Annotated in this window: 36 protein-coding genes (1 of these 36 running past the window's edge); 20 read left to right on the top strand and 16 right to left on the bottom strand. The window is 73.4% G+C overall.

Annotated elements, in window-relative coordinates; genetic code table 11:
• Positions 1 to 20: 20 nt before the first annotated feature.
• From I6A60_RS14755 to I6A60_RS14785, 7 genes are all read right to left on the bottom strand, one after another.
• On the bottom strand, positions 21 to 1151 hold the full coding sequence (locus I6A60_RS14755; RefSeq protein WP_013427179.1) for a glycosyltransferase family 1 protein: 1131 nt from the start codon (positions 1149 to 1151) through the stop codon (positions 21 to 23).
• A gap of 273 nt (positions 1152 to 1424) precedes the next feature.
• Positions 1425 to 2663, bottom strand: coding sequence for a glycosyltransferase family 1 protein (locus I6A60_RS14760; protein WP_203015986.1), 1239 nt, complete (start codon positions 2661 to 2663; stop codon positions 1425 to 1427).
• A gap of 13 nt (positions 2664 to 2676) precedes the next feature.
• On the bottom strand, positions 2677 to 3012 hold the full coding sequence (locus tag I6A60_RS14765; protein ID WP_203015988.1) for a hypothetical protein: 336 nt from the start codon (positions 3010 to 3012) through the stop codon (positions 2677 to 2679).
• Position 3013: 1 nt separating this feature from the next.
• Entirely contained in the window at positions 3014 to 3724 is a 711-nt protein-coding gene (locus I6A60_RS14770) for a class I SAM-dependent methyltransferase (protein WP_203015990.1), read from the bottom strand.
• Positions 3725 to 3833: 109 nt separating this feature from the next.
• Positions 3834 to 4889: a methyltransferase domain-containing protein gene (locus tag I6A60_RS14775; protein ID WP_307873680.1), complete on the bottom strand. Its 1056-nt coding sequence runs from the start codon at positions 4887 to 4889 to the stop codon at positions 3834 to 3836.
• Positions 4890 to 4925: 36 nt separating this feature from the next.
• Positions 4926 to 6059: a glycosyltransferase family 4 protein gene (locus I6A60_RS14780; protein WP_203016035.1), complete on the bottom strand. Its 1134-nt coding sequence runs from the start codon at positions 6057 to 6059 to the stop codon at positions 4926 to 4928.
• 58 nt (positions 6060 to 6117) lie between these two features.
• A complete protein-coding gene (locus I6A60_RS14785) occupies positions 6118 to 7059 on the bottom strand; it encodes a glycosyltransferase family 2 protein (RefSeq protein WP_203016033.1) in 942 nt (313 codons plus the stop codon).
• A gap of 435 nt (positions 7060 to 7494) precedes the next feature.
• On the opposite strand from I6A60_RS14785, the gene I6A60_RS14790 reads away from it, so the two are divergent.
• From I6A60_RS14790 to I6A60_RS14805, 4 genes are all read left to right on the top strand, one after another.
• Positions 7495 to 8172: a DapH/DapD/GlmU-related protein gene (locus tag I6A60_RS14790; protein ID WP_203015994.1), complete on the top strand. Its 678-nt coding sequence runs from the start codon at positions 7495 to 7497 to the stop codon at positions 8170 to 8172.
• A gap of 137 nt (positions 8173 to 8309) precedes the next feature.
• Entirely contained in the window at positions 8310 to 10340 is a 2031-nt protein-coding gene (locus tag I6A60_RS14795; RefSeq protein WP_307873682.1) for a DUF2142 domain-containing protein, read from the top strand.
• 226 nt (positions 10341 to 10566) lie between these two features.
• On the top strand, positions 10567 to 13377 hold the full coding sequence (locus I6A60_RS14800; RefSeq protein WP_203015997.1) for a WD40 repeat domain-containing serine/threonine protein kinase: 2811 nt from the start codon (positions 10567 to 10569) through the stop codon (positions 13375 to 13377).
• A gap of 49 nt (positions 13378 to 13426) precedes the next feature.
• On the top strand, positions 13427 to 13924 hold the full coding sequence (locus I6A60_RS14805; RefSeq protein WP_203015998.1) for a MazG-like family protein: 498 nt from the start codon (positions 13427 to 13429) through the stop codon (positions 13922 to 13924).
• Between the two features lie 90 nt (positions 13925 to 14014).
• Here the strand turns inward: I6A60_RS14805 and I6A60_RS14810 are convergent, their stop codons facing one another.
• A complete protein-coding gene (locus I6A60_RS14810) occupies positions 14015 to 16735 on the bottom strand; it encodes a class I SAM-dependent methyltransferase (protein WP_307873683.1) in 2721 nt (906 codons plus the stop codon).
• Positions 16732 to 19578 carry a haloacid dehalogenase gene (locus tag I6A60_RS14815; protein ID WP_203042261.1) on the bottom strand — a complete coding sequence of 949 codons (2847 nt, stop codon included), beginning with the start codon at positions 19576 to 19578 and terminating at the stop codon, positions 16732 to 16734. The genes I6A60_RS14810 and I6A60_RS14815 overlap by 4 nt, the downstream gene beginning before the upstream one ends.
• A 705-nt stretch (positions 19579 to 20283) precedes the next feature.
• Between I6A60_RS14815 and I6A60_RS14820 the strand changes: the two genes are divergently transcribed.
• Genes I6A60_RS14820 through I6A60_RS14840 form a run of 5 tightly spaced genes read left to right on the top strand, consistent with a single transcriptional unit; the run spans position 20284 to position 29569 of the window.
• The gene (locus I6A60_RS14820) at positions 20284 to 21417 is read left to right on the top strand and encodes an ABC transporter permease (RefSeq protein ID WP_307873684.1); all 1134 of its coding nucleotides are present in this window, start codon (positions 20284 to 20286) and stop codon (positions 21415 to 21417) included.
• Positions 21417 to 22733: an ABC transporter ATP-binding protein gene (locus tag I6A60_RS14825; RefSeq protein WP_203015999.1), complete on the top strand. Its 1317-nt coding sequence runs from the start codon at positions 21417 to 21419 to the stop codon at positions 22731 to 22733. Before I6A60_RS14820 ends, I6A60_RS14825 begins: the two co-directional genes overlap by 1 nt.
• Positions 22730 to 24253 (top strand): glycosyltransferase, encoded by a 1524-nt coding sequence (locus I6A60_RS14830; protein WP_203016000.1) that lies wholly within the window; start codon positions 22730 to 22732, stop codon positions 24251 to 24253. The genes I6A60_RS14825 and I6A60_RS14830 overlap by 4 nt, the downstream gene beginning before the upstream one ends.
• Positions 24250 to 28362 carry a glycosyltransferase gene (locus I6A60_RS44005; RefSeq protein WP_374113355.1) on the top strand — a complete coding sequence of 1371 codons (4113 nt, stop codon included), beginning with the start codon at positions 24250 to 24252 and terminating at the stop codon, positions 28360 to 28362. The genes I6A60_RS14830 and I6A60_RS44005 overlap by 4 nt, the downstream gene beginning before the upstream one ends.
• Before the next feature lie 4 nt (positions 28363 to 28366).
• The gene (locus tag I6A60_RS14840) at positions 28367 to 29569 is read left to right on the top strand and encodes a glycosyltransferase family 1 protein (RefSeq protein WP_203042260.1); all 1203 of its coding nucleotides are present in this window, start codon (positions 28367 to 28369) and stop codon (positions 29567 to 29569) included.
• A gap of 6 nt (positions 29570 to 29575) precedes the next feature.
• Here I6A60_RS14840 and I6A60_RS14845 read toward each other — a convergent pair whose 3' ends face one another.
• Positions 29576 to 31399 (bottom strand): MFS transporter, encoded by a 1824-nt coding sequence (locus I6A60_RS14845; protein ID WP_203016003.1) that lies wholly within the window; start codon positions 31397 to 31399, stop codon positions 29576 to 29578.
• A gap of 449 nt (positions 31400 to 31848) precedes the next feature.
• On the opposite strand from I6A60_RS14845, the gene I6A60_RS14850 reads away from it, so the two are divergent.
• From I6A60_RS14850 to I6A60_RS14860, 3 genes are all read left to right on the top strand, one after another.
• Positions 31849 to 32196: a YciI family protein gene (locus I6A60_RS14850; protein WP_203016005.1), complete on the top strand. Its 348-nt coding sequence runs from the start codon at positions 31849 to 31851 to the stop codon at positions 32194 to 32196.
• A gap of 46 nt (positions 32197 to 32242) precedes the next feature.
• Positions 32243 to 33682 carry an RNA polymerase sigma factor gene (locus I6A60_RS14855; RefSeq protein WP_203016007.1) on the top strand — a complete coding sequence of 480 codons (1440 nt, stop codon included), beginning with the start codon at positions 32243 to 32245 and terminating at the stop codon, positions 33680 to 33682.
• A 98-nt stretch (positions 33683 to 33780) separates the two neighbouring features.
• Positions 33781 to 34563 (top strand): SDR family NAD(P)-dependent oxidoreductase, encoded by a 783-nt coding sequence (locus I6A60_RS14860; RefSeq protein WP_203016008.1) that lies wholly within the window; start codon positions 33781 to 33783, stop codon positions 34561 to 34563.
• Between the two features lie 12 nt (positions 34564 to 34575).
• On the opposite strand, the gene I6A60_RS14865 is transcribed toward I6A60_RS14860, so the two are convergent.
• The 3 genes from I6A60_RS14865 to I6A60_RS14875 form a co-directional block, all read right to left on the bottom strand.
• A complete protein-coding gene (locus tag I6A60_RS14865; protein ID WP_203016010.1) occupies positions 34576 to 36687 on the bottom strand; it encodes a hypothetical protein in 2112 nt (703 codons plus the stop codon).
• A gap of 187 nt (positions 36688 to 36874) precedes the next feature.
• Positions 36875 to 37795, bottom strand: a complete 921-nt coding sequence (locus I6A60_RS14870; protein WP_203016012.1) for an NAD(P)-dependent oxidoreductase — start codon at positions 37793 to 37795, stop codon at positions 36875 to 36877.
• Between the two features lie 197 nt (positions 37796 to 37992).
• Complete coding sequence (locus tag I6A60_RS14875; protein WP_203016014.1) at positions 37993 to 39720, bottom strand: hypothetical protein; 1728 nt, start codon at positions 39718 to 39720, stop codon at positions 37993 to 37995.
• 195 nt (positions 39721 to 39915) lie between these two features.
• Here I6A60_RS14875 and I6A60_RS14880 point away from each other — a divergent pair, with 195 nt between their 5' ends.
• The 3 genes from I6A60_RS14880 (at position 39916) to I6A60_RS14890 (ending at position 44342) form a co-directional block, all read left to right on the top strand.
• On the top strand, positions 39916 to 41691 hold the full coding sequence (locus tag I6A60_RS14880; RefSeq protein ID WP_238435461.1) for an MDR family MFS transporter: 1776 nt from the start codon (positions 39916 to 39918) through the stop codon (positions 41689 to 41691).
• A gap of 150 nt (positions 41692 to 41841) precedes the next feature.
• Entirely contained in the window at positions 41842 to 42513 is a 672-nt protein-coding gene (locus tag I6A60_RS14885; RefSeq protein ID WP_238435462.1) for a TetR/AcrR family transcriptional regulator, read from the top strand.
• Between the two features lie 83 nt (positions 42514 to 42596).
• Positions 42597 to 44342 carry an MDR family MFS transporter gene (locus I6A60_RS14890; RefSeq protein ID WP_203042259.1) on the top strand — a complete coding sequence of 582 codons (1746 nt, stop codon included), beginning with the start codon at positions 42597 to 42599 and terminating at the stop codon, positions 44340 to 44342.
• Positions 44343 to 44384: 42 nt separating this feature from the next.
• Here the strand turns inward: I6A60_RS14890 and metG are convergent, their stop codons facing one another.
• Both metG and rfbD read right to left on the bottom strand, forming a co-directional pair.
• Entirely contained in the window at positions 44385 to 46100 is a 1716-nt protein-coding gene (metG, locus tag I6A60_RS14895; RefSeq protein ID WP_203016017.1) for a methionine--tRNA ligase, read from the bottom strand.
• A gap of 86 nt (positions 46101 to 46186) precedes the next feature.
• Positions 46187 to 47065, bottom strand: a complete 879-nt coding sequence (gene rfbD, locus I6A60_RS14900; protein ID WP_203016041.1) for a dTDP-4-dehydrorhamnose reductase — start codon at positions 47063 to 47065, stop codon at positions 46187 to 46189.
• Positions 47066 to 47344: 279 nt separating this feature from the next.
• Here rfbD and I6A60_RS14905 point away from each other — a divergent pair, with 279 nt between their 5' ends.
• On the top strand, positions 47345 to 49426 hold the full coding sequence (locus I6A60_RS14905; protein ID WP_203016021.1) for a phospholipid carrier-dependent glycosyltransferase: 2082 nt from the start codon (positions 47345 to 47347) through the stop codon (positions 49424 to 49426).
• A gap of 278 nt (positions 49427 to 49704) precedes the next feature.
• On the top strand, positions 49705 to 51240 hold the full coding sequence (locus I6A60_RS14910; protein WP_203016023.1) for an LCP family protein: 1536 nt from the start codon (positions 49705 to 49707) through the stop codon (positions 51238 to 51240).
• A gap of 3 nt (positions 51241 to 51243) precedes the next feature.
• Here I6A60_RS14910 and I6A60_RS14915 read toward each other — a convergent pair whose 3' ends face one another.
• Positions 51244 to 52800 carry an LCP family protein gene (locus tag I6A60_RS14915; RefSeq protein WP_203016025.1) on the bottom strand — a complete coding sequence of 519 codons (1557 nt, stop codon included), beginning with the start codon at positions 52798 to 52800 and terminating at the stop codon, positions 51244 to 51246.
• Positions 52801 to 53591: 791 nt separating this feature from the next.
• On the opposite strand from I6A60_RS14915, the gene I6A60_RS14920 reads away from it, so the two are divergent.
• The 3 genes from I6A60_RS14920 to I6A60_RS14930 form a co-directional block, all read left to right on the top strand.
• Complete coding sequence (locus tag I6A60_RS14920) at positions 53592 to 55034, top strand: LCP family protein (protein WP_238435463.1); 1443 nt, start codon at positions 53592 to 53594, stop codon at positions 55032 to 55034.
• Complete coding sequence (locus tag I6A60_RS14925; RefSeq protein ID WP_203016027.1) at positions 55031 to 55948, top strand: TIGR03089 family protein; 918 nt, start codon at positions 55031 to 55033, stop codon at positions 55946 to 55948. Before I6A60_RS14920 ends, I6A60_RS14925 begins: the two co-directional genes overlap by 4 nt.
• Positions 55949 to 56305: 357 nt before the next feature.
• A protein-coding gene (locus I6A60_RS14930; RefSeq protein WP_307873685.1) for a UDP-glucose/GDP-mannose dehydrogenase family protein crosses the window boundary here: on the top strand, positions 56306 to 57671 show its 5' portion. 77 nt of this gene lie beyond the right edge of the window; 1366 of the gene's 1443 nt are visible here — the first part of the coding sequence; the start codon lies at positions 56306 to 56308; its stop codon lies beyond the right edge, outside the window.

Here is a 57671-nt window from a genome sequence, read left to right on the forward strand (position 1 = left end):
CTCCGCGCCCTTTCCGGCCGCTAAGCCTCTGCGACCGCGCGGGCGTAGCTGGCCAGGTGGGCGTCGGCGCTGGCGGCCCAGGTAAACTCGCCGGCTCGGGCCAGGCCCGCGGCGGACAGCTGCGAACGCCGCTCGGCGTCGTCGAGCAGCGAGCCCAGCTCGCGGGCGATCGAGTCGACGTCCGGCTGGGTGTAGGCGACGGCGTCGCCGCCCACCTCAGGCAGCGACAGCCGGGGCGTGGTCAGCACCGGAGCGCCGCAGGCCATCGCCTCCAGCACGGGCAGGCCGAAGCCCTCGCCGTGGGACGGGTAGGCGACCAGCTCGGCCCCGCCCAGGTAGCCGGGCAGGTCGGCGAAACGCAGGTAGCCGGGCCGCAGCACCCGCAGGTGGCTGGGCACCGCCGCGACGGCCGCGTCCACCTCGTCGTCCCAGCCGGAGCCGCCCGCGAGCACCAGCGCCGGTGGCTCGTCGCGCCAGTGCACCGCCTCGGCCCAGGCCCGGATCAGGTTCGGCACGTTCTTGCGCGGCTCCAGCATGCCGAGGAAGGCCACGTACCGGCGGTCGCCGAGGCCGAGGCGCATGCGCACCCGGCGCCGGTCCTCCTCCGTCGGCGGGTGGAACGTCGCCGTGTCGACGCCGTGGTAGGCCACGTCGGTCGTCGTCGACTCGCCGTCCAGGACCCGGACGAGCTCGTCGCGGGTCGCCTTGGACGGGACGATGATCCGGTTGGCCTTGCGGACGGCGGTGCGCATCGCCGAGCGGAAGAAAGTGCCCTTGACGGCGGTGTGCATCTCCGGCTCGGTGAAGAACGTCACGTCGTGGATCGTCACGCACACCGGCCGCTGCGCCCGCAGGGGCATCGTGTAGTGCGGCGAGTGGATCACGTCGGCTGCGACCTGCTCGGCCACCAGCGGAAGCCCGGTCTGTTCCCAGGCCAGACGCGCCGGCCGGTGCGCGATCGCCGCCGGACCAGACATAACGGTGGCATCCGGAGCCATCCGACTGTAGCGTTCTTCGTCCGACCTTTGGCACACGAGCGCCAGATCGGCGCCGGCCGCGCCCAAGGCGGCGACCAGCCCATCGACATAGCGCCCGACACCGCCGCGATCCGCCGGAACCGCGGTGGCGTCGACGAGCACCCGGGGTCCCACGGCGCTCCTTCCCACCCAGACGTCTGCCTGCTCGAATCTGTATCCGGGTCAGTAGCCCAGCTTGGTCCTGCGCGCCGAGCCGCCGCAACCACGCGGGCTGGCCGTGCGCGAGAGGTCAGGCCGGCGAGGGCGCGTCATCTGATCGCGCCCCGACAGCCCACTTCTGTGGCCGTACCCGCCACGGGCCCGGCGACCACAGGCCCCCGCCCATCCGCGTTCGCGGTGGGCCGGGACAGGTGACCTCCGTGCCCGGCGTATACAACCGGGGCAACACTACGCCCGCCCGTCACCGGCGACGGACACGGCTGGGAAACCGCTGACTCGACGGTAGAGCGCCCAGCACGCGCGCGCCGCCTCAATCCAGCTAAAGCCTTCCGCCCGCTCGCGTCCGGTCCGCGACAGCCGCCCGCGCAGGGCGTGATTGGTCAGGATGTGGCTGACGGCGTCGGCCAGCGCGGTCGGGTTGTCGATCGGCACGACCAGCGCGGCCGGGCCGGTGACCTCGACGAGCGCGGGCACGTCGGAGACCACGACCGGCACCCCGTGCGCCATCGCCTCGATCGCCGGCAGGCCGAAGCCCTCCGACCGGGACGGCATGACGAGCACGCTGGCCCGCGACAGCACGACCGCGAGGTCCGCGTCGTCGATCCGTCCAAGAGAGCGGAACCGGCCCTCGCCGACGCCCAGCTTGGCGGCCTCCGCCGCGGCGTCCAGGACGCCCCAGCCGGGCTGCCCGACGTGCAGCAGCGGCAGGTCGACGGCGCCGCCGGTCAGCATCCCGAGCGCGGCGAGCGCGACCTCCAGGCCCTTGCGGGGCTCCAGCGTCGCGAGCGTCAGTAGATAGCCGCCCGCCGGCAGGCCGAGCCGCCTAGCTCGCTCGTCGGCGTCCGGGCCGACTCGGAGCACCGCGTCGCTCGCGCCCTCGCCGATGACGTGGACCCGGCTGTCGGGCACCCGCAGATGGGCGCGAAGGTCCGCGGCGACGGCATGGGTCGGCACGACGATCGCGTCGGCGGTGCGGGCGGCCCGCTGGCCCATCTCCTGATGCCAGCGGGCGCCGTGCGGGGTCAGCGTGCGCGGGTGGGTCCAGGGGACGGCGTCGTGGATCGTCACGACCAGGGCCGTGCCACGGCGCCGGGGCGGCACCAGCAGCGTCGGGGCATGCACGACATCCACGCCGGTGGGCGTAGGGCCGACGCCACGGGCCCAGGCCGTCGCCAGCGCCCGCCGGGCCAGCGGCAGCCGCAGCGGGCCGAGCACCCCGGGAATCAGCGCGTCCTCGGCCACCGGCCCCTGGCTGCCCGGGCGCCGGTCCAGCAACTGGCGGCCGAGCCTGGCCACCGGCCCCTTCGGCGGCGCGGCGCGGCGTTCCGGGCGCCACGCGCACCAGCCGGTGACCCCGTCGCCGGGGGCGGCGGTCCGGGCCAGCGCGGCGGCCAACTCCGCCGAGTAACGCCCGGTGCCACCTGGCACCGGCGCCAGTACCTGTTCGACTAGGAAACCCACCCGCACCGGTCGGCCCTCCTCAGCGTCGCCCGGTTCGACCGGAACGGTCGGAACCGGCGCCGGCGGAGTTCTTCCCGCGCCCACCAGCGGTCTTGCCACCCGTGCCGCCCTTGCCTGCGGGCTTGCCGCCCCCGGAGCCATCGGCCGCCTTGCCGGTGCCCGGCCGCGGGCTGGGGCCGTCGGACCCGCGCAGCGAGTTGATCCCGGCGTAGACCATCACGACGCAGGCGAACCCGCCGATCACGTAGCCCCAGGTCCGCTCGTGAAAGACCGCGAACAGCGCGCCGAGGCCGAACACGACCAGGCCGAAGAACAGCACGGTCAGCAGGATGGCGAGCGCCCGCTGGGCCCGCACGTCAGGCCCGCCGACGGGCGTGCGTGAGCACCACGCTGCCGCCGTCGTCCGGGGCCCGCCGATCGGCCAGCGCGACCAGCGGGGACAGCGGGGCCGCGGCGTTCCAGCCCGCCTTGCCGCCCTTGGCGGACAGCGTCATGTACAGCCATTCGGCCCGCTCGGACCGGAACATGTGGGTCTGGCGTTTCACGTCCAGGCCGGCGGCGTCGAGCAGCTTGGTCAGCGTCTCGGCCGGATAGGCGTGCTTCACGTGGTAACGCTCGCGGTGGTGGGCCAGTTTGTCGGGCCAGCGGTCGGCCCTGGTGAGCGCGTCGGCGGACATCACCAGGTCACCGCCCGGGCGCAGCACCCGAGCCATCTCGGCGAGCGCGGCGGCTCCGTCGTCGAAGTGCTCGATGGCGCACACCGACATGACGACGTCGAAGGAGCCGTCCGCGAACGGCAGCGTCAGGGCGTCGCCCTCGACGAGGCCCGGGTGGCCGCGCAGCTTCTGGCCGAACTCGAGCTTGTTGCGGGCCAGGTCGAGGCAGACCGCTCGGGCGCCGCGGCGGATCGCCTGGCCGGCCCAGTAGCCGTCACCGCCGGCGACGTCCAGCAGGGTGCGCCCGGTCAGGTCGCCGGCCCAGCCCAACAGGGTCCCGACCTCGCGGCGGCGCATCACGTGCACCTGGTGACCGAAGTACGCCAGGGTGTCGTCACGCAGCGAACTCATGACTCCAGTCTGCCCGCCGCCCCGATCAGCGGCCGTGGCGGGTCGGTCGCCGCGCCGGGGCGGGCGCGCACCCCCGGCCTGCCCTCGGCGCGGATCAGCAGATGAGCCGTCACGTGACCGGCTGGGGACCGCCGGGCAGGGTGTGGCCGGCCGGGCCCCGGGAGCCCGGGGTGGCGACCCACAGGTAGGTCGGAGCCAGCGGCAGGGCGGCGCGGGCCAGCCAGGCTCGGGCCGGGGCCGGCAGTCGCCCGGGCGCGGTCACCGCGCGCAGGAGTCCCCGGGCCGGGCCGCCCGGCGGCAGGTCGGCCTCGGCGTGGAACGCCTCGGGAGCGAGCAGCACCGGCACGGTGTAGTCCCAGGCCCGCAGGCCGGCTCGGGCCAGCATCCGGCGCAGGCCCGGCCGGGAGCGGTAGCGCTCGTAGTAGTGCTCACCGCGGCCCGCCGCCCGCAGGTAGCGGTCGGCCAGGCCGGGCGGCAGCCAGGACAGCAGCGGCAGCCCGTGGTGCGGCTCCATGACCCCGAGGCGGTTGCCCAGCCCGAGGTAGGCGAGCCCGTCCCGGGCGAGCACCCGGCGTACCTCGGCGAGCAGCACGTCCGCGTCGACGACGTGCTCGTAGATGTGGTTCAGCACGACGACGTCCACGGTGCCGTCGGCCAGCGGCAGCGCCAGGCCGTCGGCCTGGATGAACCTGGCCCGGCGGGAGAACCGGGCCCTGGCGCGGCGCAGCCCGGCCGAGTCGATGTCGACCCCGGTCACCTCGGCGCCGGCCGCGGCGAGCTCGTCGCAGATGAACCCGGCGGAGCAGCCGATGTCGAGCACCCGAAGCCCGGCCAACGCCTGCGCCCCCTCGCCGTCGCGCCCGAGGAAGTGGGCGAGCACGGCGATCAGCTTGCGGGCCTTGCGCCGCCGGGTGAACTCGTCCAGCGACCGCGGCTCCAGCTCGGAGTAGGCGAGCTGGCGCCCGCGCCTCTGGGCGTCCCGCCCATTCGACGCCCGCGCGTTCCGCCCGTTGGACGCCCGAGCGTCCCGCTCCTTCGGCTCGGGCGCGTCCCGCCCGTTCGACGCCGGCGCGTCGCGCCCGCGCGAGGCCCAGGCGCCCGTCCGTGTCCTGGTTCGACGGGTTCGCGCCCGCCCCGCCGCCGCACTACGTGTTGATGCTTTCACAATCGGTGAGAGTACGAAGCGCACTCAAACGCTTACCTATTGCACTCGAACGGCGCCCATCAGGACGTCGAGGTATCGATCCCAGCCGCCGGTCGTGTCCGGGGGCCGGACCTTCGCCGTCAGCGCGGCCAGCACACCCGGCTCGTAGAGCCGGCGCAGGGCGGCGGCCAGCGCGGCCGGGTCGTCCGGTGCCACCAACAGGCCATCGACACCGTCGGCGACCGCCGCGGGCAGGGTGCCGACGGTCGTGGCCACGACCGGCAGGCCGTGCAGGTGCGCGAGGTCGACGTTCTGCGACGCGGTCCCGGCCCGGTAGGGCAGCACGAGCGCGTCGGCGGCGGCGAACAGGCCTGGCACGTCGGCCGCGTCGACGTAGCCGGGCCGCAGCTCGACCCGACCGGCCAGGCCCAGCTCGGCGACGAGTGCCCGGGTCTGCTCCGCCCCGCCCCAGAACTCGCCGGCGACCGTCAGCGCGACGTCCTCCGGCCCGGCCGCGAGTGCCCGCAGCAGCACGTCCAGTCCCTTGTAGGGCCGGACCAGCCCGAAGAACAGCAGCCGCCGCGTCGGCTCGTCCAGGCGGGTCTCGGGACGAGAGGGCGACGGGTGGACGCGACGGGTCTCGGCGGCCCACAGATGGGGGGCCATCGCGGCGACCCGGACGGGCGCGGTGGTCAGCGTGGCGGCGCGGGTGGCCTCTGCGTCGGTGTGGACCAGCACGGCGTCGGCCCGGCGCAGCACGGCCCGGGTCAGCGGCTCGTCCACCGCCCGCCGCTCGTGCGGCAGCACGTTGTGGCAGAGGGCCACCACCGCCGGCGAGCCGGCCCGGCGCCCGCCGCGCGCGCCGAGTCCGGTGAGGATGCCCAGGTAGGCGGGCGCCTGGATCGGGGTGACCACCACGAGGACCACGACGTCGGTGCCGGCCCTCAGCCGGCGGCCCAGCCGCACCCAGCCGTCCGGGCGCCGCCAGGACAGCGGGTACCGGGTCGGGGCGAAGGGCTCCATCTCGGGCGCCTCGACGCGCTGCTGGCCCGGGTAGAGCCGCGCCGGGTACTGCGCCGACCAGGACTCGATCCGCACGTCATGGCCCCGGGCCGCCAACCGGTGGGCGAGCTCGGTGGTGTGCTGGGCGATCCCACCCTTGTACGGGTGGGTCGGCCCGATGATCGTGATCCGCCGAGACGGCGGGCCGGGCCGGGCGGACGGGCCGCTCCCGGCCGGGCCCGTCTCGTCAGTTGCTGCCACGGGAGCGGGCGACCAGGTCGCCGATCAGCGCGAGCACGGCGATCTGGAAGCCGACCAGGATCGCCAGCACCGTCGAGGTGGTGACGTGGAAGTTGTAGCGGCTGACGTCATAGATCAGCTTCACGAAGCCGAGACCCATGATCCACAAGGCGACCGGCATCAGCACCTTGATCGGGTCGAAGTACATGACCATCCGCAGGACCTGCAGGATGTAGCGCCGAGCGTCCTTGAACGGGTGGAACTTCGACTTCCCGGCCCGCTTCGCGTAGTCGATCGGGATGTAGTCGACCGGGTGCTGGTTGGACAGGAACGCCATCGTGATCGTCGTGACGCAGGAGAACCCGGGCGGCAGCAGCCGCAGGTAGGGCAATGAGACCTCGCGCCGGAACGCCCGCAGGCCCGAGTTCAGGTCCGGGATCCGCATCCCGGCCAGCCGGGACGCGACCATCCGGATGAACCACTTCGCCGGCACCCGGGCCCACTTGTGGGTGCCTTCCTCCGTCTTGCGGGCGCCCACGACCTGGTCGACGTCCGGGTTGTCGTCGAGGTACTTGACGAACTCCGGGATGCGCTCGTTCGGGTAAGTCATGTCCGCGTCGGTCCAGACGACGATCTGGCCGCGCGCCTCCTGGGTGCCGATCCGCCGGGCCGTGCCGGAACCGCCGTTGCGGCGGAACGGCATCAGCCGCATCTTCGGGAACCGGGGCACGACCTCGTGCAGCACGGCCAGCGTGCCGTCGGTGGACTTGTCGTCGATCACCAGCAGCTCGTAGCTGTACCGGCTCGCGTCCATCGCCGCGGTGATCCGCTCGAGCTCCAGGACGACGTGGTCCTGCTCGTTGTAGCAGGGCAGCACGACCGTGACGTACGGCGCGTCGCGCTGGATCGAGAACTGCTCGTCGTCGCCCGGCTCGGTGATCAGAGACATGTCCGATGGCTGCGGCTGGCGGATTGCGCTGACACTCACGTCGGTCTGACTCCCGGTTGCATGTGGAGATGTGCGGCCCGCGCCCGCGGAGGCCCAAGCGAGGCCCCTGGAAACGCCGTGCCCGCGGCGGCCTCGGCCAGCCGAGCCCCGGCCCGCGTCAGCCGGCCTGGCAGGCGGCCGGCCGGAGAAGGCACTGGCGAGCCGCGGTGGCACAGGCGAACTCTGGCCCGCGCGTCGCGATGCCCCATGCAGCGTGACACGGTGTGAGGCGGCTCCGGACGTTGGGCGGGCCGTGAACACGCTATGGCCTAGTTAGCGCAACGGAGTGTAGTCGAGACGTGGCCCTGCCCACGCCGCGGGCGCGCGACGGGCTCGGCGGCCAGCTCACCCGGCCCCGGTGAGCCAGGGCGGCATCCCGGCGCCTACTGTGGGAACGTGGGTGCGTTCAGGAGTGATCTGCGGGAGTACGTCCAGCACGTCCGGTCCCTGCACGCGGGCCGCGAGACCTCGGCGGTCGCGTTGGTCACGGGGCTGCGTTACCCGTTGGCCTACGGCAAGCCGATCTGGACCGGTTCGCGGACCGTCATCGAGGGCCACGAGCGGTTCGAGTTCAGGCCCGGCGACGGGGTGCTGCGGGTCGGCCTCGGGTCGTTCGGCCTGTCCAGCAAGCACGACACCTCGGTGGTGCGGGTGCACCCCGAGGGCCGGCTGCGCTGCGAGGGCGTCGTGTCGATGCAGCGCGGTGTGCGGGTCGTCGTCGACTCCGGCCTGCTGCAGATCGGGCATGGCACGAACATCAACGGCTTCGCGAAGATCCTGGTCCGGGACCGGGTGTCGATCGGCGAGCACTGCACGATCTCGTGGAACACCCAGCTCCTGGACAACGACTTCCACCCGATCGTCGTCGACGGGGTGCCGCAGCCGCAGAGCGCGCCGATCGTCATCGAGGACCATGTCTGGATCGGCGCCGGGGCGATCGTGCTGAAGGGCGTCACGATCGGCGAGGGCGCCATCATCGCCGCCGGCGCGGTCGTGACCAAGGACGTCCCGGCCAAGACCATCGTCGCCGGATCACCCGCGAAGAGCATCGGCACCGCCGACGCCTGGAGCTGAGCCCCGCCGATCCGATTCCCTGGACGTTGCGCGCTCATAGGGCGGATCGGGTGACAACCGGCGAGGTCAACGGGCTGTCGCGCCCCTACGATGGCAGGCGTCCGTCGTCTCGGGGGTCTTCTAGCGTGTCCGCAGTCGTGGCAGTCCGGAGCCAGGAGCTCGCCGCCGCCCGTCAGCTGCTGCGGCCCGAGGTCCGGCTGCGCCCGTGGCGGGTGCTGCGCCGGGTGCCCGCGCCCATCTGGCTGATCACGGTTCTGTTCACGCTGCTGCTGAGCAGCTGGTCGGTGCTGGTCCCGCAGTACCACGCGCCCGACGAGCCGCATCACGTCGACGCCGTGATGCGGCTGGCCGAAGGCAAGGGCTGGCCACCTGTCGGGCACGCCACGGTCTCCCCGGAGACGGTGGGCTCACTGGCCGCCGCTCCGGTCGGCACCCGCGCGAAGCCGTACCTGCTGGTCCCCGGCCCGTTCAGCAAGGCGGACGCCACCCCGCGCGCCGACCGGCCCGAGTGGCGTGAGCTCCCGAAGCCCGGCCAGCCACTGCCCGACGTGCAGCAGATGATGCAGCACCCACCGCTGTACTACCTGGTCGGCGCCGGCCTGCTCAAGGCCCTGCCTGGAGCCCCGCAGGATCTGCGCTTCGACCTGGTCATCGGGCTGCTGCGCCTGATGAGCGTGCTCATGGTCGCCCCGCTGCCGCTGGTGGCCTGGGCCTGCGCCGACCGGCTGACCGAGAGCCGGGCGGCGGCCCGGGTCGCCGCGCTGGTCCCGCTGGGGATCCCGATGCTCACCCATGTCGGGTCGAGCGTGAACAACGACGCCCTGCTGGTCCTGACCGGCTCGCTCGCGACGCTCGCGATCTGCTTCGTGCTGCGCGGCGACACCTCGATCCGTACCGGCCTGTGGACCGGCGCGTTCATCGGCCTGGCGATGTTCTCGAAGTCGCTGGGCGTCGTGTTCGTTCCGCTGGCGGTGGCCGCCTACCTGCTGGCCTGGCGGCGCGGCCGCCGGGCGGTCGCCGATGCCCAGACGCTCGCGGCCGCCCCAGGCTCCGTTGCCGGGCCGGCCGGCGGGCCCGGCCCCGCGAAGGTTGACGCGCCGTTCCTGCTGGCCGACGCCGCGACCGACCCGACCGTGCCCGCGCGGGCCGCCCGGTTCCCCTGGTGGCCGCTGCTGCTCGGCTCGCTCACGGCGCTCGCGGCCGGTGCCTGGTGGTTCGTCGTCAACCTCGTCCGTTACCACACGTTCCAGCCGTCGACGCCGGGCTTCGTCCCGGGCACGAAGCTGTCCGGCTGGTCGGAGTTCACCGACGTGCTGGTCAACGGAACGATCCTGCGGTGGTGGGGCGACTTCGGCTGGTTCGAGGTGAGCGTGCCGGAGCTCGCGGCCCGGATCGGCACCGCGACCGTCGCCGTCCTCCTGGCCGTCGCCATCGTCCAGGCACGCCGCGCGGACCGCCGGGTCGACCTGCTCTGCATGCTGTGGCCGACGGTGGGGCTGTTCGCCCTGATGACGCTGCAGTCCGCGCTGCACTTCCACAAGTCGTTCTACGTCTCCGGCGTCTCCGGCCGGTACCTGTTCGCGGGTCTCGCGGCGCTCGCCGTCCTGGTGGGCGCTGGTGCGGCGTCGCTCGGGAGATTCACCCGGTTCACCCCGGCGCTGGTGCTCGCCGCGGCGGTCACGATGCAGGCGCTGGCCGTGCACGCCGTGTTCCCGCGCTGGTGGGAGGGCCCGAAGGGCAGCCCGAGGACCGGGCTGGACAGCATGCTCGCCTGGTCTCCGTGGCCGGCGGTCGCGGCCGAGGTCGCCTTCGGGCTGCTGGCGCTCGGGCTCGTGGCGACGGTCGTCTGGGCCGTCGTGTTCGCGGTCCGCCCCGACCCGCGCGACCCCGGCGAGCCGGCCACGCCGGCCGGGGTCCCGCTCGGCGACCTGATCGCGGGCCACGCCGGCGAGCCGAGTGGCTATGACTGGTTCGGCGCCGGTCTCCCCGCGCCCGACAACGGCACCGACCCGGCCGCCGCCACTCAGCCGGCCGACTCCGCGCCGACCCCTGATGCCGCACCGCCCTCCGGTGCCACCCCGACGCCGGGCACCGCGACGGGAACGGTGCCGCCCGGCGACGCGGCCGCACCCCGTGTGCCTGGCGCACACCGGCACCGACGCGCCTAAGCCGCCCACCGTCCGTCAGCTGACCGGGCCACAGGCGCCGGAGGCCACCGACTCCTCCGCGATGGTCACGAATCCGCCCAGGGCGCGCTAGGTAGCCGGCCAACTCTGGCTGAGCGCAAACAGGAACTACTTTCAGCAACTGACCGGTGGCGATACGGCGTCGAGGGTCGGGTCGCAGACTGAGGACCTGTCCGGGGGAGGTCTGCCGGCTCGGTCGGGGGGGTCCGTGCGCCGCAACCAGCGCCAGGCGCTCGCCGTCCCGGCGGCACGCACGCAGCCGTCGCCCAGCACCGGAGCCGGAACGGCCGGGACCGCCGCCCCAGACCAGGCCGCCGCAGACCAGGCCGCGGCTGACGACTCGGGGACCGCGGCGAAGGCCGACGTCACGGGGGCAGAGACGGCCCTCGCTCCCCCGGCCGAGCCAGGCGCGCCGCTGCCGGCCGCGCCGAGCGAGGCTGCCGCCGCGCCACGGGCGAGCGTGCAGGCCGTCCTCGGGCTCACCGCGCCGCGGCGCGCGCCCGTCCTCGCCCAGCAGGCGCCGACCCTGCCCCAGCAGCTCACCCTTCCGACGCATCCGACGTATCCGCTGGGAGCCGTCGCCGCCGAGCCGCTGGCCCCGGACGACCCGGAGCAGCTTGGCGACTACCAGCTGGTCGGCCGGCTCGGCGAAGGCGGGATGGGCACCGTCTACCTGGGCGTCGCGGGGGCGGACACGGCCATCGGGCCGCACGGCCTCGACGGCGAGCTACGGCTGGTCGCGATCAAGATGATCCGGGCCGACCTGGCGCGGCTGCCCGAGTTCCGGGCCCGGTTCCTGCGCGAGGCGGACGTCGCCCGACGGGTCTCCCGGTTCTGCACCGCCGAGGTGCTGGAGGTCGTCGACCCGCCGAACGGCCCGCCCTACCTGGTGACGGAGTACATCGACGGCCTGACGCTGACCCGGGCCGTGCTGGCGGGCGGCCCGCTGCGCACCGGCGATCTGGAGCGGCTGGCTGTCAGCGTCGCCGCCGCGCTGACCGCGATCCACGGAGCCGGGCTCGTCCACCGCGACCTCAAGCCGTCGAACGTGATCCTCTCCGCGCTCGGCCCGCGGGTCATCGACTTCGGCATCGCCCAGGCGACCGACGCGCATGGCGTGCTCAGCCACGACATCCAGCGCATCGGCACCCCGGCGTTCATGGCACCCGAACAGGCCAACGGCCAGCCGGTGACGGCGGCGGCGGACATCTTCGCCTGGGGCGGGCTGATGACCTACGCGGGCACGGGCGTGCTGCCGTTCGGGGACGGGCCCACGCCGGTGCAGCTGTACCGCGTCGTCCACACCGAACCGAACCTGGACGGCCTCGGCCCCGCGCTGCGCCCGATCGTCACGCACGCGATGCGCAAGGACCCGGCCGACCGGCCCACCGCTCAGGAGCTGTTCCTCCAGCTCGTCGGCATGGGCCCGCAGACCCACCTCGACCCGGCGGTCAGTCACGCGATCCGCTCGGGTGCCCTGCCCGGACCCTCCACGGCACTGGTGGACACCGACCCGCATCCAGATCCCAACCACCTCGGGGACGCCGCGGTCCCCGGCCCGGCCGTCCTGGCAGCCACCGCCTCGACGGGCACGGCGCCCGGGACCACCGCCGGCCAGGCCGCGCACCTCGCGGCCACCCTGCGGGCCCTGATCCGCCCGCGCGTCGACGGCGAGGCGGCCCAGCCCGACCCCGCGCCCGCCGGCCGCAAGGGGACACGTACCTGGCGGGACGGGCTGCGGCATGCCTCCCTGCTGGTCACACCGCTGCTGGCGCTGCTGCTGATCGGGATCCTCATCCCGGTGATCCTGCTGCACGGCCCCACGAAGAGCCCGACTCCGGCCTCGATCGCGACGGACGTCGCCGCCTCGGCCGACCAGGTCCGCCCGACCGCCGCCGCGCTCGCCGACGCGCTGAGCCTCGCCGCGTTCCGGATCAGCCCGGCCCCGGCCGCCCGCGCGAGCCTGCGCACCTCGTTCGCGGCCGCGGCCGCCACACCGCTCACCGGGCACACGGGCGCCGTCCTCGGGGTCGCGGTCAGCCCCGACGGCCGGCTCGCCGCCACGACCTCGGCCGACGGCAGCATCCGCCTCTGGGACGTCAGGGACGCCGGCTCCTCCCGCCCACTCGCGGTGATCGACCAGGAGGACGGCTGGGTCACCGCCGCCGCGTTCAGCCCGGACGGGAACCTGCTCGCCACCGCCGGCTACAACCGGCTCGCGACGCTGTGGGACGTCAGCGACCCCACCCGGCCCAGCAAGGTCGCCAGCCTGCGCGGCCACGACGGCTACGTCGCCTCGGTGGCGTTCAGCCCGGACGGGAACCTGCTGGCCACCGCCGGCTACGACGACACCGCGCGGGTCTGGAACGTCGTCGATCCCACCGACCCGGTCCAGCTCGCCGTGCTCACCGGCCACACCGGCTGGGTCAGGCAGGTGGCGTTCAGCCCGGACGGCCGGCTGCTCGCCACCGCGAGCACCGACCACACGACCCGGCTCTGGGACGTCGCCGACCCGAGCAGCCCGACGCTCCTGGCCACCCTGACCGGTCACACCGACTACGTGTGGGCGCTGGCGTTCAGCCCCGACGGCCGTGAGCTCGCCACCGCCGGCTACGACGGCACCGCCCGGCTCTGGGACGTCACCGACCCGGCTCACCCGCGGGCCGTCGCCACCATCCCGGCCGACGCGCACTGGGTGCTGGCGGTCGCCTTCAGCCCGGACGGCCGGACCCTGGCCACCGCCGGCCGCGACGGCACCGTCCACCTCTGGGACCTCACTGCCCCGGGTCAACCCGCGGCGGCCGGGGTACTCGCCGGCCACTCCGACTGGATCGAGTCGATCGCGTTCACCCCTGACGGCCAGTCCCTGCTCACCGGTTCCGCCGATCACACGGCCCGGCTGACCCCGCTGTCCGACGACGCGCTGACCGCCGCCGCGTGCCGCGACCGCTCCAGCCAGCTCGACTCGTCCCAGTGGCAGCGTTACGTCCCCGAAGTCCCGTACCGGCCCACCTGCTGACCGCGGGCCGTCCCGCCCGGCCAGCCCGCCCGCTGCCTACGCTCGGCGCATGACGCGACGTTCGCCGGACCCCGCACGTGCGCCGGACCCGGCCCTCTTGCCGGACCCCGTACGTGCGCCGGACCCGGCCCTCTTGCCGGACCCCGTACGTGCGCCGGACCTGGCCCATTCGCCGCACCCGGTGCTGGCCATCAGCGCCGAGACGGTGGCGGCGGTCGAGGCCGAGGCGGCGCGGGCGTATCGCAAGCACGGGGAACGGTCGATCCTGAACCCGGCGATGCCGGACGCGGTTCGGCTGCCTGTCCTCGTCGAGGAGGTCGGCGAGGTCGCCAAGGCGATGCTCGAGAACGCCGACCCGGCCGACCTGCGGGCCGAGCTGATCCAGGTGGCCGCCATCGCCCTCACCTGGCTGGAGGCGTTGCGCACGTCCGACGGCGCCGAGCGGCTGCGCTACAACCCCGCCAACAGCCCCCCGTACCAGGTGCCCGGCCCGCGCCGCGAAGCTCCCTTCGCCGGTCCCGCGACACGACCACCTTCGTGCCCGTGATCCCCGTTTAGGCCCTGAGGTGGTCGTAGAAACGCCCCGATCACGACCCGCCGAGGGCCGAACCCGCGATCAACAGCCGGCGGTCGACGCTTAGGACGGGCGGTCCGGGTGGTGGTTGCGGCCGGGGGCGCGGTGGCGCGGCTCGTGGCGTTCCTGGTTCGCGGCCGCGGACATCCGGCGGCGGCGAGGGACGCCGGAGCGGTCGAAAAGCTGAGACTGGCCGGCAACCCCCGACTCGGCCGGCTGGCCGGGTTGGACGGGCCGGACGGTCGAACCGGGCGGGATCGACTGACCCGCCGCGATCGGCTGGCCGGGCTGGATCGGCATCGCGGGCGCCGGGGTCGGCCCAGCGTCAGCTGCCGCGACCTCTGCCAGCGACGGGCCTGCCAGCGGCATACCTGGCGGTGGCGGGCCCGCCGGCGACAAGCCTGCCGATGCCGGGTTTGCCGATGACGGGCTCACCGGCGACGCCCCGCGCGGTGACGCCGCTGAGGATGACACCCCTGGCCTCGACCTGCCTGACGACGATGCGGACGGCGCAGGCACGGCGGCCTTCGCCGAGGTCGTCGGTGGGACGGGCGGAGCGGCTGCCATCGTTTCAAAAGGGGGCAGCATCGCCGGGGCCGGCGGCAGCAGGAACGCGCCTGTTCCGGCCCCTGGCGGGACTGGCGCAGGGTTGGCAGGAGCCGCGTTGGACGGAGCCGCCGGTGGTGCCGGTGGGGCGGGGTCCACGGCCGGAGGGGCCGGGGCCACGGCCGGCGCGGCCACGTCACGCGATGTGGTCCGGCGAGACCGACCCGCCGGGGCCGATGTCGGCCCGTCTGGCGCCTTGCGTGACGGGGAGGCCGAGGTACGAGTGGGCGTCCACAGCCGGGAGGTCTGTTCGGCCCGACCGTCACCGAGCAGGTCGGGCTCGGGGGCGGCGTGGTGGAGGCGGTGGCGCCCGCGAAGCCGCTCGGCCGCCTCGCGACCGGCACCGGCCCGGGTCCGCTGAGACGTCGCGTCCTGGCTGGTTGCCTGACCAGCACCGTCCTGACCAGCACCGTCCTGACCAGCACCGTCCTGACCGACACCGAGCCAGCCAGCGTCGTTCGGGCCCGCGTTGTTCTGGCCGAGGTCGTCCGGCCCGTCCGACTCCGGAGGTGACGCGCCCCAGCTCACGGTCGGGCCGGCCCCCTCCGGGGACTCGCGCGGCGCCGGCCCAGCCGGGAGCGCACGCGGGCCGCCGCGGCCCGTGCCGGCCCCGTAGACGCCCCCGCCGCCCCCCGCCGGCAGCGCGAGGCGGTCAGCCCCGTCCGGGGCGCCAGGCTCGCCGTCACGGCGGCGGCGCTCCTCCTCGGCCAGCCGGGCCCTCGCCTGTTCCAGCTTGCTGGGGCCTCGCCCGAACCGGGCCCGCAGCCGGGAGTCGGCCGACCGGGCGGCGGCGACCAGGCGTGGCTCCTCCAGCCGGGCGTTCAGCGCGTCGGCCGTCGTCGTCCGTTCCTCGGCCAGCGCCCGTTCCAGCTCGGCGATCCGATCGGACTTCTCGATGTCGATCGCGATCAGCCGCAGCCGTTCCGCGTCGAGCCGCGAGACGTCCCGGTGGTGCGACTGCGCGCTGGCGAGCGCCTCGTCCCGCTGGGCGACGACCCGCAGGTACAGGTCGAGCCGGTTACGTTCCAGCCTGGCCAGCAGCGGGTTCGACACCCAGGGCGCGAGCAGCTCGGCGATCCGGGCCGCGTACGGCGCCCGCCGGTCGACGATGATCCCGAGGCCGAAGATCGGCGCGACGGTGAAGAACCGCAGCTCCGGATGCCCGGCGACGAACTCCTCGACGGCGGAGCGCACCCCGTTGCGCGGGCCGCCCTCGGCGAGCGCCCAAGCGTAGGCGCCCTCGCCGCGCAGGCCCCGACCGGGAACGGCGTCGACCCGGTCGAAGGTGACGCCCGCGTCCCAGGTGAAGGGCTGTCGGTCGGCGCCGGTGAGCCGGTCCGGAGAGGTGTAGCGGTCACGCCGGCCGGTGGGCCAGCCGACGTCGTGCAGCAGGATCAACGGGAAGCTGGCCCGGCCGAACTCGTGGACCGCGTCGGCGACGGCCGCGAGCGTCCTGGCGACGGTGGCGAAGTTGGCGTCGCCGTCGATCAGGTAGGCGTCGGTCGGGGTGTGATCCTCGAGACCGGCGGCGCCGAATTCGCGGACCACCTCGATGTCGAGGCCACGCCCGGCCGCCGGGACCCGCCCGGGTTCCGGGTCGACGACCAGCAGCCGGCCCCCGCCGCCGGCCCGCAGCAGCTCGACGAGCAGCGCCGTGGTCTTGCCCTGCTCGGTGCCGAGCAGGGCGATGCTGCGAGCCCCGGCCGCGGCCAGCAGTGGCACCCACACCTCGCGCAGGTCCACGACGGACCGCAGCAGCAGCGTGGGCCCGTCCGGACCGGCCGCCGGGTCGTGCCGTTCAACCTGGCCCTGGCCCTGGTGGCCGTAGACCGCGAGATCTCCCGGTCCGCCTGGCGCGGCCCTGGCCGCGAGGTCGGCGAAGCTGGCCCGCAACGCGCCCTCGTCACGGCCGTCGCCCTTGGCCGCCAGCCCGGCGACGGGGCGTTGGACCGCCGGGGCCTCGGGCGCGGGAACGCCGTTGACCTCGGCCTGGGCCGAGGTGGCCGAACGAACGTAGGGCCGGGCTGACAGTGCCGTCGACGCGATCGGCAGGCGGTCGGGCTCGGCCGCCCGGGGCACGTCATCACCGGCCGGCAGGGGCTGCGCCGGTCCGGCCGCTTCGGACGGGCCGTCCGGGGGCTCAGGCCCGGCCGGTCCTCCGGTCGCCGTGTCGCTCACCGCAGGCCTCCCAGCTGTCGCATCACCCGGCGGGCGGCCCGGCGGGGAAGTTGCGGTCCGGCGGCCGGACCCGCGGCGGCGGGTACCGGGGCGGCCACAGGGTCCCCCCGGATCCCCATCCACCCAAATGCGAACTCGACGTCAATCGCGTACGTGCCACCCAGCTCGGGCATGCCCGGCAGATCCAGGTTGTAGACGAGTTGAGGGTCAGCGTCGAGGACTTCGACAAGGTTGGGCTGGAGTATTCGCAGCCCAACCAGCCCCAGGACAACGCCTCGACCACGGCCGGCCAACCCGGCCGATCCGGCGGCGGAGCCGGCGATACTGCCGCCGTTCCGGTCGGACTCGCCCGTCTCCAGCGAGCCGGGACCCTCGAACGCGGTGATCGTGAACTGTCGCGGCTCGCCGGCGCCGACGATGTGGAAGCCGAGAGTGAGCCAGTCCAGCCGCAGCAGGCCGCGCCTGCCGGCCGGGTCGATCCGGACCCGGCGCGCGCCCACCGCGTCGACCCGAAGCCGGACGAGAGACAGCCCGTCCCGCCCGGCGTACGGCGTCACGGTCGCCTTGGGGCCGCGGGCGAAGTCGGCACCCGTGTCGACGTAGACCTCGACGGGCCCCGCGGCGGCCGACGCGGAAAGCTCGCGCGGGTCGATGCCGGCCGCGACGGCGAGCTCGGTGACGAGCGCCAGCGGCCGGTTCGCGACGGCGGCGACGGCGGCCGGCCAGGTCGCCTCCCGCGGCGGCAGCTCGGCCAGGCCGGCCGGGCTCAGGTAGGGCATCCGCCGGATCAGCTCGGCCGGCACGAGACCCTGACCGTCCCCGTCGTGCCGCCAGGCGCCGAAGGCGGCCGCCTCCGCCGCGGTCGGCCGGGCGACGAACCGGGTGAGCGTGCGCAGCAGCGCCAACCGCGCGCCGTCGCCGCACAGCGATGGCAGCGCGCTGTCCCCGTCGTCCGGGGTCTGCGCCTCCCGGTAACGCAGCCACTCCCGTTGGAAGGCGCGAGCACCGTCCTGGACGGCGCCACGCTGCGCGAGCTGGGTGCGGCTGGCCCGCCCGAGGCCGAGCAGCGGAGTGGACCCCTCGTCGAACGAGATCAGCGCACCGGCATCGGCCATCGCGACCTGCTCTACGACGGCCGGGGCACGCAGCAGCTGGCCGGCGAGCCGGGCCGGCTGGCCGGCGGAGACGAGATAGCCCTCCATCCGGTGCCCGGCGAGCCGGTGCGCGTGGACGGCCGGGCCGGTCGCAAGGTAGAGGCCGACCGGGGTGACGTCACGGCCGGTGGCGGCCAGCAGCCGGGCGAGCAGCACCTGGGTCGTGCCGTCCCAGCCGAGGTCGACCAGCACGGCCGGGCCGCGGTCGGGTAGCCGCTCGTCGAGGTAGCGCAAGAACCGTTCGCGCAGCCGCTCGGCGGCCAGCACGATCTCGCCGCGGATCCGGTCGTCGTGGCTGAGCGTCTCCAGCAGCTCCTCGAGGATCTCGTCGAGCAGGCCCGCGGGCACGTCGAGCCGGCGCCCGGCCAGGGCGGAGATGCCGGGCACGGTGGCCAGGTCCACCCGAAGCCGGCGCAGCAGGGCGCCGACGGTGCCCACCGCGCCGCCAGCCCCGGTGGAGGTCCCGGACTCGCCGGGCGGCGGCCCGGTGCCGGCATGGGCCAGGAAGGCCCGCAGCTCGGGTGCGGAGGCCTCGAAGACGTTGGCCAGGGCGCAGACCTCGCGCGAGGCCCACAGCGGGCGGGCGGTCACGCCAGCGTCCCGGCCGGGCCCGGCGAGCAGACCGGCGACGAACTCCCCGGAGCGCATCAGGCAGAACGCCTCCTGGGCGCCCAGCTCCTGGGTCCGCTCCACGACCCACTCGGCGAATCCCGTGAACACCGGGCCGAACACCGTGGCTCCGGTGTCCCAGAACCGCCGTAGCGCCCGCGGCACCCCGGTCGCCTCGGTCCGGTGCAGCACCCGGGCGCGCAACGCCGTCAGCCCGAAGTCGCCGTATTCCGGGTCGACCGGGGTGGCGTCGTCCGGATCACCGAGCAGCCCCTCGGCCGCGAGGGTCGCCCGCAGCTCGGCCGTCGCCTCGCCCCGGCGGATCACCGTCACGTTCGGCGCGGAGGTCGCGGGCCTGGTGGCTCCCGCCTCGGCGGCACCGGTGGGGTCGCCGGCCAGGTGCAGGAGCCGGGCCGCCGGAGTGCCGGTGGCGGCGGCGACGTGGTCGAGCAGGCCGTCGGCCGGTCCGACGCCCACGTCGGCGGAGGTGAACAACCCGGCGAACGGGATGCCCGCCAGCTCCGCCCGGGCGAGCAGCCGGTCGAGCTGCGCGCCGGACAGGCAGGTGTCGGCGACGAGGTAGACCGGCAGGCCCAGCTTGAGCGCGGCCAGCTCGACGAGCTCCGCCGCGTCGAGGTCGACCCGGTAGATCGCCCGGAGGACGGACAGCTCCGCATCGAGCAGGTAGTCGAGCTCGCCGGCTCCGGGCAGGGCGGGACGCAGCAGCGCCCAGATCTCGTCCAGCCGTGGATGCCCGGCGCTCTGAGAACCGGAGCCCTGAGAACCGGTGCCGCCCCCGGAACCGATGGCACCCACCCGGCCAGCGCCCCCGCGGTTCGCCAGGACCTGCTGACGGGCTTGGGCCTCCGCGAGCACCCGCAGGTGCGCGAACTGGCCGGCGGTGACGTCGGGTGGCAGCCGGCCCGCGGCCGCCAGCCGTTCACCCAGTAGCAAGAACGCGTGGGCAGGCTCGGGAACCAGCCGCCACAGCAGCGTCTCGAAGACGTCGACGGACAGGGCGTCGGCGCCGCCGGAGTCCAGGTGCGACCAGGCGTGGCCGAGCCGCGCGTCATCGAACACTCGCACCACCCCCGGTCACCGTCACAGGCCGCGCGACAGCGGGTGATGCCACATTCCGGCAGGCCGGCGCCGGCCCGGCCGAAGCCGGCCGACTCCGGAGGCGCGAAGGTAGCAGTCGCCGGGCCGAACACGTGACCAGGCGCGCTGTCGCGCCTCCTCCGGCCAGGGCGGGTCAAGGCGTCGACCGGTGCCGGAGCAGGCGGCCCAGATACTATGAACCGCCCCGCGGAACCCGGCGACCGGCGTCAACGGCGACGCGAACAGTTGGGCGGCCATGCGCGGCAGTAGTGCAAGGACAGCAGTGCCAGCGGCAGTAGTGCCATGCGGGCGCACGGTGCGCCGCCGGAGCAGGGTACGAGGCCAGGGTGCGAGGCGGAGTACCGCGATGTGGGTACACGGTGTGACGCGGGTACTCGCCGATGTTCCGTACGAGGTGGCGACGCTGATCCCCGGTGCGGTCCGAGCGCGGGGCACGGGCGCACGACTATCGTCGCCAATTCCGGACGTCACCCGCCTCGGCGGGCACACCCGGGACCATGGCACGATCTGGACAACAACAGGGGCCGTCCGCGCTACGAACGGCGGTCCCAAGGCGACACAGGCCCGGCGACCCCCGGACCGGCGACCGGCCAGGGCCCGATGATCGTCGGTCGGTCCGCGTCGTTCAGGGTCCGGCGTCGTACAGGGTCGAGAAGGAGCCGAGCAGTGCAGGTCGCAGGGGCTGGCCCCGCCGCTGGGCAGGGTGGCGCGGCCGGAGCGTCCCCGTCACCGTCGCCGACCGCGACGATGCCCGAGGCGGATCAGGCACCGCGTGTCCCATCCGCGACGCCCGCGCCGTCCACGGCGCCCGTCCCGGCGGCGTCGCAGACCGGGCTCGCCCAGCCGGCGCGCGTTCCACCGACGCCACCGGCCCGCCGGCCCTCAGGGCCGCGGCACGCCGCCCGGACAGCTTCGGTCGGCGCGGCCGACCTGGGCCGGAACCCCGGCGTGCTGGCCCGGCGGTCGCGCGCGCAGAGCCGGGTCCGCTGGGAGCTGCTGCGCAACCTCATCCGCAAGGACCTCAAGGTCAAGTACAAGGGCTCGACCCTCGGCTTCGCCTGGTCGCTGGCCAACCCCTTGCTCCTGCTGGTCGTCTACACGTTCGTGTTCCAGGTCGTGTTCAAGTCGGGCGTGCCGCGGTTCGGCATCTACTTCCTCGCCGGGATGCTGGTCTGGAACGCGTTCGCGGGCAGCGTCGCGTCGGCCTGCGGCAGTGTCATCGGCAACGCCAACCTGGTGAAGAAGGTCCGGTTCCCGCTGCCGGTCCTGCCGCTGAGCGCAGTCGGCTTCGCCGCGGTGCACTTCGTGCTGCAGCTGCTGGTGCTGTTCGTGGTGGTGCTGGCGCTCGGCTACCCGCTGCTCGGCGGCGGTCTGGTGCTGCTCATCCCGGCCGGCGCGGTCGCGCTGGTCTTCACGACCGGCATGTCGATGCTGGTCTCCGCGCTGTCGGTCCGGTTCAAGGACACGCCGCACCTCATCGAGGTGGCGCTGATGGCCTGGGTCTGGGCGAACCCGATGGTCTACGCGTTCGGGCTGATCCAGAACCGGCTGCACGAGTACACCTGGATCTACCTGCTCAACCCGATGGCCGTCGTCGTCGCCACCTTCCAACGGGCGATCTACGTCAACGACGTCTCCATCACGCGTGCGGACGGTACGACGTCGAATGTCCTCGCCGACCCGGGATACCTCTTCTACCTCAAGCACCTGGGCATCGCCGGTCTGATCTCGCTGGGCGTGCTGGCCGTCGGTATCTGGGTGTTCCGCAAGCTGCAGGCCGACTTCGCCGAGGATCTCTAGTGCCCCAGACCTCCCCCCCGCACGCGCCCCCCGGCCACGAGGCCACCCCGGCCGGCCGGGCGGCCAGTGCCGGCACCGCGAGCGTCAGTGCCGGCGTGCTGCCGGCCGGCGGCCCGGTCGCCCGCGGCGGCGCCGCAGCAGGCGCCCCGACGGTGATCCGCGCGACCGGCGTCAGCAAGAAGTTCGTCTCCTACCACAAGCGGGCGACGAGCCTGAAGGAGATGTTCGTCCGCCGCGGCGGCCTGTCCGGCGAGGACTTCTGGGCTCTGCGCGACATCAACATCGAGATCCCCCGCGGCCAGACGGTGGGGCTCGCCGGCGCGAACGGCTCGGGCAAGTCGACGACGCTCAAGGTGCTCGCCGGCATCCTGCGCCCGACCAGCGGCAAGGTCGAGGTCAACGGGCGAATCGCCTCGCTACTGGAGCTCGGTGCCGGTTTCAACGGCGAGCTGACCGGCCGGGAGAACGTCTACCTGAACGCGGCCCTGCTCGGCCTGACCAAGCGCGAGACCGACAAGCTGTTCGACGCGATCGTCGACTTCGCCGAGCTGCGGCACAAGATCGACGACGAGGTGAAGCACTACTCGTCCGGCCAGTACGTCCGGCTCGGCTTCGCCGTCGCGGTGCACGTCGACCCGGACATCCTGCTCGTCGACGAGGTCCTCGCCGTCGGCGACGAGGCCTTCCAGCGCAAATGCCTCGCCAAGATCGAGGAGTTCCGCCAGCAGGGCCGCACGATCCTGTTCGTGACCCACTCGCTCGACCTGATCGAGAACATGTGCGACCGGGTGATCGTGCTGGAGTCCGGCAAGATCATTCACGACGGCGCGCCGGCCGTCGGCACCAAGCTGTTGCGCCAGCGGCTGGGCAGCTCGCCGACCGAGGGTGAGGGCGCCTTCAGCCAGGCGACCGTCCGGCCGGAGACGATCGGCTACAGCGACGCGCCGGGCGGCCAGCCGAAGATGTCCTTCGAGCCGGGCGAGTCGCTCACGATCACCGTCGGACTTGAGACCGACGAAGACCATCCCGAGCGGGTCGCCGTGCGCTGCATCGCGGTCGGCCCCCAGGAACTGCCGATCTGGGTGATGCAGACCCCCCCGGGTGGCGTCCAGATCAGCTCAGGCTTCTCGCTGCTGGACTTCACCATCGACGCGTTGCCGACCCTGCTCGGCGCCTTCGCCGTCCGGGTCGAGGTGGCCGACGCGACGACCGGCAAGCCGATCACCGAACGGCGTTTCCACGATCTGTTCGGAGTCCACGGTTCCCACGGTGAAGGCCTTGTGAAGGTCGACTACGAGGCGAGGCTTCGCGCATGACCGTGCAACCTGTTGGGGTGCACCCGCTCGAGGTGGCATCCCTGACCAAGGACGCGCCCGAGGCACCGGTGCCGGCGCTCGGCGGCACGGACGGCGGCGGGCCCGCGGGCGGCTGGGGTGACCGGCCGCTCGCGACGATCGTCATCGTCAACTGGAACGGCGCCCACCTGCTGCCGCCGTGCCTGGACGCGGTCGCCAAGCAGAACACCGCCTTCGGGTTCCAGACCTGGGTGGTGGACAACGCGTCGTCCGACCATTCGCGGGCGCTGCTGGCCGAGCGCTACCCGTGGGTGCGGGTGATCGAGTCGCCGAAGAACCTCGGCTTCGCGGGCGGCAACAACCTGGCGCTGCGCCAGGTCAACACCACCTTCGCGGTGCTGCTGAACAACGACGCGGTGCCCCAGGTCGACTGGCTGGCCAACCTGCTCGCCCCGTTCGAGCAGCCCGGCGGCGAGAAGCTCGGCGCGGTCACCGGCAAGGTCGTCTTCCTGCCCCGCTTCCTGCGGCTGCGCCTGGAGACGCCGACCTTCTCGCCGGGCCCGCACGACTCACGGTCGCTCGGCGTCCGGATCTCCGCGGTTACCGTCAACGGCCGCGACGTGCTGCGCGAGGTGCTCTGGGAGCGGCTCACGTTCGGTGCCGAGGGCCCCCCGGACGCGCCGTTCTTCTGGACCCGCGGCTCGGGCGAGCTGCTGGTTCCGGTGCCCGACGACGGCCCGGTGACGCTCGGCCTGACCTGGGCCGCCGAGGCCCCGAAGACCGTCGTGGTCAGCTGGGACGGCCATGCCGGCCCGGCCGACGGCGGACCCGGCTGGGCCGCGGCCGACGGCGGTGCCGCGCGTTTCGCCGCGCTGCCCGTGGCGGGCACCGAGCCGAACACAGTCTCGGTGACCATCGACGCCACGTCGCCGCGGGTCGACGTCATCAACAACGTCGGCGGGATCGTGCTGCGCGACGGCTACGGCGCCGACCGGGGCTACCAGGAGGTCGACACCGGCCAGTTCGCGAACCCGGAGGAGGTCTTCACCGCCTGCGGGAACGGGATGGCGATGCGCGCCGCGCTCGGCCACGACGTCGGCTGGTTCGACGACGATTTCTTCCTCTACTACGAGGACACCGACCTGTCCTGGCGGATCCGCTCCCGCGGGTACAGCATCCGGTACGTGCCCGGCGCCGTGCTGCGCCACGTCCACTCCGCGTCTAGCGTCGAGTGGTCGCCACTGTTCGTGTTCCACACCGACCGCAACCGGCTGCTCATGCTGACCAAGGACGCGACCCTGCCGCTCGCCGTGTCCGCGGTGGCGCGCTATCCGATGACGACGGCGTCGATCGCGCTCCGTACGGCGCGCCAGGGCTGGGCGGCCCGCAGCCGGCCGGCGGTCCGGCCGACGCTGTTGCGGCTGAAAGTGATCGGCTCGTATCTACGGCTGTTCCCTGCGATGGTCACGCGGCGGCGGGAGATCGGCCGCACCGCGAGCGAACGACGTCGCTCGCTGCAGGACTGGCTGGTGTCACGATGACCGACCGTCCCGACGAGCGCGACCGGCCCGAGACGCCGGACCCGGCGGACTCCGACGGCGGTACCCCGCGCGGCTACGGCGCGGACCGGCCCGGCGCCGGCTCGTTCGGCCGCGACCAGCTCCCCCCGCCGGCCACCGACGACGCGATCACCTTCGACCCGCTCGACCCGCTGGGCCTGAGCCGGCTCGGTCCGCTGGACCAGTTCGACCGGCCCGACCCGCTGGACCAGCCCACCCGGCTTGATCCGTTCGCCCGACCCGAATGGATCACCGGGGACGCCTTCGACACCGGGCGTCCGGGTGGCGAGGACCGCGCCATCGAGCTTCCCGGAGCCGCCGACCTGGAGCGCTTCCTGCGTCCGGACGAGCCGTCGGACCGGCCGGGCCGGCTGAGCCCGCTCGCGTCGTTGGACCCCCTGCCGCCCCTGTACCCCCGCGAACCGTCTGCCCCGCTTGAGCCGTCCGCGCCCTTCGACGCCACGCCGCCTGCCGCGGCCCCGGTGCCGCCGGCGGACAGCGGGCCCGGCGCGCACCTTCCGGCCGCCCGCCCCGTCGGCGAGCCCGTCGAGGGGTTGGTCATCGACCGCGCCACCGGTCTGCCCGTCGAGCTACCCAGCCGCGTCACCCCCGAGCCCCGGCTCACGGGCGCGGCTCGGCGCGCTGAGCCGACGCCGGCCGTCGAGCCGACACCGGCCGTCGAGCCGACACCGGCCGTCGTCGTGGACCAGGTGACGGACACGGACGCCGACCAGGCGCTCGACGTCGACCTGCGAGAGCCGCCGGACGACCTGCCGCGCTGGGACCCGCTGTCCGACGACCTGCCCGAGGAGCTGGCCGCCGGCCTCGCCGCCGAGCCGGTGGCGGATGACGCGCCGCTGCCCAGACGGCGGCCCCCGTGGTCCGACGGCCCTGACACCGACCCGGCCGAGGTCGGCTGGTTCGACATCAGCCGCGCCGACGCCGGCCAGATGGAGGTGAGCCAGCCGGAGGTGAGCCAGCCGGAGGCGAGCCAGACTGAGGCGGACCGTCCCGACGCGGGCAGGCCGACCGACGCCGCGACGCCCGTGTTCACGGACCAGGACACGACAGCCGTCCCCAGGTCGCGTCTCGCCAGCTTCCTGGCCGGAGTCAGCGCCGCCGCCGTCAACGACGCGGCCCCCTCCGAGAGCGGCCCGGTCGCCCACACCCCGGCCGAGCGGGTCCCGGTCGAGCGCATGCCGGTCGAGAGCGGGCCGGCCGACCGTGCCGACGAGGACCCGGCACCCAGCCCGGCCAGCCCGGACCTGACGGCCGGCGACGATCTCCCGGCCAGCGACGATCTCCCGGCCAGCGTGGACCTCCCGGCCAGCGCGGACCAGCCGGACCGCCTGGGCGGAGCGCCTACGACAGCTCCCTCAGCGTCGGCCGACCCGCTGGACGACCTGGTGTTCGAGCCGTTCCCGACCGAGCCGGTCACGCCGTTCCCGGGCGGCGACTTCGACCTGCTGGCCGAGCGCTTCCCGGCCCCCGACACGTTGCCCGGAAGCTCGTACCCCACCTTCGATCCGGTCGGGGACATTCGGGTCTCGGTGGGACCCGACGGGCTCCCGTTCGCCGACGAACGCGTGATCGACGCGGACGACTTCCTCGACGTGGACCATGGTTTCCAGCCGGCGCCCGCCGCCGCGGCAGACCCGGCGCCGGTCGCCGACGACCACCCCGTCGCCCCTGACGCCGACGTTCTCGACGCGGACGAGGAGCCGCCGGCACCTGTGGCCGACAACGTCCCGGCCGGGTCCGGCGTCCAGACCGTCATGAGCCAAGGCGTCTTCGTCGACCCGTCCGGGGCAGCGCCGCCGGCAGAGACCTCCGAGCCCGCCCCGCTGCCGACCGCCAGCAGCGTCCCGAGCCAGCCCGTGATCGACGAGCCGGCGCGACCGGAACCGCCCGCCGCGGAGGAACCGCCGGCCACCGAAGAACCTGTGGCCACCGAGGAACCCACGGTCGCCGAGGCGCCAGTGGTCGAGGAGCCACTGGCCGAGGCGCACGACGGCCCGACGGGCGACGCCAACCATGGCGAGACCGCAGCCGGGGACGAGAACCAGGACGCGGCCAACCCGCCCGGGCCGGTGCACCCGGACCACCCGTCCGACCTGGCCTTCATGACCTACTCGGGCTTCGCGGGCTCCCGGCGCCACGTCGGCTTCCAGGTCGGGTCGCTGCCGGAACCGGCCGTCCCCGACCGGGGCGTGCCGAACCTGGTCACCCCGGAGCCGGCCGCCGCCGCGCTCGTGACCGACGGGCCGCAGGCACACGACGAACCAGCGGGAGCCAACACCCTGACCAACGCCGAACCGATCGAGCCGCGGCTGAACGAGGACGAACCGGCGCCGCTGCCGGCGGCCATCACCACAACCGCCGAAGCTGAACCGATCGTCGAACCCGAGGCGCCGTCGCGGGACGAGCCGGCCTCCCAGCCCGACCCGCGGCCCAGGCCGGAGACCGCCGAGCGGCCCGCGGCCTACCGGGAGCCGGAGCCCGCCGGGCAGCCGGGACCGTCGGTGGTGCCGTCGGGCCGCCAGGTGCGGGCCGCCGTCTACAACCGGTTCTGGCACTCGATGGGCGGCGGCGAGCGGCACAACGGCATGATCGCCCAGGTGATGGCCGGAGACGGCGCCAACGTCGACATCCTCGGCCACTCCGACGTCGATCTCGCCAAGCTGGGCGCGCACCTCGGCCTCGACCTCTCCGGCTGCCGCTACGTGCGGATCCCGGACCGGGGCGAGGACGACCTGTCGGTGCTGTCGGGCGAGTACGACCTGTTCATCAACGGCTCGTACATGAGCCGGATACCGACCCGGTCGCGCAAGGCGGCCTACCTGTGCTTCTTCCCGACGCCGTTCGACCACGACATGGCGGCGTGGCGCAAGGCGGCGGTCCGGTCGGCCGGCCCGCTGCTGCGCGGCGTGCGCCCGGCCGTCGACTTCGGCCTCGGCTGGTACCCGCCGGAGGGGGGCAGGGTCCGGCAGTGGCGCTGGTCGTCCGGCAGGGCGATCCTCTCGATCTCCGCCGGCGGCCGGCGGGCGCTGCGCGCCGAGTTCGGCCGCCCCGGCGCCCCGACCGGCACCCCGCTGCGCATCCTCGCCCCGAACGGCGACACGATCGCCAAGATCGACGTCGGCGCGGAGTTCGTCGGGCACGACATCCCGCTGCCGGAGTCCGAGGTCGGCACCGAGATCACGCTGGTCAGCGAGCCGTTCACGCCGGGGGCGGCGGACGTCCGCGAGCTGGGCATCGCGATCAGCCGGCCCCGGCTGGTGGACGCCCAGGAGAGCCTGCCGGCAAAGGTCGCGCTGCGCTTCCCGTGGCTGCTGCGCGACCCGCACGACCTCGCCTGGCTGGACCGCTACGACGTCGTGATGGCGAACTCCGACTTCACCCGCACCTGGATTCGCCGGATGTGGCGCAACGAGGCCGACGTCCTCTACCCGCCGATCCAGGTCGAGCGGCTGCGTCCGGCGCCCGTGCGGGAGAAGTCCATCATCACGGTGGGCCGCTTCTTCGCGCCGGGCCTCGGGCACGCCAAGCGGCAGCTGGAGATGGTCCAGTGGTTCGCCGAGCTCCACAACGCCGGCGCACTGCCCGGCTGGACGCTGCACGTCGTCGGTGGCATGGAGGACTCGCAGCAGAACTACGTCGAGCAGGTCCGCGCGGCCGGTGCCGGCCTGCCGGTCGAGCTGCACCCGAACGCGCCCCGGCCGGAGGTCGAGCGGCTGCTCTCGACGGCCTCGGTGTTCTGGTCGGCGACGGGCTGGGGCGAGGACGAGCGACGCAAGCCGTGGACGGCCGAGCACTTCGGGATGACGACGGTCGAGGCGATGGCCGGCGGCTGCGTCCCGGTGGTCATCGACCGGGCCGGGCAGCGGGAGATCGTCCGGCACAGCATCGACGGCTTCCGCTGGACCGAGCCGGAGCAGCTGATGTCGTTCACCCGCCGGCTCGCCGCCGAGGAGGGGCTGCGGTCCCGGCTGGCCGAGGAGGCGGTCGAGCGGGCCCAGCTGTTCTCCGACGAGGCGTTCGCGGAGCGCTGGCGGACGATCGCCAGCCGTCACCACCTGTACGAAGGCTGACCAGATGAGCGGCGCGGCCGAAGCGCCGCTGCGGGTCGTCCTCGACGGCACCCCGCTGCTGGGCCAGCGCACCGGGGTCGGCCGGTACGTCGAGAACCTGCTCGCCGGGCTCGCGGATCTGGTCGACGAGCGCGACGAGCCTGGCTGTCCCCTGGAGCTCGCCGCCACCGCGTTCACCTGGCGAGGCCTCGCCGGACTCGCCCAGGCGCTGCCGCCCGGGGTCGCCCCGGCCGCCCGGCGCGCGCCGGCCCGATTGCTCCAGGAGTCCTGGGCCCGCGGCGAGCGGCTGCCGGTCGAGCTGTTCACCGGCCGGGCCGACGTACTGCACGCCACCAACTTCGTGCTCCCGCCAGTGCGCGGTGCCCGTGGCGTGCTCACCGTCCACGACCTGTCCTATCTGCGGACCCCGGACGCGGTCAGCACGGCGTCCGCCCGGTACACGACGCTGGTCCCCCGGGGCCTGCGCCGGGCCGCCGCCGTGATCACCCCAAGCCAGGCCGTCGCCGACGAGGTCATCGGCGCCTACCGGCTGCACCCCGACCTCGTGACGGTGACCCCGCTGGGCGTCGACGGCGCCTGGTTCGACGCGCGGCCGCCGTCCCAGGACTGGCTGCGCGCGCACGGCATCCCCGAGCGCTACCTGCTGTTCGTCGGCACCGCCGAGCCACGCAAGAACCTGGCTGCGCTGCTGTCCGCGCTGCGTGGCCTGCACGGCAGCTACCGGGACATCCCCCCGCTGGTGCTCGTCGGCCCCGCGGGCTGGGGACCGGCCCTGGACACGGCCGGCCTGCCCGAGGGCGCGGTCATCACCGCCGGCTATCTCGACCCCGCTGACCTGCGCACCGCCGTCGCGGGCGCGGTCGCGTTGTGCTTCCCGTCCCGGTACGAGGGGTTCGGGCTGCCGCCGCTGGAGGCGCTCGCCGCCGGCACCCCGGTCGTGGCCGTCGACATCCCGGCGGTGCGCGAGGTGACCGCCGCGGTCGTCGGCCGGGCCGTGCGGCTGGTACCGCCGGCCGACGTCGACCGCCTCGCCGACGCGCTGCTGGATGTCATCGACGGGGGTTACGCCGGCCTCGCGGACGGCCCGACCCGCGGCGCCGAGCCGGCCGGCCCGCGCGAGGCCGGCCGGGCCCACGCCCGCACCTTCACCTGGCGGCGCACCGCCCGCCTGACCGCCGAGGTCTACCGCCGGGCCGCGCGGTCCTGACCCGGTTCAGTCGGCCGGGAAGACGACCCCGTCGGCGCTCGACACGGTCACGGTCGCTGCGGCCGACGGCTGCGCCGGCAGCGGCGCGGCGTCGGACTGCGCCGGCACCTCGTCGACGTGGACGTAGCGGCCACCGCGCAGCAGCGACGCGGCGGCGGCGATCAGGGTGATGACGATCGCCATCGTGAAGACGATCACGAGACCGTGGTGGAACGGCGAGGCGATCAGCGACGGGAAGAACTCCCTGCCCGTCAGGGTGTGCGCGTCGGCCGGCGGGATCTTGGCAAGGGTGTCCGAGCCAACCAGGTGCTCGACCGGGTTGTAACCGAGGAACGCGGCGAACAGGCTGCCCACCGGAGGAAGGGAACCAATCCGGGTCGCGACGTCCGCGGGCACGCCGTGGGAGGCCAGGCCGTCCGTCAGGGTCCGGGGCAGCACCGACGCGAGACCGGCGATCATCAGCGAGAAGAAGACGCCGATGGACAGCACGCTGCCCGAGTTCATGAACGTCGAGCGCATCCCCGAGGCTGAGCCGCGCATCTCGGCCGGGACCGCGTTCATGATCGCGGTGCTGTTCGGAGCGGCGAACAGCCCCGAGCCGATGCCGATGAGCAGGAGCAGCAACGCGAACGACGGGTAGTGGAAGTTCGTCGGGATCAGCAGCAGGCCCAGATACCCGGCCGCGGAGGCGACCAGTCCGCCGGTGGAGAACACCTTCGCGCCGTACCGGTCGGACAGCGCCCCGGACACCGGCCCGGCGACGAGGAAGCCGATCGTCAGCGGCAGCATGTAGATGCCGGCCCACAGCGGGGTCTGCTCGTAGTCGTAGCCGTGCAGCGGCAGCCAGATCCCCTGCAGCCAGATGATCAGCATGAACTGCAGGCCGCCACGGGCGACCGCGCCCAGCAACAGCGCGATGTTCCCCGCGGCGAACGAGCGGATCCGGAACAGGCCCAATTGGAACATCGGCTGCTCGGCCCTGGTCTCGATCACCGCGAAGATCCCGAGCACGACCACGCCGCCGATCAGCGCGGTGAGCACCTTGGGGTTCGTCCAGCCCATCATGTGGCCGCCGTAGGGCTGGATGCCGTAGGTGACTGCGGCGAGCAGCGAGGTCAGGCCGACGGCGAAGGTCAGGTTGCCCAGCCAGTCGATCTTCGCGGCGGTCCGCCGGCCGTTGTCCCGCAAACTGAGGTAGGCCCAGATGGTGCCGGCGATGCCGATCGGCACGTTCACCCAGAAGATCGCCCGCCAGTTCCACTCGGAGAGCACGCCACCGAGCACCAGCCCGAGGAACGAGCCGGCCAGGGCGGCGACCTGGTTGATGCCGAGCGCCATCCCGCGTCGGTTCGCCGGGAACGCGTCGGTGATGATCGCGGCCGAGTTGGCGGTCAGCATCGCGCCGCCGATGCCCTGCACGACCCGCATGATGATCAGCCAAAGGGCGGCCTTCGACCCCGTCCACGGAGTGAGCGCCAGGGCCGCCGAGGCGACGGTGAAGACGGCGAAGCCGGCGTTGTAGATCCGGACCCGGCCGTACATGTCGCCGAGCCGGCCGAGCGAGACGACCAGGACGGCGACCACGACCATGTAGCCCATGAGCATCCACAGCAGGTAGCTGATGTTGCTGGGTTCCAGCGGGTCCAGCCCGATGCCACGAAAGATGGCCGGCAGCGAGATGATCACGATCGAGGCGTCGATCGTGGCCATCAGGACACCGACCGTCGTGTTCGACAGCGCGACCATGGCGTAGCGCCGGCTCCGGGCGTCGTCCGGGCCGTCTGAGGTGGTGGGGGCCGAGCTGTCCGGTGAGGCGGGCCTCGCGGTCATCGTGGGTGCGACTCCCCTCCGGGCCCAAGCCATGGCGTCACGGCGCGCGGGGACGAGACGTCCCGCCCGAGACTCGACGCCGTCCGCGAGTTCCTGGCCGCGCACGGCCCGAGCGGGGCTCTCCCCGCCGCGACCGGCGCCTGTCGGCCAGGCAGCCGGGGCACCGGCGGACGTGGTCCGCGGCACCCGGGCTGGTCCCGCACGCGCAGCCACCGGCGGGCCCGACAGGCCGGCGGCACATGCTTGCTTAACCAAAGCTAACAATCCAAAGCGGCCGACGCTATCCCCGCCAAGCCGGCAACCTGGGCAAACGGCCACAAACCACTGCGATGACTGACGCGGGCAGAACCCGAGAAGAATCACTAGCGGGGTGTCGATTCGGCCCGAGGCCGTTCGTCGGACCGTTGAGTGGCCCGAACGGCGGGCCCCGCGATGACAGGGGACACGCGATGGCGCAGTACCTGATCCTGATCTACGAGAACGAGGCCGGCTACGCCGAAGGCGACGAGGCGGTCTATGGCCGGGTCATGCAGGGGCACATCACCTTCAACGAGAAGAACGCCGCGGCGGTGAGCGGCGGCAACGCCCTGCAGCCGGAGGCGACCGCGACCTCGATCCGCTCGGACGGTGCCGGCGGGTTCGCCGTCACCGACGGGCCGTTCGCCGAGACCAAGGAGGCCCTCGGCGGCTACTACCTGGTCGAGGCGGCCAACCTGGACGAGGCGATCGCGATCGCCAAGGAGGTTCCGGCCGAGTTCGGCGGCGTCGAGGTCCGCCCGATCCGGGTCTTCAACTGAGCCGGACCGGCCCACGACGATCGTCTGACGCGGCCGGCGCGGCCGGATGACGGAGGACCCGAGCCCGGGTGCCTCCGACCGGGAGGGCCGCGGTTCGCGCGCGGCCGCGGCCGCCGAGGTGGCGGCCGCGGTCGCGGACGCGCACCGGCGCGAGTGGGCGTTCGTGCTCGCCGCAACGGTGCGCGTCACCCGCGACCTCGACCTCGCGGAGGAATGCGTCCAGGACGCCTACGCCCGCGCGCTGACCGCGTGGGCCGGCGAGGGAATCCCGACCCGGCCTGGCGGCTGGCTCACGACCGTCGCCCGTAACCGGGCCCTGGACCTCTTGCGGCGGGACGCGACGCTGCGCCGCAGCCTCCCGCTGCTGCTGGAGGACGAGACCGAGCCGAGTCCGGAGGAGGGCCTGCTCGCGTCGCCCGGATCGCTTCACGGTCCGGCCAACCGCGGCCCGGCCGGGTGGCTGCCAGCCCGCGCGGCCAGGGCGCGGCCCGCTGGAGACCTTTCCGAGCTACCGATGGTCCCGGGCGCCGCCGACGACCGGCTGCGGCTGATCTTCATCTGCTGCCACCCGGCGCTGGCGCCCGAGGCACGGGTGGCGCTGACGTTGCGGCTGTTGTGCGGGCTCACGACGGTCGAGGTCGCGCGGGCGTTCCTCGTCGCCGAGACCACGATGGCCGCCCGGATCACCCGGGCCAAGAAGAAGATCACCGCGGCCCGCATCCCGTATCGGCTGCCACCCGCGCAGGAGCTGCCCGAGCGGGTCGACGCGGTGCTCACCGTCGTCCACCTGCTCTTCACCACCGGCCACACCGCGCCCGCCGGGGCGGACCTGGTGCGCCGCGACCTGGTCGAACGGGCCGTCGACCTGGCCAGGATGCTGCGGCTGCTGCTGCCGGACGACCCGGACGTCGCCGGCCTGCTCGCCCTGATCCTGCTGACCGACGCCCGCACCGCCGGACGGGTCGGGCCGGACGGGCGGCTGCTGCTCCTGGCCGAGCAGGACCGGGCCCAGTGGGACCGGGCCGCGATCGACGAGGGCCTCGGGCTCGTGCGCGCGGCGTTGGTGCGCCGGGGGCCGCGGCCCGGGCCGGGGCCGGCCAGGCTGCCCGGCCGGTTCCCGTTGATGGCCGCGATCGCCGCCGTCCACTCCGCGTCGCCGAGCTGGGCTGACACCGACTGGCGGGAGATCGTCGGCCTCTACGACCTGCTGGCGCACCGCTGGCCGTCACCGGTGGTGGCGCTGAACCGCGCGGTCGCGGTCGGCTTCGCCGACGGGCCGGCGGCCGGCCTCGCCGCCCTCGACGAGCTCGCCGCCGAGCCTCAGCTCGCCGGGTACGGCTACCTGCCCGCCGCCCGGGCCGACTTCCTGCGCTCCCTCGGCCGGGTCACCGAGGCCCGCCTCTCCTACGAGGAGGCGCTGATGCTCACGGAGAACAAGGTCGAGCGCGACTTCCTCGCCGGGCGGCTGGCGGAGCTGGGCCGCTGACGACAGCTCTTGCGGAGCCGGGCCGGGCCGCCGCACGCTTCGGTTCGCCTCCCCGCCATCGCCGGGAGGGCGGGGCGACCGGTGGAGGTGACCACGGCATGGCGACGCTGGCCGGGGGCGGGCAGGAACGGGTGTTAGCCGGCAAGGTCGCGATCGTGACCGGGGCCGGTCAGGGTGTCGGGCAGGGGATCGCCCTGGCGCTCGCCGGCGCGGGGGCGCACGTCGCGGTCTGCGGGCGCACCGAGGCGACGATCGACGCCACCCGGGCCGCGATCGAGGCCCGGGGCGCCAGGGCGGTCGCGGTCCGCTGCGACGTGATGGTTCCCGCCGACCTGGGCCGCCTGGTGGCCCGGACCGTCGAAGCGTTCGGAACGGTCGACATCCTGGTCAACTCGGCGATGGTCGTCCCAGCGGGCACGCTGCTGGAGATCAGCGAGGAGGCCGTCGCGGCGGGCTGGGAGTCCGGCCCGCTCGCCGCTCTGCGCCTGATGCGGCTGTGTCACCCCTACCTGCGTGGCGGAGGCACCGTCATCAACGTCTCGTCCAGTGCCTCGGTGAACCCGTCGACGCACAGCCGGGGCGTGTACGCGGCGACGAAGGCCGCGCTGAACGCGCTTTCCCGCGGCGCCGCGAACGAGTGGGGCCCCGACGGCATCCGGGTCAACACGATCTTCCCGCTCGCCAGCTCCCCCGCGCTGCGGCGCTTCGCCGCGGAGGAGCCCGACGCGATGGCCGACGTCATCGCCGGCATCCCGCTGCGGCGCCTCGGCGACCAGGAGACCGACATCGGCGCGGCCGCCGTCTTCCTCGCGAGCCCCGCCGCCGCCTACATCACCGGCGCCATCCTGCCCGTGGACGGCGGTGCCGCCTACGTCCGGTAGCCGGTCAGACGATCAAGGGACACGGGGCGTGGCCGGTGGCCGGCGGGGAAGCGGCCATCGGCGCGGCAGCCAACGGACGGCCGGGACGGCCGCGGCCCAGCGCGGCAGCGGCCAGCGCGGTACGGCGTTGCCCGCGAGAGTCCAGAGCGAGCAGGCGAGGCAGCCGAGCCCGAGCGCCGCGCAGAGAGCCAGGAGCCACAGGACGGCGGCCGGCGAGTGGACGCCGGACATCACCATCGCGGCCGCGAGCCGCCGGGCCGGGTGGTATCGCGCCAGCGCCGGGTACTTGAACGCGAGCTCACGGGTGAACATCATCGCCGCGAACCCGCCGAGCCCGGCGACGACCAGGACCGTCGGCAGGCCGCGGCGGGCGAACGGCAGCGCGCCCAGGGCGGTGGCGAGCAGGAGCGCGGCGATCGGGATCGCCGGGAGCAGGTAGCGGGCGAACCACATGCCACCGGCGGCGACGTAGCCGACCAGGGTGGCCGTCACCACCGCGACGTGCAGCGCGATCAGCAGCCAGGCGACCACCGCCAGCGTTCGCGACCGCCAGCCGCTGTCCAGGCCCGGTAGGGACCAGCGGGCCACCCAGCGCGCCACGGCCAGTAGCAGGCCGGCCGCGAACACCCAGAGCAGCAGCGTCGGCACGGGCCGCAGGACCGGCCCTTCGCCGATCAACGCGACGCGCCCGAACGAGCCCCGATAGATCGCCGACCAGAACGCGGGCGACCGCAGAATCTGCGAAATCGACATCGGCGACGAGCTCGTCGGGAACATCCGGGCGATCAGGCCCGAACCGGTGATGTCGCCGTAGAGCGACTGGTTGCGCCGGTAGAACCAGCCGATTCCGGCGACGAGCACCACGACTCCGGCCAGCGTCGTCGCAACCCCGCGTCCGACCTGCCGCCACACCGGCAGCCGGCCGCGCCGTCCGGACGACCGTCCCGCTTCCTGCGCGCCGTCGGCCGGCGACGCGGTCGTGGACGGGCCGTCGGCCGGCGGCGGGGTCGTGGACGGGCCGTCATCCGGCGGAACTGTCCTGGACAGGCCGGCGTGCAGGGCGACGGCGATCCCGGCGGTCGGCACGATCAGGCCCGCGGCCAGGAGTCCACTGGCTCGGGTGGAAGCGGCCGCCAGCACCGCGGCGCCGAGGACGACGAGCCTCCCCGTGGACGGTCCACGACGCAGCACGACCACGACCGCGGCCAACGCCAGGGTGATCGTCAGCACCGCGAGCGCGTCGTTGTAGACCTGCCCGGCCGTGTTCACGAACATGCCGACGACACCGGTGATCGCCGCGGCACCGACCGCCAGGTCCGGGCGGCCCGGTAGCAGCTCGCGAACCAGCCAGGCGACGGCTACCAGCGCGAGGATGCCGAACCCGATGTTGACGAGCCGCGCCGCGCGGAACCCCGCGAGTGGATGACCGGCTTCCAGGCCGATCTTCAGGGGCACCGCCTCGATCGCGTAGAACAGCGGCGGATGGTTCGCGGTGTAGGTCACCTGGGTGTTGCCACGGATGCCCCGTGAACCCCGCGCGCAGGCCGGCATACCGCCGTCGACGGCCATCTGCACGGCCAGCGAGGTCGGATGGGAGGCCGTGCTGGCCGGGACGGCCGCGGGTCGGACGCCCTCGGAGCCCGCGCCCCCGCCGAGGCCCGGGGTGGCAGGGCCCGGCGTGGCGCGGCTCGTCGACGAGAGGGTCTTGACGGTCCGGCCCCGGTTCCTGGCCGCGTCCGGCACGGCGGCCGGGCCGGCGCGCCCGGTGGCGTAGGAACGGCTGTTCACGCCGAGGCGAGCGATCTCGATCCCCGCGCGGGCCTGCTCGGGGGTTACCCGGCAGTCGGCCGGAATGCCGGGCATCCCAGGCAGCACGGCATGAACGGGGGTACCGAGGACGGGGAGGGTCCCGCTCGCGACGTCGAGGGCGTAGGAGGTGTGCTGGGCCTCGTCCCCGCTGGTGAACGGCGGCATGGCGAGCGCCGTGAGGCCCGCCAGCGCCGCGAAGACCATTCCCGCGCCGACGACACCGACCGCCACCCACCGCCGCACCGCCGCGGCGGCGCCGCCGCCGGTCTCGTGCTGGGTCCGGCCGTGCTCGTTACCCGACAGCCCCGTCGTCACGTAGGTTCCCGATCGCCCGCGGGCGGCCGGCCACGCCGGCCAATTCGCCCAAAGGAGACCGTAGCGGCCGACGGGATCGGGCCGGCACGCACCCTACGCAGCCGGGCGATCACGGCGAAACGTACCGGCCGTCGAGGAGTCCGGACGCCGGGGGCTCTGACGCTGGGGCCCTGTGCTGCGGCCCGGGTCAGGCCTCGGCGGAGTACGCCGAGTAGGGGCGGCGGGACGGGTCGGCTGCGCCGGGCGGCGCGGCGTCGGTGTCCAGTGCCGGCAGATCAGCGATGGCGGCGAAGTCGTGCTCGCCCTGGCCCCGGCGGGCGGCCTCGGCCGTCAGCTGGAGCACGGCCTGCGCGACACCGAGCGGGCGCGGGGTCGCGCGGCAGGCGAGGCGGACGTCCTTCGCCAACGCCTCGACCGTGAACGCGGCCGCGGTGAAGTCCCCGGACTCGATCATCGCCCGCTTGTAGCCGAGGACACCGCCGAGGAACCCGCCGGCCAGCTCGCCGACGACCAGATCCCGGTCGAGGCCCAGGTCGGCCCCCAGGGCGAGGGACTCGGCGATGCTGGCCATCGCCTCGGCGAGGCTCAGGTTGACCACCAGCTTCAACGCGCTGCCGGCGCCGACGTCGCCCACGTGGACGATCTTCCCCGGGTCGCCGAACAGCTCGAGCACCGGTCTGGCCGCGGCGAGGTCGGCCGGGCTCGCGCCGACGAGGATCTTCAACGTGCCGTCCCGGGCCGGGCCCAGGGTCCCGGCGACCGGGGCGTCGACGTAGCGCAGCCCGGCGGCGTTCGCGGCCCGGCCGAGCTCGCGGGCCGCCTCGGGCCCGACCGTGGTCCCGTTGATGACCAGGAGACCGGCGGGGGCCGCGACGTGGACGGACTCCATCACCTCGCCGGCCGACTCGGGCCCGAAGAGCATCAGCACAGCGACGTCCGCGTCGGCCACCGCGTCCGCCACCGAGCCGGCCTCGCGAGCACCGGCCGCGACCAGCTCGAGCGCCCGCGCCGGCGTCCGGTTCCAGATCGTGAGCTCATGCCCGCCGGTCAGCACGTGGGCCGCCATCAGCCGGCCCATCTTCCCCATCCCGAGAAACGCCACTCGCACGTCGGACCTCCCGTCGTCGCCAACCCACCATCGGGTCCCGTGGCTCCCCACCGCCGACAGCACCGTGGCCGCCGCCACGCGTCGCACGGCGGCTCCTGCCGCAAGGAACAACGCGGCCGCCCCGAACTATTGCCTACCCGGCTCAACCGCCCTCGCGCGCCGGCCGGCCCAGGTCTCTGCCTGCCCGCGATCGGCTGTCACGGAATGGCCACCGTCTCGGCACTCCGGTCCAATGCCACGGCCGGGTCGGAGGTGGCGGCAGGATCAGTAGACGGGATGGCGGCGCCAGGCTCGGGCGTGGTCCGCTCGGCGCCGCGACGCAGGGCACGGGCGAGACTGGCGGCGCCGAGGACCGCCGCGGCCCCGAGGATCCCGATCACCGAGGCCAGATACCGGTAGTCGAACCCCGCGGTCGCCGCGCTGAGCGCCAGGACGGACAGGCCGCCGCCGCCCAGCAGCCAGAACGCCGGTGGCGGGCCGGTCCGGCGCCGCAGCCGCGCGATCGGCCCGGCCAGCAGACCGGCTACCAGCCCGGCCCCCACCAGCGGCATCGGCGCGTAGGCCAGCCGGGCGTAGGCGGCCAGCGGCCCGGCCAGCCCGTGGCTGAGCCTGGTCGTGACGAAGTAGCCGTCGGCCGAGCGCGGGTCGCTGTCCTGGGCCGCGTTGGTCAGTTGGTTGGGCAGTTCCCAGGTGTCGGGCCGGGAGGTCGTGGGCGTCTCGTGCCGGGTCGGCGTGAAGTAGCCGGCGAAGTAGGCGACCGAGGTACGCAGCATCATCCCGGGCTGGGCCCGGATCACGGCGTCCGCGAACTCGCCGGCCAGCTGCTCGCGGCCTTTCGGGATACGGGTGTGGCCCTGGCGCAGCGGCGAGTTGGCCAACCAGAGGTAGCTGTCGGGCTGGCCACGGTCGGCGACGGGCCTCGGGTCACACAGCGTGGACAGCTGCGGCCGGTCCGCGGGCAGCACCGAGCAGTCGGCGAACGGCGCGACCCGGCCATAGAGGAAGAACCCGGAGTGCGCGGACACCGTGAACCCGGCGCCCCTGGACGCGCTCCACCCGCTGTAGGCGCAGATCGGCGCGGCCGCGGCCAGCCCGAACGACAGCAGCAACGCCCCCGCCCGGGACGCCGCGCGAAGCCGGGAGACGCCGCCCGACCGGCGGGCCCGCACGGCGGCGGTGCTCACGGTCAGCGCCAGGACGACGAAGCCGACCGCGAGCGGCCCGTAGCCGACGGTCCGCACCGGCAGGCTCGCGCCGAGCAACAACCCGGCGATCGGAACGACCGACAGCCGGGGCCGGCCCGGCACCGCGAGCAGCAGCAGGCCAAACCCGGTCAGCGCGCTGAACAGCGTCTCCGCGAGCACGAACTGGCCGAGATCCAGCACCCATGGCGACAGCAGCACCGGCGCCGCGCACAGCGCAGCCAGCCACGGCCGGCGGGTCACCCGGACGGCGACGGCGTAGGTGACGACGCCGACGAGGAACGTCAGCGACTGCTGGACGAGGACCAACCGGGTGAGGTGCTCCTCGCCGCGCACCAGCCGCAGGAACATCGGGTAGCCGCTGGGCCGCCAGTCCCCCGGCCACAGGCCGTGCCAGGCCTGGTCGAGATAGGCGCCCGAGTCGCCGAGGTACATCAACGCCGGCTGGTAGGCCGCGACCACGATCCCCCGGGCCGCGAGGGCGAGCGCCGCGATCAGCCCGAACAACGCGTGACGCCGCAGCAGCCGCCCGAGCCCGGACCCGGTGTCAGTGCGCGCCTCGGCGTCGACTGGGGCGGAGCCGGCGGGCGCCTCGACTGCGTCCGCCTCGACTGCGTCCGTCTGGGGGGCGGATCTGGGCTCGAAGGGTCCACGGGTGGCCGTGGGTGACTGGGCCATGACCGTCGGGGCGGTCATGGCCGGCTCGTCGGTCGGCGTCGCCATCGCCTCCAGTGTCCCAGCCGTCCCAGCTGCACCGGCCCCTGGGGCGATCGGCCCGTTTCGTCCGGGTGGCGCGCCAGGCACCGGCGCCTGGTGACCCAGATCTCTGCAGTCCGGGAATTTTTGCGTTGACTGCAAACTTGTAGGAGAGGCAAAGTTGTAGTGGATGCACGAAGGACCAGCGGAGGAAGCAAGCACATGTCTTCACCACGTAGCGCCGGCCTGACCGACGGCGCGCAAGCCGACGCCGGCGGAGGCGTTACGCGGGCGACCGGCGGCACGGACCGCCGGATCTGGCTGATCGTCGCGGCGCTCGGCACCGGCCTGCTGCTCGCCTCGCTCGACCAGACGATCGTCGCGACCGCCCTGCCGACGATCGTCGGAGATCTCGGTGGAGCGGCGCACCTGTCCTGGGTAGTCACCGCTTACCTGCTCGCCTCGACCGTGTCGACCCCGATCTGGGGCAAGCTGGGCGACCTCTACGGCCGCAAGCGGTTCTTCCAGGCGGCGATCATCATCTTCGTCGTCGCGTCGGCGCTCGCCGGGCTCAGCCAGTCGATGACGCAGGTCATCGCGTTCCGCGCCCTGCAGGGCCTGGGCGGCGGCGGCCTGGTCGTCGGGGCCATGACGATCATCAGCGACGTGGTCTCGCCGCGTGAGCGGGGCCGCTACCAGGGCGTCTTCTCGGCTCTGTTCGCTACGTCCTCGGTCCTCGGCCCGCTGCTCGGCGGCCTGTTCGTCGACCACCTGTCGTGGCACTGGATCTTCTACGTCAACGTCCCGGTGGGCGCGGCCGCGCTGGCCGTCGCCACCAGGGTGCTGCCCTCGATCCGGTCGACCGTCAAGCGCTCCGTCGACTACCTGGGCACCGCGTTGCTCGCGGCAGGCGCCACCTGCCTGGTGCTGTTCACCAGCCTCGGTGGCTCCTCGCTCGCCTGGGGCTCGGCGCCCAGCGTCGGCCTGGCCGTCGGTGGTGTCGCACTGCTCGGCGTGTTCGTGCTGGTCGAACGGCGGGCGACCGAGGCCGTGCTGCCGCCCCGCCTGTTCACGATCAAGGTCTTCCGGGTCGCCAGCCTGATGAGCTTCGTCGTCGGCTTCGCGATGTTCGGCGCGATCACCTTCCTGCCGCTGTTCCTGCAGATCGTCAAGGGCATCGACCCGACCGTGTCCGGCCTGCAGATGCTGCCGATGAGCCTCGGCCTGATGATGGCCTCGATGACCACCGGCCGGCTGATCTCCAGCTGGGGCCGCTACAAGGTCTTCCCGATCGTCGGAACGGGCCTGATGACGGTGGGCATCGCGCTGTTCTCGCTGCTCACCCCGGACGTCTCGACGCTGCGGCTGAGCCTGTCGATGTTCGTGTTCGGCGTCGGGATGGGCCTGGTTATGCCGGTGCTGACGCTGTCGGTGCAGAACGCCGTCGAACCGCGTGACCTCGGCGCTGCCACGTCCGGCGCGACGTTCTTCCGCTCGATCGGTGGATCGTTCGGTACGGCGGTGTTCGGCACGATCTTCGCGAACGTGCTGAGCGGCAAGCTGGCGCACCTGATGGGTGGCCACGCGCTGCCGGGCGGCGTCTCCGGCTCGGACGTGAGCCCCAGGCTCATCGCCAGCCTTCCCACCGCGCTGCGCACCGGGTTCATCCAGACCTACACCGACTCGCTGCAGGTCGTCTTCCTGGTGGCGGTGCCGATCGCGTTCCTCGGCTTCCTCACCGCCTGGCTGCTGCCGGAGCTGCGGATGCGCCGTACCTCCGGTCTCGACGCCCGCAAGGAGGCCGCCGCGGACCTCGCCGACGTGACGGTCCCCGACACGATTCCGGCCGACCTGGCGGTGCTGGGCCGGACCACCGGCCACCGCGACCTGATCACGTCCCGCCGGGCGCCTGACCACGGCCGCCGGCCCGCCACCCAGGCGGTCCGGCGGCTCGGCAGTCCGGCGGGCGGCTCGGTGGTCCAGCAACAGCTCGGCTAGATTTATTCAGAGACTGCAAAGTTGTATGGCGAGCAAAGTTGTAGCATCGGCAAAGTTGTAGCACGCGCATGATTCGGCGACCTGATGCGAACCGAGCCTGACGCGACCGAGCCCAGAGCTGCCGAGGCGGCGCGGGAGGAGGCCCCCGTGATGAGTGATCTCGCGGACGTCGCGGTACTCGCGGACGCCGCGGTAGTGGCGGCACCGGCCGAGCTCGGCCTGCGGGAGCGCAAGAAGCGCCAGACCCGGCAGGCGATCCGGGACGCGGCCGTCCGCCTCGTCGCCGATCGCGGGCTGGAGCGGGTGACGGTTGACGAGATCGCCGCCGCGGCCAACGTCTCGCCGCGCACGTTCTTCAACTACTTCCGGTCCAAGGAGGACGCCCTCGGCGGCATCGACAACGACGAGGTCGACGACGCCTGCGCGGCCTTACGAGCCCGGCCGGCGGACGAACCGCCGCTGATCGCGATCGCGAACGTCCTCATCGCCCGGATGGAGCGAAAGGTCCAGGATCCGTCGCTGCACCGAGCCCGGGCGCAGATGCACCACGCCAACCCGCAGTTGTTCGGCGCCCAGGCCGCGACCCTGCGCAACTTCGAGCGCAGGCTCGCCGAGGTGATCGGCGAACGGGCCGGGCTCGGCGTCGACGAGCACCCCTACCCGATGACGGTCGTGGTCACGGCGATGGCTCTCGTCCGGGCCACGATCGGCCACTGGCAGCGAAGCGACGACCTGTCGGCCCCGCAGCTCTCCGACGCCCTTCGGGCCGGCTTCGCCAACCTCGCGCAAGGCCTGCCGGTGCCCACCAGGCCCTCCTCGTGACCCGGTTCGCTGGTGATCCTGCTCGCTGGTGACCCTGTCCGCTCCGTGATCCTGCCCGCCCCCGAGACGCTCCGGGAGAGCCGATGACCTCCGCAAGCACAGCGAGCAGGGCCGCAGAGCAGCCGGCCGACGGCTCAGCGTCGGCCGACGGTGCCGCCGACTCCGGCGGCCGCCGGGTCGGACTGATCCTGATCGCGCTCGGCATCGGCATGCTGCTCGCCGCGCTGGACCAGACGATCGTCGCGACCGCTCTCCCGACGATCGTCGGCGACCTCGGCGACGCCCAGCACCTGTCCTGGATCGTCACCGCCTACCTGCTGGCCTCGACCGTGTCGACGCCGCTGTGGGGCAAGCTCGGCGACCTCTACGGCCGCAAGATCTTCTTCCAGGCCGCGATCATCATCTTCCTCGTCGCCTCGGCGGTCGCCGGCCTCAGCCAGTCGATGGGCGAGCTGATCGCCTTCCGGGCGCTGCAGGGCCTCGGCGGCGGCGGCCTGATCATCGGCGCCCAGACGATCATCGGTGACGTGCTCTCGCCCCGGGAGCGCGGCCGCTACCAGGGCGTCTTCAGCGGGCTGTTCGGCTTCGCGAGCGTCGTCGGGCCACTGCTCGGCGGCCTGTTCGTCGACCACCTGAACTGGCGCTGGGTCTTCTACGTCAACCTGCCGCTCGGCGCGATCGCGTTGGTCATCGTCGCCTCGGTTCTCCCGTCGACCCGCAACCGGGTGAAGCGGACCATCGACTACCTCGGCACGGCCCTGCTCGCCGGCGCGACCACCTGCCTGGTGCTGTTCACCAGCTTCGGCGGCACGACACTGGCCTGGGGCTCGGCGGCGAGCATCGGCCTGGTCGTCGGCGGAGTCCTGATGCTGGTGGCCTTCGCCTTCGTCGAGCGGCGCGTCCCGGAGCCCGTCCTGCCGCCCAGGCTGTTCGCGAACCGGGTGTTCAACATCTCCAACCTGATGGGCTTCGTCAGCGGCTTCGCGATGTTCGGCGCGATCACGTTCCTGCCGCTGTTCCTACAGGTCGTCAAGGGCGTCGAGCCGACCATGTCCGGCCTGCGGCTGGTGCCGGTGATGGGCGGCATGCTCGTGTCGTCGACCCTGACGGGCCGGCTGGTCAGCCGGACCGGCCGCTACCGGGTCTACCCGATCGTCGGTTCCGTGCTGGTGACGGCCTCCCTGCTCATGCTCGCCTGGCGGCTCACGCCGGAGATCGGCACCGGCGAGATGGTCATCTACCTGGCGTTGCTGGGCTTCGGCCTGGGCGGCGTCATGCCGGTGCTGGTGGTGTCGGTGCAGAACGCCGTCGAGTTCCGCGACCTGGGCGCGGCCACCTCGGGTTCGGCCTTCTTCCGCTCGATCGGCGGTTCGTTCGGCACGGCCATCCTCGGCGCGATCTTCGCGAGCCACCTGACCGAGAAGCTGCCCCAGGCGCTCGGCGGAATGTCGTTGCCCGCGGGCTTCTCACCGTCCTCGGTCAGCCCGAAACTGGTGGCCGGCCTCGCGCCCGCGCTGCGGCACGGCTTCGAGGGTGCCTACACCGAGTCCCTGCAGGTGGCCTTCTGGGTCGCCGGGCCCGTCGCCGCCCTGTCGGTCATCCTCAGCCTCTTCCTGCCCCAGCTGAACATGCGCTCGACCGTGCACGTCGACGCCGACGGCAAGCGGCCACAGACCGCGGGCCCGGACGCGCCGCTCGCCGCCGCCGCGTCGGTCGAAGGCGTCACCGCCGCGGTCGCCATCGGCGGAGTGGCCGAGCCAAGATCGCCCCAGGAACCGGCAGTCCCCGCGTCGACGGGAGCACCAACCAGCGCGGAACGCTCCCGGTAGCACCGAGCGGCCTGGGCAGGTCGGCCTGGGTGAAGCCAGGCGCTAGGCGGTGGGCTCGGGGCGGTCGAGGGCCTTGGGGTCGAGCTTGATGAACAGGCCTCCGGCGGACCAGTCGAGGCGGCGGCCGGCGGGGACCTCCTGGCGGCGCCAGACGGTCAGGTCGACGCCGAGCACGTCCTGGAGCCGCTCGGTCGAGAACGGCAGGAACGGCGCCAGCGCGACGGCGATACCCGCGATGGCCTGGATGGACGTGGCCAGGCTGCGGGCGGCGGCGTCGCGGTCGACCTTGACGGTCTTCCAGGGCTCCTCGCGGTAGAGGTACTGGTTGACCTCGCCTGAGGTCTCCATCGCGGCCCGTAGCGCTGCCCGCAGCTCCACCTTCTCGACCAGCTCCGCGACCCGGGCGAGCCCCTCGTCGACCTTGGCCAGCAGCTCAGCGTGGCTGCCGCCGAGCTCCTCCGGCGACGGGACGTCGGGCAGGACACCGTCGAAGAACTTGTTGATCTGGGCCATCACCCGGTTGACCAGGTTGCCCCAGTTGGCGATCAGCTCGTCGTTGACTCGCCGGATGATGTCGCCGTCGGAGATCTCGGTGTCGTTCTGCTCGGGCAGCACCGTGGCCAGCGCGTAGCGCAGCGCGTCCGGCTGCAGCACCTCCAGGTACTCCGGGACCGAGCGCCCGATCCCGGCCGACTTGGAGGCCTTCGCCCCGCCGAACGTGACGTACTGGTTGGCCGGCACGTCGGTCGGCAGATCGAGGCCGCCGTAGCCGAGCAGCATCGCCGGCCAGATCACCGTGTGGAACGGGATGTTGTCCTTGCCGACGAAGTAGTAGGCGGCAGCGTCGGGGTTCTCCCACCAGTCGCGCCAGGCCTCCGGGGCGCCGGCGATCGTCGCCGCCCACTCCTTGCTGGCCGACAGGTAGCCGATCACGGCCTCGAACCACACGTAGATCCGCTTGCCGGGCCCGAGCTCGTCGGTGGGCAGCGGGACGCCCCAGTCGAGGTCCCGGGTGATCGCCCGGTCGTGCAGGCCGTCCTTGACGAACTGGAGCGACCAGTTGATCACGTGGCGGCGCCAGCCCTTGCGGGTCTCCAACCAGGCCAGGAGCGCGTCCTGGAGCTTCGACAGCTCCAGGAAGAAGTGCGAGGTCTGGCGCTGCTCGGGAACGGCGCCCGTCATCTTGCTGCGCGGCTCGATCAGCTGGTCGGGGTCGAGGGTGCGCCCGCAGTTCTCGCACTGGTCGCCGCGCGCGCTCGGGTACGCACAGTGCGGGCAGGTCCCCACGACGTAGCGGTCCGGCAGGAACCGGCCGGCCTGCGGGTCGTAGAACTGCGTCGTCTCCTGGATGGAGATGTACCCGGCCGCGCGCAGCCTGGTGAACACGTCCTGGGTGACGGCGGTGTGGTTCTCGGTCCGGGTCGACGTGAACAGGTCGAACGAGATCCCGAGCCGCTCCCAGATGTCCAGGAAGATCGGGTGGTATCGGTCGACGACCTGCTGAGGGGTGATGCCCTCCTCTTCGGCCCGCACCGTGATCGGCGTGCCGTGGGCGTCCGAACCGGACACCATCAGCACGCGGTTGCCCGCCATCCGCTGGTACCGCGCGAAGATGTCCGCCGGCAGATACGCGCCGGCGATGTGTCCGAGATGCGGGGCGCCGTTGGCGTAGGGCCAGGCGACCGCCACCAGGGTGGGACGTCCCCCGGGCACGTCGCCGGCCCCTGGCGAGCTGGACGAGTTGATCTGCGCGGTCACGTGCTTCACGTTACCCGGCAGGAGCAAACCGGTTTCCGACCGCGACGGTGGCGGCACCGCGCCGCCGGCCGGCCGGTCGTTTCGACCTATCCCCGCAGCTCGGCGGGGTAGGCGGCGAAGGCCGCGCTCAGCGCGTCCCGCCAGGGGCGCGGCGCGGTCAGGCCCGCGTCCAGCCAGCTGCGGTTCGACAGCACCGAGAAGGCGGGCCGGGGCGCGGGGCGCGGGAACGCGGCCGTCGTCGTCGGCAGCACCTTCGCCGGGTCCGCGCCGATCTCCTCCATGATCGCCTGGGCGAACGAGTGCCAGGTCGTGTCGCCGGCGTTGGTGAAGTGGTAGAGGCCGAACGAGGCGCCGGAGAGGATCAGCTCGATCAGCCCGGTGGCGAGGTCCGCCGACCAGGTCGGCGAGCCGTGCTGGTCGTCGACGACAGTCAGCGTGTCGCGCTCGCGGGCGAGCCGCGCCATGGTCTTGACGAAGTTCTTCCCGACGGCGCCGTACACCCAGGCGGTGCGCACGACGTAGGACGCCGGGCACAGCGCGAGCACGGCCTGCTCGCCGGCGAGCTTCGTGCGCCCGTAGGCGGAGGCCGGGGCGGTCTGGTCGTCGATCTCGTATGGCTTGTCGGCCAGGCCGTCGAAAACGTAGTCGGTCGACAGGTGGATCAGGGTCGCGCCGGCTTCCGCGCAGGCGGCGGCCAGGTGCGCCGGACCGGTGGCGTTGACCGCGTAGGCGCCCACCTCGTCCGTCTCGGCGCCGTCCACGTCGGTCCAGGCCGCCGTGTTGACGACGGTCAGCCCGCCCTGGACCTTCGCCGGCCGGGCCTGGTCGCGGATCACTGCGCGAAGCCTGGCCGGATCGGTGATGTCGCATTCCGACCTGGTCAGCCCAGCGATCGCCGGCAGTCGCGGGTCGAGGGCCAGCAGCCGGCACAGCTCGGAGCCGACCTGGCCACCGGAACCGATCACGAGTACGCGCACAGCTCGCAGTCTGGCAGACTGCCAGGCCCTGACACCTGCATCAGGCCCTGGGACCATATCCGCGACCTGCGCGCCTGGGACCAAGGCCGGGTTAAAGACCGGGTTCAGATCTGGTCATCGACGCCGGGGAAAATCCACAGGTCCGGCACAGGTTAGTGTGGTTGCGTTGCGCCGGGCCCCCGATGACATCGGGCCCCAATGACGGAGGCTGGGACCACCGCCGGCATCGCCGGGCGATGAGCTAGGCCCGGCACCGGGCGCGTCACGGTGCGCCCGCACGGAACTCCAGGGACCACGGAGCCGACGATCAGCGAGCGCACGGACACAGCGAACCCGACGGACGACGTCATCGACGCGCCACCCGCCACCACGATGCCGGCCGACTTCGGGCCGAGGACGGCCGACGCCGACGGCGGCACGTCCGCACCCGGCCCGTTGCCCGCCTACTTGGGCGACGAACCACAGGCGGACCCCGCCGACGGCGGCCCCGGCCCGGCTACGGGCAGACCGGACCGGCCGCTGGCCCGCCCGGCGCGGGCCATCTGGCGGCGGGTCCGGCGGGTGCCCACGGTCGTGCTGGTGATCACCGCGCTGCACCTGGCCCTGCTGGCCACGTACTCGGTGGCGTACCCGACGTGGACCGGCTACGACGAGGCCCAGCACGTGGACATGGTCTACGGGCTGCTGCACGGCGACGGCTGGCCGGCGCCGGGCAACAAGATGATCTCCAAGGGTGTCGCCGCGACGTCGGACGCCTTCGACCGGGGCGCCTACGCGGACATGTTCCAGTCCGGCGGAAAGAAGCGCGGATCGCCGTCGTTCGCCGAGATCACCCCGACGCCTCGGGACCAACGCGGCTCGTTCGACGCGCTCGGCGGACCGGGCCCGGTCACCGACGGCCGGCTGTCCAACCAGATGGTGCAGCACCCGCCGATGGTGTACGCGCTCGGCGCCGCGGTGCTCGGGGCGCTGCCCGCGAGCAACTGGGCCTACGACCAGCAGGTCTACGTTCTGCGGCTGCTGAACATCCTGCTGGTCGCGCCGCTGCCGCTGCTGGCGTGGGCGACGGCACGCCGGCTGCGGCTGTCCGAGGCGGTGGCCCGGGGCGCGGCGGTGCTGCCGCTCGCGGTGCCCGGGTTCGACCGGGTCGGGGCGACGTTCAACAACGACGGCGTGCTGATACTCACCACGGGTGTGCTGACGTTCGTGCTGGCCGGCGTGCTGCGCGGCGACCGGCGGATGCGTACCGCGGTCTGGGCAGGGGTGTGGCTCGCGCTCACTTTCCTGTCGAAGGGCTTGGCGCTGCTGCTGCCGCTGATGGTCGTCGCCGCCTACCTCGTGGGCTGGTGGCACAGCCGGCCGAGACCGGCCACCGACGTGCCGGCCACCGACGCCCAGGCCACCGCAGTGCCGGCCGCCCGAGGCGGGCGGGCGCGGGCCCTGGTCGGCTCGCTGCCGTGGGGGCCCACGATCGTGGCCCTCGCCGTCGGCCTCGGGCTCGGCGGCTGGTGGTGGGTCCGCAACTACGTCCTCTACGGCGCCGTTCAGCCGAACGGCTGGGACGCTGATCCGCCGCGCAGGGAGTCACTGCTGTTGCCGGACTCGTTCTGGACCTGGCTCTGGTACTTCATCAGGACGATGATCAGCCGGTTCTGGGGCGGCCTCGGGATGTTCGAGCCCCCGCAGCTGACCCCGGTGGCGATCGTGGCGGCGACGGTGATCGTCGGCGTCGTCGCGGTCGCGTGCCTGGTGAGCGGGCTTGGCCAGGTGTCCCGGCGGACGTGGCTGGACCGGCTGGCCCGAGCGGCCATCCCGGTGGTGCTGCTGCTACCGGTCGCCTTCGCCTACGTGACGGTCGCCCAGCGCAGCTGGGCCGAGTATGAGCTGTACACCCGCGGCATCGCCGTCCAGGGGCGGTACCTCTATCTGGGTCTCGTCGGCGCCGGTGTGGTCATCGCCGCCGGGCTCGCCCGGCTGCTCGGCCGCCGGGACCGGTGGACACCGGTCGTCATGCTCGTCGGGGCGCTGCTCATGCAGGCGTTCGCGCTGCTGGCGATCTGCAGCTACTACTGGCTGGGCCGCGGCGTGCGCTTCACCCCGGCCCGGGTGCCCGACGTGGTGGCCGCGATCGCCCGCTGGGCGCCGTTCCCGTCCGGGGTGACGTTCGCGATCCTCGCTGTGACGGTGACGTTCGCGCTGGTCTCACTGGCCTACGTCGGACGCTCGGCGCTGCGGGAACGGCCGTCGGCGCCGACGACACCGCCGGCCGTCGCCGGTGGCCGCCAAATGCCGCAGCCGGCCACCGGCGTCACCGGGCCGCGGCCAGAGCCCGCTCCGCTCACCGCCTAGGTCCCGCCCGCCCTCTCTCGAGCCTCACAGCATCCCGGGTTCACTCCGTCGCTTCACGGGCTCCGCGGCCGCCTTCGTCCCTCAGGCGACCACTCCGCCCGCTTACTCCCGCGCTCACAGCATCCCGGGTTCACTCCGTCGCTTCACAGGCAAGAACATCTACGCACGGGTGTCGGGTACGCGCGGCTACGAGCGGGTACCTTGAGTGTCGACATGACTTCGGAGGGCAACAATCCTGCCGGTCGAATATCCGCGCAGGAGCGGGAGGTGCTCAGACGGTGACAGAAGCACCGCCAAAGCCTCTGGTCTCCACCCCGGCGCTGCCTGCGGAACTCGACCCCCACGGCTCGCGGCCCGGTCGAGGCAGAGCCAGGGGCACAGCGGGCCGCACGCTGGTGATCATCGCCGCGACGCTGTCCGCCCTCGTCTTCGTGGTCTCCGTCGGCGGCTACACCGTGTACCGGTACTTCGACGGCCAGATCGCCCGCATCAAGCTGAACCTGGGTACTGACCGACCGGCGGCCGGCGTCGGCGGAGCCGTCAACTTCCTCATCGTCGGCTCTGACAGCAGGGCCGGGACCGGCACCGAGTTCGAGAGCGAGGGCGCCGTCGACGGCGAGCGCTCGGACACGACGATCGTCGCCCACCTCGCTCCGGACGGGACGACGACGCTGGTCTCCTTCCCGCGGGACACGCTCGTCGCGATCCCGGGCCACGGCAAGGGCAAGCTGAACTCGGCGATCACCACCGGCGGCCCGTCCCTGCTGATCAGGACCATCGAACGGCTGACCCAGCTGCGGATCGACCACTATGTCCAGGTCGACCTCGCCGGCTTCCGCCAGATCACCGACGCGATCGGTGGGGTGACGGTCTGCGTGCGCGCCCTGCCCGACGGCAGTACGGCCAACCTGCGCGACCCGTGGTCGCAGTGGCACGGGGTCGTCGGAGCCAACCATCTCAACGGTGAGCGGGCACTGGCGTTCGTCCGCGAGCGCCACGGCCTGCCGGACGGCGACTTCGACCGGATCCGTCGTCAGCAGCAGTTCATCAGCGCGGTGTTCGCGAAGGCCACCAGCACCGGCGTGCTCACCAACCCGGTGAAGCTGGAGTCGCTGCTGCAGGCCGCGTTCGGCTCGCTGACGGTCGACGACTCGACGACGATCGACGACCTGCAGAAGCTCGCGACCCGGATGCACGGGCTGCGGCCCGACCAGCTGCGGTTCGAGACGATTCCGGTCCGGCCGCCGACACCCGCGGAGGGAGCCAACGCGCTCGGCGAGCTCCCCGTCTACGGCTCGGTGCAGATCTACGACCAGCGGACCCTGGACGCCTTCCTGGCCCCGCTGCGGGGCATCCCGAGCCCGGCCAGCACCGAGCCAGCCGCGACCGGTGGTCAGGGCATCAGCGCGGGCCCGGTCTCACCACGGTCGGACTTCAAGGTGGACGTCTTCAACGCGACCGGCCTCGAAGGGACCGCGGGCCGCACGGCCAGCTCGCTGGCGACCGCCGGCTTCGTCGTCGGTGCCGCGCAGACCTGGTCTGGCAAGGCGCCCGCGACCACCCAGGTCCGCTACCCGCCCGGCGACGAGGCCGACGCCCGCGCGCTCGGGGCGGTCGTGCCCGGCGCCAGCTTCTCCGTCGACCCGACGCTGACCAGCGGCACCGTCTCGCTGGTCCTCGGCGAGGGCTTCAACGGCGTCAGCGACGTGACCACGTCGGCGGCCAGCCCGACCGGCGGCGCCGCGCAGTCCGCCCCGGCCCGCCCGGCCCCGGCCACCACCGCCGCCCAGCTCACCGGCGGCTGCACCTACTAACTGTTAAATGGTGCAGTTCGGCGGCGCTGGCGGGCCCTGCGGGGCCTGGGTCGTCGGGGCGGCGGCGGGGGTGGTGCCGCTGCCCGCGGCAGTCGGGGTGACCACTCCGGTGTACTGCGCGCCGAGGATCAGGTGGATGCCCTTGACGGACGCGTCCAGCCGGGCGATCGAGCCGGGAACCGCGGCCTGCACGGTCCACGCGGCCTGCTGCTGACCGGTGCCGTAGATCACCCGCGAGGTGGTGTAGGTGAGCGCGTCGGCGTTGCCCGCGGTCGTCGCCTGGAAGCCCTTGCCCACGAGCGCGGTCGTCACCTTGGACGCGAGACCCTTGGTCATCGACCCGTTGTAGACGGCGACGCTGACCTGCGCGGGCGGGACGGTGACGGGGCCGGGGGTCGCTCCCGGGTCGGGCGTCGAGGGCGCGGCCGTGTCGTCGAGGGTGACGCCGACGACGTGGCCGCCGAGCGGGACGACGATCCTGGCGAGGTCGACCGGGTTGTAGATCTGCACCGCGCCGAACGGGGCGAGCGTCCCGTCCTTGGGGTTGCCACCCTCGGCGACGGTCGGCGGGTGCGTCGGCAGGGTCTCCACGTGCATGGAGCCCGACGCCACGCCCTTCATCGACAGGGCCAGGCCCTTGAGGTCGGTGATGCTGGTGTTGTCGTCGAGGGTCAGCGCCGAGGTCGCCGCCGAGATCAACGACTCCAGCTTGATCGGGTTCGTCAGGATGTCACTGCTGGAGGCCTTGCGGAACACCGCGCCCATGAACTGCTGCTGGCGGTGGATCCGGTCCAGGTCGCCCTGCGTGGACAGCCCGTGGCGCTGGCGGACGAAGGCGAGCGCCTGGTCGCCGTTCACGTGGACGGTTCCGGGGCCGCCGAGCCAGCCGCTCATCGGGTCGTTCGTGTTGGTGCTGTACTTGTGATCCTCTTCGACGTACTCCCGGAAGCTCGACGGCAGCACGCAGACGTCGACGCCACCGATCGCGTTGGTGATCTGCTTGAAGCCCGCGAGGTCCATCGACACGTAGTGGTCGACCCGCATCCCGGTCAGGCCCTCGACCAGGCTCACCAGCAGGGTGGGCCCGCCGTCGGAGATCGCCGAGTTGAACTTGTCCCGGTGCGCCGCGTGGTGCTTGCCCTTCCCGTCGGTGTACGCCGGGATCGTGACGAGGGTGTCGCGCGGGAACGAGACCATCGTCGTGGACCCGTCCTTGGCCAGGTGGATCAGGATCGTCGAGTCCGACCGCTGGCCGAGCACCTGGGAGCCGCCGTACGCGTCGCCGGAGCCGGCCCGGCTGTCCGTGCCGACGAGCAGGTAGTTCGACACCCCGAACGTCTTGTCCGGCCGGTTGCCGCCCAGGTTCAGCGAGATGTGGTGCACGTTGCCGTTGGCGTAGGTGTACTGGGCCCAGCCGCCGACGCTGATCAGCAGCACGACGACCGAGACGAAGCCCAGCAGGATCCGCAGCGCCCGCCGGCCACCACCGCGTTCGCGCCGGCCTTGGCCGCCGTCCTCCCTGGGGCTGAGATGGGGCGGAAGCGTTGTCGGGTAGGACACGTCCCCGGTCTCCCCTCTCGGGCGCTACTGGGCAGAAAATGATGATAAGTGCTGACGTTCGGGTGATGCGTCACGGCGTGGGCCGAGGCTGACGCAATCGGTGCAGCGGCGGTGACACTCGCGTGGTCCTGGCCGCTACCACCGCCCAGAACCTCTATACACACCGCAAACACATGATTGCGACTATCCGTCGGGCAACCGACCAGACGGTAACAACAGGACCTGTGAACGGAACGGCGGGCCGGTCGCCGCACTCCCCCGACGGCCGGCGCGGCGGCCTCGGACGCCAAACCGACCGGCCCGGGGCCGTACCCCGTCTGCCCGGGATGACCTGCGAACACGTGCCCCCGGGCGGGGGTGGTGTAGGGCGGATTCCACCGGGGCGTCAACGACGTGACGTTGGGTACCAACAACGGGGCATGCGTCTGTTGTGACGAGGCTTGCGGCGCCGGGCGACAACGTCCAACCAGCGCGGAGCGTCCTAGACGGTGAGATCCAGACTGGGCGCGGGTTTCCGCGCGCATCCGCCCCGTGGGGAACGCGACGGCGGCGCCCGACAATCTCGATCAACGGAGATCGACGCGACGATCTCGGCGAGCCCAGCTGGTTGAGGGCCGCGCCGAGCGGACGACCCGCCAAGGAGGGCCGAACCGCCGGTGAGCAATACAGCGACGACATTTCGGCCGCACCCGGGCCAGCCATCTCGGCCACACCCGGGCAATTCACCCCGGCCAACCGACCGCCTGCCTCCGGAGCTCAGTCCCCGGAACCCGCGCAGGCGCCGGTCGGGGTTGCGACGGCTCTCGCTGGTCGGTTGCGCGCTGCTGTCCGTCCTGGTGCTCGCGGTCAGTGCCGGCGGCTGGTTCCTCTACAACCAGTTCAGCAGCAAGGTCACGCACGACTCGAGCTGGCACCCGGCCGGCAACCGCCCGGCCGAGGTCGCCGGCGACGAGAACATCCTGCTGCTCGGCGACGACAGCCGGGACGGCACCGGCAACGAGTACGGCGGCAAGCAGGTCGAGGGCATCCGGTCGGACACGACGATCATCGCCCACTTCGACAAGAACGGCACCGCGACGCTGCTGTCGTTCCCGCGCGACGAGCTGATCCCGGTGGTCCCCAAGGTCAAGGGCACGCCCGCCGACGGCAAGGACAAGCTGACCAACATCCTCACCTACGCGGGTGTGTCCGGCCTGACCTCGACGCTGGAGAGCCTGACCAGCCTGCACATCGACCACTACGTCGTCATCGACCTCGCCGGCTTCAAGCAGGTCGTGGATGCCGTCCACGGCGTCACGGTCTGTGTCACTACAATGCCGGATGGCAGTACGACCAACCTGAACGACAACTATTCGCAGTGGCACGGTCACCTAGGGGAGAACACGCTGAACGGTGACCAGGCGCTCGCCTTCGTCCGGACCCGCCACGCGCTGGGTGACGAACGGCTCCGGATTCTGCGCCAGCAGCAGTTCCTCTCCAAGCTGCTCGCCAAGACCACGACCGCCGGCACGCTGACCAACCCGGTGACCGTCACGCAGATGCTCGGCGCCGTCGGCGGCGCGCTGACCACCGACAGCGGCCTGAACCTGGTCGAGCTCGCCGACCGCGCCAGCAAGCTGGGCTCCGGCAAGGTCAGGTTCATCACCATCCCGACGCACGTGCCGCTGCCCAGCGAGGGCGCGAGCGATGACCAGGGCGCGATGGGCTATCACGGTGACGTGCTGCTGGTGAACTCCGACGAGATGCAGCAGATCCTCGCCCCGCTGCGCCCGGCGCCGCCGCAGAGCGCGGCCCTCGCGTCGGCGCCGGCGGTCCCGCCCAGCCAGGTGACGGTCGCGCGGATCGTGAACGCGTCCGGCCGCAACGGCCTGGCCGGTGAGACGAGGACCGGCCTGACCGCGCTCGGCTTCGGCGGCCTGATGACCGCCAGCACCGCCGCCACGAGCCAGGCCGCGACCGAGGTCCGCTACCCGCCGGGCCAGGAGGGCGCCGCCAAGGCGCTCGTGGCGAAGATCCCCGGCTCGCGGGCCGTCGCGGACGCGGCGCTCTCCACGACCGGCGTCACGATCGTCGTCGGTTCGTCGTTCACCGGCGTCACCGCCGCGTCGACGGCGGCCGGCACGACCGGAGCGACCGCCCCCGGTGCCACGGCGGGCGGCCCGGCGGCCGTCGCCCCCACCACCGCGGCGCCGGGCACCGGCGGTGTCCCGGCCAACACCGCGTGCACGCCGTGACGGACGGCGCTCCCCGCCTGACGCCGGTCCTCACGCTTCTCGGCCTCGACGGGCCGGTCGCCGGTCGCCCGGCCTATCCCGGGGTGGCGGCGGCGCTGGCGGCCCGGCTGCGCGCCGACGGGGCGAGCCCGCTGGTGACGTTCTACGACGACGCGACCGGCGAACGGGTCGAGCTGTCCGGGATCACGCTGGACAACTGGGTGGCGAAGACGGCGAACCTGCTGGTGGACACACTCGGCCTCGCCCCGGGCGACCGGGTCGGCGTGGATCTGCCTGCGCACTGGCTGACCGTCGTGATCCTGCTGGCCGCCTGGTCCGCCGGCTGCGAGGTGCTCGTCGCCCTCGGGCCGGAGCAGGAGGGTGGCGAGCAGGAGGGTGGCGCCGAGGACGACCCCGACGACGAGGCGACCGGCGACGTCCAGGCGCTGTTCGTCGCGGAGAGCCGGGTGGACGCGGCACTCGGGCTGGGCGCGGACGAGGTCGTCGCGCTGTCGCTGCGGCCGTTCGGCGCCCGGATGGCGCACCCGGTCGCCGGCGTGCTCGACTTCGCCGCCGAGGTGCCAGCCCACGGCGACCGGTTCGCGGCGCCTGCGCCACCGGCCGACCAGGCCGCGCTGCTGGCTCGGGCCGGCGAGGTCGCGGCGGCGGCCGGGATCGGCGCGGGTGACCGGGTGCTGTCCACCGCCGGCCCGGCGAGCGCGGAGGGCCTGCTGGGCAGCGTGCTCGCGCCACTGGTGGCCGGGGCCTCGGTGGTGCTGTGCCGCCATCTGGACGCCAACCTGGACGACGCGGCGCTCGCCCGGCGGATCACCCAGGAGAAGGTGACCATGGTCTGCGGAACCGTCCGTTCCGTGCCGGTGGGCGTCCGACAGCTCCGGCTGCCGGACGCGGCCCGGCCCTCGCCGACGGACTGACCCGGCCCGGCTTCTCGTCGACGGACTGAGGCGAGCGGGACCTACGAGCAGGTGCGCGGCCGCCTCAGTCGGGTACTCCACAGCGTGACAACTGGACAGACGGCGGGGCCCGGATTCTCCCGGTTCGCGCCAGGGATCCCCCGATCCGGCGAACGGTGCCGCAACGCGCGGTTGCCGTCCGTGGACGGCTCGGCGGACGGCGGCGACCGGCCGCCCCCGGGGCCCCGAGCCCAGTTACGGTCGATAAGGGCCGGTATCGGCCCACGCTGGCGGCCGGCACGGGCGCACCGACCGGGCGTGGCAGGCTACAGGGCGGCTGACCCAGATGGCAGCCGAGGCGGAAAGGCGGCGACAAGCGTGACCAGGTCCAGCGCGAGCACATCGAGCTCGGACGATCGGCCCGCCGTGCCGACCGCCGCCGCCGAGACGGGACCGCGGATCGCGGTCCTCGGTACCGGCTACCTGGGCGCCACCCACGCCGTCTGCATGGCGGAGCTGGGCTTCACCGTCATCGGCTACGACGTCGACGCGGCCAAGGTCGACCGGCTCGCCGCCGGCGAGGTGCCCATCTTCGAGCCGGGCCTCGAGGAGCTGCTGCGCAAGAACCTCGAGTCCGGCCGGCTGTCGTTCACGACCGACATCGACGGCATCGCCGGCTGGGCCGACGTGCACTTCGTCTGCGTCGGCACGCCGCAGCGGGCTGGTGACGGCGGCGCGGACCTGCGCTACGTCGACGCCGCCGTGGACCAGCTGATCGCGGCCGGGCTCGCGCCGGGCGCGCTGATCGTCGGCAAGTCCACCGTCCCAGCGGGCACGGCGGCCGGCCTCGCGGCCCGGATCAGCGCCGCGGCGCCCGATGTCGAGCTCGCCTGGAACCCGGAGTTCCTGCGCGAGGGCTTCGCCGTCGAGGACACCCTGCGGCCCGACCGGCTGGTGTTCGGCGTCGCGCCGGGCGGTGCCGCCGAGGCACGGCTGCGCGCGGTGTACACGGCGACTATCGAGGCGGGCACGCCGGTGGTCGTCACCGACTACGCCACCGCCGAGCTGGTCAAGGTCGCCGCGAACGCGTTCCTCGCCACCAAGATCTCGTTCATCAACGCGATGGCGGAGATCTGCGACGTGGCCGGCGCCGACGTGCTGGAGCTGGCCACCGCGATCGGCTACGACGCCAGGATCGGCAACCGGTTCCTGCGGCCCGGCATCGGCTTCGGCGGTGGCTGCCTGCCCAAGGACATCCGCGCCTTCCAGGCCAGGGCGACCGAGCTGGGCGCCGGGTCGTCGCTGGCGTTCCTCGCCGAGATCGACGCGGTGAACCTGCGGGCCAGGCAGCGGGCGGTGACGCTGACCCGCGCGGCGCTCGGCGGCGTGGTCGCCGGCCGGCGCCTAGGCGTGCTCGGCGCCGCGTTCAAGCCGAACTCCGACGACATCCGCGACTCGCCCGCGCTGGACATCGCGGCGGAGCTCGCCGCCGAGGGCGCGCAGGTCATCGTCTACGACCCGGCCGCGATCCCGAACGCGCGGCTGCGCTACCCGTCACTGACCTACGCGACCTCGGTGCGGGAGGCGGTGGCGGCCGCGGACGCGGTGCTGGTGCTCACCGAGTGGGCCGAGTTCCGCACGCTGGATCCGGCGGCCCTGCTGCCCCACGTCGCCGGCGCCGTGGTCGTCGACGGCCGGCACGCGCTCGACGAACAGCGCTGGCGCGAGGCGGGCTGGGCGTACC

Origin of the sequence: Frankia sp. AgB1.9 (assembly GCF_016786355.1) — a bacterium.
GTDB lineage: Bacteria > Actinomycetota > Actinomycetes > Frankiales > Frankiaceae > Pseudofrankia.

Bases quoted from the DNA above. Each gene is read 5' to 3' on its own strand.
- I6A60_RS14785 (WP_203016033.1), bottom strand. From the start codon at position 7,059: ATGTCTCTGATCACCGAGCCGGGCGACGACGAGCAGTTCTCGATCCAG.
- I6A60_RS14860 (WP_203016008.1), top strand. From the start codon at position 33,781: ATGGCGACGCTGGCCGGGGGCGGGCAGGAACGGGTGTTAGCCGGCAAG.
- I6A60_RS14805 (WP_203015998.1), top strand. From the start codon at position 13,427: ATGACGCGACGTTCGCCGGACCCCGCACGTGCGCCGGACCCGGCCCTC.
- I6A60_RS14770 (WP_203015990.1), bottom strand. From the start codon at position 3,724: ATGAGTTCGCTGCGTGACGACACCCTGGCGTACTTCGGTCACCAGGTG.
- I6A60_RS14850 (WP_203016005.1), top strand. From the start codon at position 31,849: ATGGCGCAGTACCTGATCCTGATCTACGAGAACGAGGCCGGCTACGCC.
- I6A60_RS14830 (WP_203016000.1), top strand. From the start codon at position 22,730: ATGACCGTGCAACCTGTTGGGGTGCACCCGCTCGAGGTGGCATCCCTG.
- I6A60_RS14840 (WP_203042260.1), top strand. From the start codon at position 28,367: ATGAGCGGCGCGGCCGAAGCGCCGCTGCGGGTCGTCCTCGACGGCACC.
- I6A60_RS44005 (WP_374113355.1), top strand. From the start codon at position 24,250: ATGACCGACCGTCCCGACGAGCGCGACCGGCCCGAGACGCCGGACCCG.
- I6A60_RS14880 (WP_238435461.1), top strand. From the start codon at position 39,916: ATGTCTTCACCACGTAGCGCCGGCCTGACCGACGGCGCGCAAGCCGAC.
- I6A60_RS14890 (WP_203042259.1), top strand. From the start codon at position 42,597: ATGACCTCCGCAAGCACAGCGAGCAGGGCCGCAGAGCAGCCGGCCGAC.
- I6A60_RS14845 (WP_203016003.1), bottom strand. From the start codon at position 31,399: ATGACCGCGAGGCCCGCCTCACCGGACAGCTCGGCCCCCACCACCTCA.
- I6A60_RS14875 (WP_203016014.1), bottom strand. From the start codon at position 39,720: ATGGCGACGCCGACCGACGAGCCGGCCATGACCGCCCCGACGGTCATG.
- I6A60_RS14885 (WP_238435462.1), top strand. From the start codon at position 41,842: ATGAGTGATCTCGCGGACGTCGCGGTACTCGCGGACGCCGCGGTAGTG.
- I6A60_RS14855 (WP_203016007.1), top strand. From the start codon at position 32,243: ATGACGGAGGACCCGAGCCCGGGTGCCTCCGACCGGGAGGGCCGCGGT.